The sequence below is a fragment of the Enterococcus viikkiensis genome (assembly GCF_005405345.1).
GTDB classification, from domain to species: Bacteria; Bacillota; Bacilli; order Lactobacillales; family Enterococcaceae; genus Enterococcus_A; species Enterococcus_A viikkiensis.
In genome coordinates, this window is record NZ_BJDW01000010.1 from 57,672 (window position 1) to 115,342 (window position 57,671).

General features: G+C 38.6%; 54 protein-coding genes, 1 tRNA gene, 1 pseudogene and 2 other annotated features (2 of these 58 cut by a window edge). Of the genes and pseudogenes, 17 read left to right on the forward strand and 39 right to left on the reverse strand.

All coding sequences use genetic code 11. From position 1 onward, the window contains the following. On the reverse strand, positions 1 to 978 hold the 5' portion of the coding sequence (locus FFM67_RS06900; RefSeq protein ID WP_137613841.1) for an NAD(P)/FAD-dependent oxidoreductase. The gene continues 231 nt to the left of window position 1, outside the view; 978 of the gene's 1,209 nt are visible here — the first part of the coding sequence; the start codon lies at positions 976 to 978; its stop codon lies off the left edge, out of view. Positions 979 to 1,019: 41 nt separating this feature from the next. After that, complete coding sequence (locus tag FFM67_RS06905) at positions 1,020 to 1,922, reverse strand: prenyltransferase (RefSeq protein ID WP_137613842.1); 903 nt, start codon at positions 1,920 to 1,922, stop codon at positions 1,020 to 1,022. A gap of 181 nt (positions 1,923 to 2,103) precedes the next feature. On the opposite strand from FFM67_RS06905, the gene FFM67_RS06910 reads away from it, so the two are divergent. Continuing rightward, positions 2,104 to 3,078: a polyprenyl synthetase family protein gene (locus tag FFM67_RS06910; RefSeq protein ID WP_137613843.1), complete on the forward strand. Its 975-nt coding sequence runs from the start codon at positions 2,104 to 2,106 to the stop codon at positions 3,076 to 3,078. Between the two features lie 76 nt (positions 3,079 to 3,154). On the opposite strand, the gene pheT is transcribed toward FFM67_RS06910, so the two are convergent. From pheT to lepB, 6 genes are all read right to left on the reverse strand, one after another. Then, positions 3,155 to 5,572, reverse strand: coding sequence for a phenylalanine--tRNA ligase subunit beta (gene pheT, locus FFM67_RS06915; RefSeq protein WP_137613844.1), 2,418 nt, complete (start codon positions 5,570 to 5,572; stop codon positions 3,155 to 3,157). Between the two features lie 6 nt (positions 5,573 to 5,578). Continuing rightward, a complete protein-coding gene (gene pheS / locus FFM67_RS06920; protein WP_137613845.1) occupies positions 5,579 to 6,622 on the reverse strand; it encodes a phenylalanine--tRNA ligase subunit alpha in 1,044 nt (347 codons plus the stop codon). A 133-nt stretch (positions 6,623 to 6,755) separates the two neighbouring features. Then, positions 6,756 to 6,953: a binding site (T-box leader), on the reverse strand. A 47-nt stretch (positions 6,954 to 7,000) separates the two neighbouring features. Beyond that, a complete protein-coding gene (locus FFM67_RS06925) occupies positions 7,001 to 7,345 on the reverse strand; it encodes a winged helix-turn-helix transcriptional regulator (RefSeq protein ID WP_137613846.1) in 345 nt (114 codons plus the stop codon). A 60-nt stretch (positions 7,346 to 7,405) separates the two neighbouring features. Further along, positions 7,406 to 11,089 (reverse strand): helicase-exonuclease AddAB subunit AddA, encoded by a 3,684-nt coding sequence (addA, locus tag FFM67_RS06930; RefSeq protein WP_137613847.1) that lies wholly within the window; start codon positions 11,087 to 11,089, stop codon positions 7,406 to 7,408. Next, positions 11,079 to 14,561 carry a PD-(D/E)XK nuclease family protein gene (locus tag FFM67_RS06935; protein ID WP_137613848.1) on the reverse strand — a complete coding sequence of 1,161 codons (3,483 nt, stop codon included), beginning with the start codon at positions 14,559 to 14,561 and terminating at the stop codon, positions 11,079 to 11,081. Before FFM67_RS06935 ends, addA begins: the two co-directional genes overlap by 11 nt. Before the next feature lie 151 nt (positions 14,562 to 14,712). Then, the gene (gene lepB, locus FFM67_RS06940) at positions 14,713 to 15,255 is read right to left on the reverse strand and encodes a signal peptidase I (protein WP_137613849.1); all 543 of its coding nucleotides are present in this window, start codon (positions 15,253 to 15,255) and stop codon (positions 14,713 to 14,715) included. A gap of 183 nt (positions 15,256 to 15,438) precedes the next feature. Between lepB and FFM67_RS06945 the strand changes: the two genes are divergently transcribed. Beyond that, a complete protein-coding gene (locus tag FFM67_RS06945; RefSeq protein WP_137613850.1) occupies positions 15,439 to 16,035 on the forward strand; it encodes a nitroreductase family protein in 597 nt (198 codons plus the stop codon). Positions 16,036 to 16,105: 70 nt separating this feature from the next. Here the strand turns inward: FFM67_RS06945 and FFM67_RS06950 are convergent, their stop codons facing one another. Next, positions 16,106 to 16,600, reverse strand: coding sequence for a hypothetical protein (locus FFM67_RS06950; protein ID WP_137613851.1), 495 nt, complete (start codon positions 16,598 to 16,600; stop codon positions 16,106 to 16,108). Between the two features lie 12 nt (positions 16,601 to 16,612). After that, complete coding sequence (locus FFM67_RS06955; RefSeq protein ID WP_137613852.1) at positions 16,613 to 16,816, reverse strand: hypothetical protein; 204 nt, start codon at positions 16,814 to 16,816, stop codon at positions 16,613 to 16,615. A gap of 159 nt (positions 16,817 to 16,975) precedes the next feature. Here FFM67_RS06955 and FFM67_RS06960 point away from each other — a divergent pair, with 159 nt between their 5' ends. The 3 genes from FFM67_RS06960 (at position 16,976) to FFM67_RS06970 (ending at position 18,086) form a co-directional block, all read left to right on the forward strand. After that, positions 16,976 to 17,503: an HdeD family acid-resistance protein gene (locus FFM67_RS06960; protein WP_137613853.1), complete on the forward strand. Its 528-nt coding sequence runs from the start codon at positions 16,976 to 16,978 to the stop codon at positions 17,501 to 17,503. A gap of 60 nt (positions 17,504 to 17,563) precedes the next feature. Beyond that, on the forward strand, positions 17,564 to 17,959 hold the full coding sequence (locus tag FFM67_RS06965; protein WP_137613854.1) for a hypothetical protein: 396 nt from the start codon (positions 17,564 to 17,566) through the stop codon (positions 17,957 to 17,959). A gap of 54 nt (positions 17,960 to 18,013) precedes the next feature. Then, positions 18,014 to 18,086 (forward strand) — tRNA-Gln (locus tag FFM67_RS06970). A 60-nt stretch (positions 18,087 to 18,146) separates the two neighbouring features. On the opposite strand, the gene FFM67_RS06975 is transcribed toward FFM67_RS06970, so the two are convergent. After that, positions 18,147 to 18,578, reverse strand: coding sequence for a universal stress protein (locus FFM67_RS06975; RefSeq protein ID WP_137613855.1), 432 nt, complete (start codon positions 18,576 to 18,578; stop codon positions 18,147 to 18,149). 838 nt (positions 18,579 to 19,416) lie between these two features. Between FFM67_RS06975 and FFM67_RS06980 the strand changes: the two genes are divergently transcribed. After that, complete coding sequence (locus FFM67_RS06980) at positions 19,417 to 19,635, forward strand: hypothetical protein (protein ID WP_137613856.1); 219 nt, start codon at positions 19,417 to 19,419, stop codon at positions 19,633 to 19,635. A gap of 501 nt (positions 19,636 to 20,136) precedes the next feature. Here FFM67_RS06980 and FFM67_RS12510 read toward each other — a convergent pair. Continuing rightward, a complete protein-coding gene (locus FFM67_RS12510) occupies positions 20,137 to 20,268 on the reverse strand; it encodes a hypothetical protein (RefSeq protein WP_281279096.1) in 132 nt (43 codons plus the stop codon). Positions 20,269 to 20,414: 146 nt separating this feature from the next. Further along, entirely contained in the window at positions 20,415 to 21,701 is a 1,287-nt protein-coding gene (locus FFM67_RS06985) for a glycoside hydrolase family 73 protein (protein WP_137613857.1), read from the reverse strand. 286 nt (positions 21,702 to 21,987) lie between these two features. Here FFM67_RS06985 and FFM67_RS06990 point away from each other — a divergent pair, with 286 nt between their 5' ends. Together FFM67_RS06990 and FFM67_RS06995 are read left to right on the forward strand one after the other, a co-directional pair. Next, positions 21,988 to 22,257: a hypothetical protein gene (locus tag FFM67_RS06990; protein ID WP_137613858.1), complete on the forward strand. Its 270-nt coding sequence runs from the start codon at positions 21,988 to 21,990 to the stop codon at positions 22,255 to 22,257. 96 nt (positions 22,258 to 22,353) lie between these two features. Further along, on the forward strand, positions 22,354 to 22,671 hold the full coding sequence (locus FFM67_RS06995) for a hypothetical protein (RefSeq protein WP_137613859.1): 318 nt from the start codon (positions 22,354 to 22,356) through the stop codon (positions 22,669 to 22,671). A gap of 145 nt (positions 22,672 to 22,816) precedes the next feature. Here the strand turns inward: FFM67_RS06995 and FFM67_RS07000 are convergent, their stop codons facing one another. From FFM67_RS07000 to FFM67_RS07060, 13 genes are all read right to left on the reverse strand, one after another. Beyond that, positions 22,817 to 23,491: a TVP38/TMEM64 family protein gene (locus FFM67_RS07000; protein WP_137613860.1), complete on the reverse strand. Its 675-nt coding sequence runs from the start codon at positions 23,489 to 23,491 to the stop codon at positions 22,817 to 22,819. Positions 23,492 to 23,504: 13 nt separating this feature from the next. After that, on the reverse strand, positions 23,505 to 24,371 hold the full coding sequence (locus tag FFM67_RS07005) for a nucleoside hydrolase (protein WP_137613861.1): 867 nt from the start codon (positions 24,369 to 24,371) through the stop codon (positions 23,505 to 23,507). Then, a complete protein-coding gene (locus FFM67_RS07010) occupies positions 24,368 to 25,033 on the reverse strand; it encodes a TIGR04282 family arsenosugar biosynthesis glycosyltransferase (RefSeq protein WP_137613862.1) in 666 nt (221 codons plus the stop codon). Before FFM67_RS07010 ends, FFM67_RS07005 begins: the two co-directional genes overlap by 4 nt. Continuing rightward, the gene (locus FFM67_RS07015; protein ID WP_137613863.1) at positions 25,026 to 26,021 is read right to left on the reverse strand and encodes an aminoglycoside phosphotransferase family protein; all 996 of its coding nucleotides are present in this window, start codon (positions 26,019 to 26,021) and stop codon (positions 25,026 to 25,028) included. The genes FFM67_RS07010 and FFM67_RS07015 overlap by 8 nt, the downstream gene beginning before the upstream one ends. Positions 26,022 to 26,033: 12 nt before the next feature. Then, positions 26,034 to 26,714, reverse strand: coding sequence for a TIGR04283 family arsenosugar biosynthesis glycosyltransferase (locus FFM67_RS07020; RefSeq protein WP_137613864.1), 681 nt, complete (start codon positions 26,712 to 26,714; stop codon positions 26,034 to 26,036). Beyond that, positions 26,711 to 27,706 carry an ABC transporter ATP-binding protein gene (locus FFM67_RS07025; protein WP_137613865.1) on the reverse strand — a complete coding sequence of 332 codons (996 nt, stop codon included), beginning with the start codon at positions 27,704 to 27,706 and terminating at the stop codon, positions 26,711 to 26,713. Before FFM67_RS07025 ends, FFM67_RS07020 begins: the two co-directional genes overlap by 4 nt. After that, complete coding sequence (locus FFM67_RS07030) at positions 27,690 to 28,484, reverse strand: ABC transporter permease (protein WP_137613866.1); 795 nt, start codon at positions 28,482 to 28,484, stop codon at positions 27,690 to 27,692. Before FFM67_RS07030 ends, FFM67_RS07025 begins: the two co-directional genes overlap by 17 nt. Beyond that, entirely contained in the window at positions 28,481 to 29,335 is an 855-nt protein-coding gene (locus FFM67_RS07035; RefSeq protein WP_137613867.1) for an ABC transporter permease, read from the reverse strand. Before FFM67_RS07035 ends, FFM67_RS07030 begins: the two co-directional genes overlap by 4 nt. After that, complete coding sequence (locus FFM67_RS07040; protein WP_137613868.1) at positions 29,328 to 30,566, reverse strand: ABC transporter substrate-binding protein; 1,239 nt, start codon at positions 30,564 to 30,566, stop codon at positions 29,328 to 29,330. The genes FFM67_RS07035 and FFM67_RS07040 overlap by 8 nt, the downstream gene beginning before the upstream one ends. 527 nt (positions 30,567 to 31,093) lie before the next feature. Beyond that, on the reverse strand, positions 31,094 to 31,849 hold the full coding sequence (locus tag FFM67_RS07045) for a heterodisulfide reductase-related iron-sulfur binding cluster (protein ID WP_137613869.1): 756 nt from the start codon (positions 31,847 to 31,849) through the stop codon (positions 31,094 to 31,096). Beyond that, entirely contained in the window at positions 31,846 to 32,205 is a 360-nt protein-coding gene (locus FFM67_RS07050) for a 4Fe-4S dicluster domain-containing protein (protein ID WP_137613870.1), read from the reverse strand. Before FFM67_RS07050 ends, FFM67_RS07045 begins: the two co-directional genes overlap by 4 nt. Beyond that, positions 32,180 to 32,581: a hypothetical protein gene (locus FFM67_RS07055; protein ID WP_137613871.1), complete on the reverse strand. Its 402-nt coding sequence runs from the start codon at positions 32,579 to 32,581 to the stop codon at positions 32,180 to 32,182. Before FFM67_RS07055 ends, FFM67_RS07050 begins: the two co-directional genes overlap by 26 nt. Further along, positions 32,581 to 33,612: a sulfurtransferase gene (locus tag FFM67_RS07060; RefSeq protein WP_137613872.1), complete on the reverse strand. Its 1,032-nt coding sequence runs from the start codon at positions 33,610 to 33,612 to the stop codon at positions 32,581 to 32,583. The genes FFM67_RS07055 and FFM67_RS07060 overlap by 1 nt, the downstream gene beginning before the upstream one ends. A 477-nt stretch (positions 33,613 to 34,089) precedes the next feature. Here FFM67_RS07060 and FFM67_RS07065 point away from each other — a divergent pair. Further along, a pseudogene (locus FFM67_RS07065) lies at positions 34,090 to 34,305 on the forward strand (PH domain-containing protein); the annotation flags it as partial. Positions 34,306 to 34,472: 167 nt separating this feature from the next. Here FFM67_RS07065 and FFM67_RS07070 read toward each other — a convergent pair. Continuing rightward, the gene (locus FFM67_RS07070) at positions 34,473 to 34,967 is read right to left on the reverse strand and encodes a TIR domain-containing protein (RefSeq protein ID WP_137613874.1); all 495 of its coding nucleotides are present in this window, start codon (positions 34,965 to 34,967) and stop codon (positions 34,473 to 34,475) included. A 593-nt stretch (positions 34,968 to 35,560) separates the two neighbouring features. On the opposite strand from FFM67_RS07070, the gene FFM67_RS07075 reads away from it, so the two are divergent. Continuing rightward, a complete protein-coding gene (locus tag FFM67_RS07075) occupies positions 35,561 to 36,220 on the forward strand; it encodes a Crp/Fnr family transcriptional regulator (protein ID WP_137613875.1) in 660 nt (219 codons plus the stop codon). A gap of 21 nt (positions 36,221 to 36,241) precedes the next feature. Here FFM67_RS07075 and FFM67_RS07080 read toward each other — a convergent pair whose 3' ends face one another. Continuing rightward, a complete protein-coding gene (locus FFM67_RS07080) occupies positions 36,242 to 36,421 on the reverse strand; it encodes a hypothetical protein (protein ID WP_137613876.1) in 180 nt (59 codons plus the stop codon). Positions 36,422 to 36,703: 282 nt separating this feature from the next. Between FFM67_RS07080 and FFM67_RS07085 the strand changes: the two genes are divergently transcribed. The 3 genes from FFM67_RS07085 to FFM67_RS07095 all read left to right on the forward strand — a co-directional run bounded on the left by FFM67_RS07085 (position 36,704) and on the right by FFM67_RS07095 (position 40,949). Continuing rightward, positions 36,704 to 37,204, forward strand: coding sequence for an NADH-quinone oxidoreductase subunit NuoE family protein (locus FFM67_RS07085; protein WP_137613877.1), 501 nt, complete (start codon positions 36,704 to 36,706; stop codon positions 37,202 to 37,204). A 103-nt stretch (positions 37,205 to 37,307) separates the two neighbouring features. Next, positions 37,308 to 39,185, forward strand: a complete 1,878-nt coding sequence (locus FFM67_RS07090) for an NADH-ubiquinone oxidoreductase-F iron-sulfur binding region domain-containing protein (RefSeq protein WP_281279097.1) — start codon at positions 37,308 to 37,310, stop codon at positions 39,183 to 39,185. Positions 39,186 to 39,197: 12 nt separating this feature from the next. After that, entirely contained in the window at positions 39,198 to 40,949 is a 1,752-nt protein-coding gene (locus FFM67_RS07095; protein ID WP_137613878.1) for an NADH-dependent [FeFe] hydrogenase, group A6, read from the forward strand. Positions 40,950 to 41,012: 63 nt separating this feature from the next. Here the strand turns inward: FFM67_RS07095 and FFM67_RS07100 are convergent, their stop codons facing one another. The 3 genes from FFM67_RS07100 to FFM67_RS07110 form a co-directional block, all read right to left on the reverse strand. After that, positions 41,013 to 41,558, reverse strand: a complete 546-nt coding sequence (locus tag FFM67_RS07100; protein WP_137613879.1) for an ECF transporter S component — start codon at positions 41,556 to 41,558, stop codon at positions 41,013 to 41,015. 643 nt (positions 41,559 to 42,201) lie between these two features. After that, the gene (gene msrA, locus FFM67_RS07105; RefSeq protein ID WP_137613880.1) at positions 42,202 to 42,708 is read right to left on the reverse strand and encodes a peptide-methionine (S)-S-oxide reductase MsrA; all 507 of its coding nucleotides are present in this window, start codon (positions 42,706 to 42,708) and stop codon (positions 42,202 to 42,204) included. 20 nt (positions 42,709 to 42,728) lie between these two features. Further along, positions 42,729 to 43,541: a MetQ/NlpA family ABC transporter substrate-binding protein gene (locus FFM67_RS07110; RefSeq protein ID WP_137613881.1), complete on the reverse strand. Its 813-nt coding sequence runs from the start codon at positions 43,539 to 43,541 to the stop codon at positions 42,729 to 42,731. A gap of 74 nt (positions 43,542 to 43,615) precedes the next feature. Continuing rightward, positions 43,616 to 43,847, reverse strand: a binding site (T-box leader). Positions 43,848 to 44,174: 327 nt separating this feature from the next. Here FFM67_RS07110 and FFM67_RS07115 point away from each other — a divergent pair. Then, on the forward strand, positions 44,175 to 45,515 hold the full coding sequence (locus FFM67_RS07115) for a DUF1576 domain-containing protein (protein ID WP_246042946.1): 1,341 nt from the start codon (positions 44,175 to 44,177) through the stop codon (positions 45,513 to 45,515). Positions 45,516 to 45,573: 58 nt separating this feature from the next. Here the strand turns inward: FFM67_RS07115 and recQ are convergent, their stop codons facing one another. After that, positions 45,574 to 47,325 (reverse strand): DNA helicase RecQ, encoded by a 1,752-nt coding sequence (gene recQ, locus FFM67_RS07120; protein ID WP_137613883.1) that lies wholly within the window; start codon positions 47,323 to 47,325, stop codon positions 45,574 to 45,576. A 437-nt stretch (positions 47,326 to 47,762) separates the two neighbouring features. On the opposite strand from recQ, the gene FFM67_RS07125 reads away from it, so the two are divergent. Next, on the forward strand, positions 47,763 to 48,314 hold the full coding sequence (locus FFM67_RS07125) for a TetR/AcrR family transcriptional regulator (RefSeq protein WP_170178003.1): 552 nt from the start codon (positions 47,763 to 47,765) through the stop codon (positions 48,312 to 48,314). A gap of 164 nt (positions 48,315 to 48,478) precedes the next feature. Beyond that, entirely contained in the window at positions 48,479 to 49,483 is a 1,005-nt protein-coding gene (locus tag FFM67_RS07130) for a lipocalin-like domain-containing protein (protein WP_170178004.1), read from the forward strand. A gap of 521 nt (positions 49,484 to 50,004) precedes the next feature. Here the strand turns inward: FFM67_RS07130 and FFM67_RS07135 are convergent. From FFM67_RS07135 to FFM67_RS07160, 6 genes are all read right to left on the reverse strand, one after another. Continuing rightward, a complete protein-coding gene (locus FFM67_RS07135) occupies positions 50,005 to 50,289 on the reverse strand; it encodes a putative quinol monooxygenase (RefSeq protein ID WP_137613886.1) in 285 nt (94 codons plus the stop codon). Between the two features lie 17 nt (positions 50,290 to 50,306). Continuing rightward, positions 50,307 to 50,966, reverse strand: coding sequence for a nitroreductase family protein (locus FFM67_RS07140; RefSeq protein ID WP_137613887.1), 660 nt, complete (start codon positions 50,964 to 50,966; stop codon positions 50,307 to 50,309). Between the two features lie 19 nt (positions 50,967 to 50,985). Next, positions 50,986 to 51,399: a MarR family winged helix-turn-helix transcriptional regulator gene (locus FFM67_RS07145; protein WP_137613888.1), complete on the reverse strand. Its 414-nt coding sequence runs from the start codon at positions 51,397 to 51,399 to the stop codon at positions 50,986 to 50,988. A 545-nt stretch (positions 51,400 to 51,944) separates the two neighbouring features. Next, positions 51,945 to 53,297, reverse strand: a complete 1,353-nt coding sequence (locus FFM67_RS07150; protein WP_137613889.1) for a dihydrolipoyl dehydrogenase family protein — start codon at positions 53,295 to 53,297, stop codon at positions 51,945 to 51,947. A 72-nt stretch (positions 53,298 to 53,369) separates the two neighbouring features. After that, positions 53,370 to 53,819 carry a MarR family winged helix-turn-helix transcriptional regulator gene (locus tag FFM67_RS07155; RefSeq protein WP_137613890.1) on the reverse strand — a complete coding sequence of 150 codons (450 nt, stop codon included), beginning with the start codon at positions 53,817 to 53,819 and terminating at the stop codon, positions 53,370 to 53,372. Positions 53,820 to 54,159: 340 nt separating this feature from the next. Next, positions 54,160 to 55,248 (reverse strand): PQQ-dependent sugar dehydrogenase, encoded by a 1,089-nt coding sequence (locus FFM67_RS07160; protein ID WP_137613891.1) that lies wholly within the window; start codon positions 55,246 to 55,248, stop codon positions 54,160 to 54,162. Between the two features lie 441 nt (positions 55,249 to 55,689). Between FFM67_RS07160 and FFM67_RS07165 the strand changes: the two genes are divergently transcribed. Further along, positions 55,690 to 57,030 (forward strand): DNA/RNA non-specific endonuclease, encoded by a 1,341-nt coding sequence (locus tag FFM67_RS07165; RefSeq protein WP_137613892.1) that lies wholly within the window; start codon positions 55,690 to 55,692, stop codon positions 57,028 to 57,030. 224 nt (positions 57,031 to 57,254) lie between these two features. Here FFM67_RS07165 and lepA read toward each other — a convergent pair whose 3' ends face one another. After that, positions 57,255 to 57,671 carry the 3' end of a translation elongation factor 4 gene (lepA, locus tag FFM67_RS07170; RefSeq protein WP_137613893.1) on the reverse strand. Its footprint extends 1,422 nt past the window's final position, so 417 of the gene's 1,839 nt are visible here — the last part of the coding sequence; the start codon falls outside the window, past its right edge; the stop codon is at positions 57,255 to 57,257.

The following is a 57,671-nucleotide window of genomic DNA, read 5'->3' on the forward strand; positions in this document are numbered from 1 at the left end:
GCCGGCATAAGAGCCCATTTTCAAAGCAATCTGGGCAGTCGTTGGGTACGGACGGTTACTTGATGGGTCCATCACTGCGGATACATCTCCTAACAGATAAACGTCATCATGCTTAGGGTCTGTCAAATTAGGTTTAACCATTACCCGTCCACGACGTTCTTCAAAGCCTGAATCACCAATCACATGACTCCCGCTAACACCGGTAGTCCAAATAATTGTTTTAGCATTAAGCGCCACTAAATCATTTTCGTTATCTTTTGAATTTTGGTAAACCACTGCTCCTGGCTCAACTTTTTTGATAGGTTTACCGGTCAAAAGTTTAACATCCCATTTATCTAAATATTTAAGACAGTATTGGCCTAGCCTATCACTGAACATTGGCAAGATTTTATCAACGGCTTCAACACAATAAATTTGTATGTCTTCAGGTTTTACACCAGCAATATCAGCAAATGCTTTGCTGCCTTCGACTAGTGCCCCGACCAGTTCGATCCCAGTAAAGCCGGCACCGCAAACCACAATGCGCAAATATTCTTCATTTTTGGTTTCTTTGTACTGCTTCATTTGCTCGATGATGTGTCTATGAACTTGATCTGCTGTTTTGACATCCACCATTTCTAAAGAATTTTCTTTCACTCCGGGGATCCCAAATGATTCAGATTGGAAACCTAATGCCACGATTAAATAATCATAAGACAAGGTTTTTTGATCCACATAGACTTCTTTTTTATCAGAATCAATTTTTTCAACGTTGCCTTGGATAAAAGTTGTTTTTTTAGTATCAACGACATCTTTAATATCATAACAAATCTTTTCATCCTTCTGTGTTCCTGCAGCGACTTCATGGAGACTTGTAGACTCGTAATGGTAGCTATTACGATCGATTAACGTAATATGAATATCGGCTCCTGATTTTTGTAATACATGTAAAGCTCGCAATCCAGCGTAGCCCGCTCCTAAAATGACGATTTCTTTCATTTTGTATCTCCTCCTCGTTAATATGAATCATGACTCTAAAATTAAAATAGAAAAGCTAGTGCAAAGCTGACAACTTGAGCAGAAGCTCCCACTGCCAAAATCTTAACTGCACAAATAAATGTCTCTCGTTTGACCTGTTTTGCTAAGAATAAGCGAACTTGTTGGTAAACAAATGGCGCCACAAAAAAAGTCCCCAGCATTGTCCATGGGGCAATTCCGACCAAAACCGAGAATAGAATGGCTAGAAAAGCTCCGATATTCAAACCGACAAATAAATCGAGAGATCGTTGCTTTCCTAAATAATGTACTAAAGTAAAGCGATTGTTTTTTTCGTCTTCTTCTAAATCGCAGATATTGTTCGCCAGCATCAAATTCGCAATCCACAAAGTATTCGGCAACGAGATCAAAAACAGTTCTCCTACCGTAGTAAAATTCCACTGCAATACTTCATAGGCATTCAAATAGACACACAAACAAGTAATCATAAAACCCATCGTGATCCCAGAGAAAAATTCCCCTAAAGGCAAACTAGACAACGGCTTCGGCCCAGAGGAATAAAAAATCCCTACACCGTAACAGAACAGACCCATCAACAAAAAAGGCCAACCGACTACAATAGATAATCCGACACCAATAATCGCCGAAAGCACAATCATTCCGACCATTAGATTAAAAACAACTTTCAAATCCAATTTTTCTCTACCGATGATATTGGTCTTTTCACGATAATCGTGGACCTCGGTGGCATGGTGATAGTCGTTATAATTGTCAAGAATGTCCACCGCCATATTGAATAAAAACATCGCGATGAAAAATAATAGAACGAGACCAAGATGCAATTTGTGAAAATTATACAGACTAAAACAAATCCCGATGAAAAAAGGCAGGACACTCGCGGTCTTCGCTTTAAACTCCACGAGCTCCAAGAAAACGGTTAAATTCATTTCACCCAACTTTCTACTATTTTCTTTTCATATTCATTATGCTATTTTTACACTTTTAGTTCAAAAGATTTGCTTAGCCTTCATGTGTTTTTTCTCACGAAATATTAATCGAGCATTCTAGTAGTTTTTCTAGCGGGCATAGGCTAAAATAGAATTGAAAACGTTGTTAGAAGGAGCTCCTATGTCAGACTATTGGAATGATTACCCTAAAATAAAAAAAAATCTCATTCAAGTAAAGCAAGAAATTGCACAAAGACTTGTTATTAATAACCAATCGATTGAAGAGGCCATCACAAAATTTTCTTCTACTGGAGGAAAAATGATTCGTCCGGCGCTCTTTTTTCTTTTCGCTGATTTCGGAGAAGAAAAAGATCCTGAGCAATTAATCAAAGTCGCCGCTTCTCTTGAACTGCTGCACTCTGCTACTTTGGTCCATGATGATATTATTGATGACTCGCCTACTCGCCGCGGCAATGCGTCGATCCAATCGCGTTTTGGCAAGGATGTCGCTGTTTACACCGGGGATTTTATGTATACTAGTTATTTTGAACTCTTAGCTGAATCCATGAGTCAGACCCCTTTCTTGCTAAAAAACGCCCAAACGATGAAAAAGATTTTACAAGGTGAATTGACGCAAATGACTTGCACCTTCAATCCTGATCAAACTGTGGGTGATTATTTGAGAAATATTAACGGGAAGACAGCCGAATTAATTCGTCTAAGCTGCCAAGAAGGAGCCTATTTTGGCGGCGCCGACAAACAGCTACAAGCGCGAGCAAAACGAATCGGTTCTGCCATTGGACTAGCCTTTCAAATCTACGATGACATTTTGAATTTTTCCTTGGAGCATGGAGATGAACAAAAGCCGATTTTGACAGATGTCCAACAAGGAATTTTCACACTGCCCTTACTGATCGCCCGTGACCAAGCACCTGAAATGATACGTCCTTATCTTGAAGCACCTGAGACATTGACAAGAGACGAGCTAATTCAATTAGCCACTTATGTGGATCAAGCGGGCGGACGCTCAGGTGCACTAATTTGTGCGGAGAAATTCACCAATAAAGCGTTAAGTGAGATCCAACAACTTCCTGCTGGAAATAGTCGTGAGGCGTTGAAAATCGTCGCAACACAATTATTAGAGCGACATTATTAGTTGACTCGGTTGGCAGAAATTTTTTAATCACAAAAAAGGAACAGAGGAAAATTCCTCTGTTCCTTTTTGTCGTTACTTAACGGATCACTGCATTGATTTTTTCTTCTAAGTTTTTAACTACTTTTGCCATAAAGCGATTGATTTCTTCATCTGTCAAGGTCGCTTCGGGATTCACGAAGGTCAAATTGTAGGCCATCGATTTCTTTCCAATCTCGATATTCGCGCCTTGATACACATCAAAGACTTGCAACTTCGCTAAGAATTTTCCAGCGGCTGCAGACATCACTTCCGCAATTTCAGCATTCGTATTGCTTTCATCGACTAGCATTGCGATATCACGGCTAACTGCTGGATATTTTGAAACAGCTTCAAAGACTAACGGTGTCTTCTCCTGCTCAATCAATGCTTCCAAATTCAACTCCGCTACAAAGACTGATTTCAATTCATAACTTGAAGCAATCTTAGGATGGACTTGACCGACAAAGCCGATCAATTTTTCATCAAGATAGATGCCCGCCGTTTGGCTAGGGTGCATTTCTTTCAACTGAGTTGCTTTATACGTGATTGCTCCGCTTAATCCTAAACCTTCAATCAATGCTTCCACCATTCCCTTGACCGTGAAATAATCATAGGCTACCGGTTTATTTGACCAAGATTTATTCGTCGCATTGCCGGTAACGGCAATCGCCACGTGATTTTCTTCAATTGGCAGATCTTTTTTCGGATCATTGTTTTGATAGAAGACATGACCGATCTCATAAAGAGCGACATCACTATTTTTACGTGCAACATTGTACGACAAATCTTCTAATAATCCGCTGACTAAATTCAAACGCATTGTCGAACGATCTTCACTCATTGGCCAAGCAACACGAGTTACTTTACTGTCCTTCAATAAAAATTGTTGTGCTTTGGCTTCGGTCGTTAAGGCATAGCTGATTGCTTCGGATAGACCCGCACCTTCTAAAAGACTGCGAACTTTTCTAGTCGCTTTTTGTGTTTCCGTTAAAAAGCCGGCAATCGTCTGACCTTCAGGTAAAGTCGATGGTAAGTTATTATAGCCATAGATTCGAGCAATTTCTTCCATCAAATCTGCTTCGATTGTAATATCCCAACGACGTGGTGGTACGCTGACGAATGTCGTCCCGTTTTCAACCTGTGATTCAAATCCTAAAGCAGCAAAAATATCATTTACTTGTTCTTGCGTCAGCGCTGTTCCTAAGAAGCGATTGACATTTTCGAGTGTCGTACTGACTTTAACATTTTCAGGATGAATCTCACTGCCTTTGACAGCCCCTTGCAATACTTTACCGCCAGCTAATTCAGCGATCATCGCTGCCGCAACCTCACCAGCTAAACTGATGTCACTTTGGTTGATGCCTTTTTCAAAACGCATGGAAGATTCGCTACGCAAGTTATAACTTTGAGAAGTCCGACGCACAGAAGTATGATCAAACATTGCCATTTCTAATGCGACAGTCGTTGTTTCATCAGAAATCTCTGAATCTAATCCGCCCATGACTCCTGCTAAGGCAACCGGAATTTCTCCATTCGTAATCACGATATTTTCAGGGGTCAACGTCCGTTCGATACCATCAAGCGTAGTAAAAGATTCTGATTCCGTCGCTCGACGGACTAAAATTTCTTGGCTACCTAGCTTATCATAGTCAAAAGCGTGTAAAGGTTGGCCGAATAATAATAAAATGTAATTCGTTACGTCAACAACGTTGCTGATTGGACGAATCCCTTCATTCATTAAACGATTTTGCAGCCATTGCGGACTTGGTCCGATCTTCACGTCTTCGATCACACGGATTTCGTAATGAGGAGCATCCTTTTTATCTGTTACAGACACTTTGATTTTATCACTGGCCTTTTCAGCTACTTCTTTTAATTCGACAGCCGGAAAAGCAACTTTTTTATTGTAGATAGCCGCTACTTCATGGGCGACGCCGCGAATACTTAACGCGTCGGCACGATTAGGTGTGATTGACAAATCAATGATCGTGTCGTCCATTTCTAAATAAGGAAAAACCGGCGTTCCAACTTTAGCATCCTCAGGTAAATAGTAAATGCCATCTGAAAATTCTTTAGGAATTACCGAATCGCTAAAGCCAAGCTCTTGTAAGGAGCAAATCATCCCGTTTGAAACTTGGCCACGCATTTTGCCTTTTTTAATTTTTACATTACCGGCGATTCGTGAACCAGGTAATGCCACAATGACCTTTACACCCGCTTTAATATTCGGCGCGCCACAAACGATTTGTGACAATTCTTCTTCACCGATATCCACCTGACAGATCGAAAGGTGATCCGAGTCAGGGTGTGGAATGCATTCCTTTACATCCCCAACCACGATTTTTTTCAAACCATCTTCCGGTGATTCTAGCCCTTCAACTTCGATTCCGGTCAATGAAAGACGATCCGCTAACTCTTTCGGCGCGACATCCTTCACATCGACATATTCATTTAACCATTTATATGAAACTAACATTGCTTTTTACTCCCCCTTGAATTGTTCCAAGAAACGAACATCGTTTAGATAGAAATTGCGAATATCATTAACGCCATAACGCAGCATCGCGATTCGGTCTGGCCCTAAACCAAAAGCAAAACCAGAATATTCTTTTGAGTCAATCCCAGACATTTCCAACACATCAGGATGAACCATACCAGCGCCTAAAATTTCGATCCAGCCGGTATATTTACAAACATTACAGCCCTTACCGCCGCATTTAAAACAGCTAACATCGACTTCGACAGATGGTTCCGTAAATGGGAAGTAGCTTGGACGTAAGCGAATCTTACGGTCGGCACCGAATAATTCCTTCAATAATACTTCCAGAGTTCCCTTCAAATCCCCCATCGTAATGCCTTTATCAACGACAAGTCCTTCAATTTGGTGGAATTGATGACTGTGGGTCGCATCGTCGGTATCGCGACGGAAAACTTTTCCTGGCGAAATCATTCGCAATGCACCCTTTGAAAAATCATGTTTTTCCATTGTCCGAGCTTGGACAGGTGAAGTATGCGTCCGCAATAAGACTTCATCAGAAATATAGAACGTATCTTGCATGTCACGTGCTGGGTGATCCTTTGGTAAGTTCATCCGTTCAAAATTATAATGATCGGATTCAATCTCAGTTCCTTCAATGACTTGATACCCCATACCAACAAAAGTATCTTCGATTTCTTCCATGATTTGAGTCAAGACATGACGCGTACCTTGAGAAATTTGTTTGCCTGGTAAAGTCACGTCGATTGCTTCCGCTGCTAATTGTTTTTCTAGAGCCGCTTCAGCTAAGGAAGCTTTGCGCTCTTCAACGGCATCCGTTAAGAGATCACGGATTTCATTAGCAAAGGCTCCGACTTTTGGTCGTTCCTCCGCAGATAAGTCACGCATTCCTCGTAATACTTCAGTGATGGGGCCTTTTTTACCTAATGTTTCCACGCGAATTTTTTCAACGATAGAAAGTTCGTTTGCCGCTTCAATTTTTGCTAACGTCTGACTTTTTAATGTTTCCAGTTGCTCTTGTAAACTCATTATTTTCTTCCTTTCCCTATTGCTTTAAAAAGATAACTTTTAAAAATTATCGGATTCATTAATTTAGTACTTATTTTAACATTCACAATTAACTCTTTTTGAGAAAAACAGACAAAGAGACCTCGCTCCTTTATAAAGGAACGAGGTCTCGCGGTACCATCCTAATTCGCCAAACTACAGTTTGACGCTCTCAATTCTTAACGACATTGCCGGTCTTTCGACAAGCTCCAGAAGTGAACTTCATTTTTCAATCCCTTAATCTGCTTCCAGTCAACGGCAGAAATTCCCTTGAAGGTTTCGAAAAATTACTCTTTTCTATCAACGCTTTTTGATTTATTTAATTGACTATTCCAATACTACAAGAAATCAAAAAAATTATCAACTACATTCTTCATCAGTAATCCAAGTATCGCCCCATTGATGAATCTCATTCATCACTGTTTTTAAGGCTTCCCCTTTATTTGTTAAGCAATAGTCCATTCGCTTTTGGCTGCCACAAGCAATTACTCGACCTACGATGCCTTCTGCTTCTAACTCTTTTAACCGTTCGGTCAACACTCGATCGCTGACTTCTGGAATCATCGCAGCAATATCAACGAATCTTTGTGGGCCACCTTCTAACAACACATCAATAATCAAGCCGTTCCATTTTTTGCCTAAAATTTGAAAACCTTTCTCAAATTTTGGACAAAGTGAAAAGTTCATTACCTCTACTTGTTCCATAATTCTCACCTCGATAGAGAGAGTATAGCACATTACTTACCTTTTATAAGTGCAACTTGCCTAAGGCTTAGGAGTTCTTAACAAATCGATTGCCTTGTTGCCTTGCAAAAAGATTAAAAAAGTTGAAGAAACGGTCTTGTGCTTCGCTTTTTCCAACGCGTCTTTATACAAATGCAATTGTCCTCGATAGCGATCCACTAGCTGTTGTTCTCGTTCTGGCGTATAAAAATCCGTTTTTAAATCATACAACAGAATCTCATGATCGAATTCCAAATAACCATCAATAATACCATGAATCAATAGTTCATCTTGATTTTGATAGTCCTTAAATAGCTGGTCAGCTGGCAGCAACATCGCAAAAGGTTCTTCTCGATGCAATTTTTCTGCATGCTGCAAGACATATGCGCCAATCCCTGAATCAAAGAACTGTAAAATGCTTTCCACTGAAATTTTTTCAGCGACCATAGGCATCAAAGTTTTTCGTGCGACTAATTCAGCAATCAATTCCTGAATCTCCGTTTCAGTTGGTCTTTTCGTTAAAGGCAACAATTGCATGACCAAGTGCGTAGCGGTTCCAACCTCCGCGGGTGAAGCTTCTTGAAGGGTACCTAAAAATTTTGGCTCGTTAAGGGCGTCAGATGTAAAACGATAGGTCATTGCGTTATCGGAGATGTCCATCGTCTGCCGATTATCTGGATCATCATAGAGCCGTTTCAACTCAGAAACGGATTGATAACTGGTTGTTTTCGTAGCTTCCGGATAAGGATATTCAAATAGTAGGCGCTTTTTCAATGCATCTATATTGACAGTTCCCTGCGGTAATTCTAAGGTCTTAATTTCTGGTAAATAGCCTTGAACCACTTCAGCGATTGTTTGCGGCTCAACAAAATCGATAGCAAAGGTCGCTGGATGTTGCTTCACTTTCACGACTTGATTGACAACATATTCTGTTTGATATTTATCCATCTGAGCATGTCTAAACAAGGTCATTCCAACCCAATCAAAGAAACTATCTCGTTGCCCATTCCGTAAACCAGCAGCCAAAACTACGGAATCGTTTCTGGCGGCTTTGCTCCATTTTTTATAGGCTGATTCTTCATCATCATACGATCCCACTAAAAATAGTTTTTGTTCTGCTCGCGTCAAAGCCACATAAAGTTTCCGCATTTCCTCTGACAGCAGTTTGTTTAGATTTTTTTGTTTGACGATTTGGAAAAGGAGTGTTTCTTTTCGAACTCGGGTATCGGGGGTTAATAGTTTTACACCTAGGCCTAGCTGCTCATCAAAAACATAATTTCGTTGCGTATCTTGAACATTGAAACTCTTACTCATATCCATCAAGAAGACCACTGGAAATTCTAGGCCCTTACTTCCGTGAATCGTCATGACTCGAACCGCGTCACTGATTTCTTCCGTTGGCGGCTCACCTAGATCCTTATCCTTTTCCTGCATCTTTTCAATGAAACGAATAAATTGATACAAGCCTCGGAAGCTGCTGCGTTCATAATCTTTTGCTCTTTCAATCAAAGCTAAGAGATTCGCGTGACGTTGCTGGCCGGCTGGCATACCTAAAACATAATCCAAATAGGCTGTCTCATTATAAATTTTTAACAATAAATCAGCGATTGCTTCGCGGCGGGCGAATTCCCGCCAATCATTTAAATCAACCAGAAAATCCTTTAACCGTTTAGAAAGGCTATCATCTTTTGTTTCTGCATACCGTAAAACCGCTTGATAGTATTCTTTCTGTGGTAACGCAAGGCGAACCATTGCTAGTTCCTCTTCTTGCAATCCAACGATCGGTGATCGTAATACTGCTGCTAACGGAATATCCTGGTACGGATTATCAATAATTTGCAACAAAGAGATCATGATCCGCAGTTCAGTTGATTGGAAATAGTTTTGCGTATCGTTGATTGTTAAAGGGATTTCCAGTTGTTTAAAAACTTCTAAGATCGTTAAATTATGACTTTTGGTTGGCGTCAGCAAAACAATATCTTCATATTGTAAAGGCCGCATTGCTTTTTGTTTTTTATCATAAATTTCAAAGCCTTGATCAATCAATTGACGAATCTTGGTGGCAGTCATGAAAATTTCCCCCATAGATTTGTCTTCGATCCATTCCGGCGCCTCTGAAGCTTTTTGGTAAATCAATAATTCCGGAGCAAATTCTTTTGTCTCAGGAAAAGCAGTAAATCCGTTGATTAACTCCGCCTGTTGATCATATTCGATTTGTCCGACCGACTGATCCATCAGTTGTGTAAAAACTAGATTCGTAAAATCCAAGACTTCTTTTCGTGAACGGAAATTCTCAGCCAAAATAATTCGTCGACCACCGTCTTCATGGGCAAAATCATGGTACTTTTGAATAAACAGGGTGGGATCAGCCAAACGAAATCCATAAATCGATTGTTTTACGTCTCCTACCATAAAGAGGTTGCCGTTAGTTTGATTGCTTAACCGTTGGAGAATGGATTCTTGCAGCTGATTGATATCTTGATATTCATCGACTAACACTTCAGCAAAGCGCTGACGATAATATGCTTCCGCTGGTCGTTTACCATCAACTTCCGCTTGCAAAATCTGCAAAGTGAAATGTTCTAAATCATTGAAATCCAACATGCTTTTTTCCCGTTTTGCTGCAGAATAAGCTTCGATGAATTGTTTCTCCACACGAACCAATTCTTCAACGATCGGCAATGCTTCTTGTAGCCGCTCAATTTGCTCAGCGGGTGAAACGGCAAAGTAGATTTCTTTTACATTCAATAAATTTTTCTTGGCTTGGTCCCGATACTCCTTGCACTCAGTGATCACCTCACCGAAAGCCTCCTTCACCTCTTTTTTCCGCGGAGAAGGAAAGGTTGGAAAGCTCACATCATCAAATAAAGTAAAAGCTGCATCTAATTGATTATCCGCCAAAAGCTGTTCTAACTGCTGGACTATAGCCGCTTCCGTTTGTGCTAAATCAGTGATTTTTTGTAGCTCATCACTAGCTTGGCTATCTGAAATCAACCATTGATAGGTCTGCTGAATCTCGTCTAAGCGTTTCAATAATTGCGGACGAATAATTTGCTGATACAATTCTGATTCAGCTAAATCATTGATGCGATAATTTTCGATCAGCCCTTCTAGCCACTCAAAAGGCGCCGGATTGGCTCTAGCAAAGTTGTACATCGACAGCACTAAATCTTCTAACCCACTATCGCTGCGGTCATTAGAAAAATTTTCAGTCAAATGATAAAAAATTTCCTGATTTTCTTCATAGAACGTTTCTCGTAGCTCGTCCCAGACGTCCTCCTTTAACAAAATCGTCTCCGTCTCATCTGTCAGCATCCGATAACTAGGATCTAAATCAATTAAATAGAAGAATCGCTGAATGACTTTGGAACAAAAAGCGTGCAAAGTCGAAATATTAGCCATCGGCAGCAAGGTTAATTGCCGTGTAAAATGATTTTTTTGTTCTTGATCGGTTTCTTCGTTAATGGCTTCTTGCAATGCGCTTTGGATTCGTTCCTTCATTTCGCTGGCGGCAGCTTCTGTAAAAGTTACGACTAGTAACTGATCCACCGATAATTGCTGGCGTTTGATTTTTTCAATTACGCGTCGAACCAAAACAGCCGTTTTGCCAGACCCAGCCGAAGCCGAAACTAAAAGATTGGTTCCTTGATCGTAAATCGCCTGCCATTGGGAATCGGTGTACATCTCGTTGGGCGCCTTTGGAGGGATTGCATGTTTAGTTGTCATGTAGCTCATCCTCCATTCTTCTCAATACTTCTTCTTTTGAAAGCTTTTCTAAGCGATGGTAATTATTTTCCTTCAACATCACATCGAACTTACAGACACTGCGGAAGGGGCATTGCTGACAAGCGATCCGCTGATTGTCCTTATACGTCGGATTCAGTTTGATCTCGCCCGAAACAATTTGATTACCGGCCGCTTGAATTTTTTGTCGGTTGAACTCTCGAAGTAATTCGATTTCAGATAGTTCGTAAAATTTGTCTTTCGATTGTGAAATCGGCTGTGTTTGTCCTTTAGCGTCTTTTCGCAACGGAAACAATAAAGAATTTTCCTTCTCCTGCAAGCTGTGATCTAACTGATCATACAATTCTTGCTCTTTCGCAAACAAACCATCATAGTGATACGATTTCAAGGTTTCCTTGTCAATCGCATTTGGATCTTTCAAAACTGGATTGTGAACGTGAAGATAATACGCCCCCGCCGGCTTAATTGATTTATCACTGGTCATGCCATAATCGGTAATCGCCACATCTAAATAGGTAATCAATTGCAAGGCAATCCCGTAATACGCATCTGCGACATTGAAACTGTGGGGACTGGATTTGTAGTCCACCACGCTTAGCCAGTCAGATTCTGCACCTTTTAATTGGTCTAAGCGATCAATTTTCCCTCGGATAGCTACTTCACCACCAGTAGCAAGAGGCAAACTAATTCCCGGTATGCCTTTTTGACCACCAATCGAACCAAAGACAATCTCTGTTTTTTGCGGTTCCAATTTCGTGCGCAAGCCTTGTTGAACTAAGCCCCAGCTAACTTTTTGAATCGTTCTTGCCAATTGATAGCGAATATAATTCATGCGCGCGGAGCTGGAAAGAATCGCAAATTTCAATTCGCCAAATAATTCTTTCAAGACATCATCCGCTAAGGCGACTCGCTGAGCTTCGGTTAGTTCCGTTAAGCGCAAGCCTTGCTCATTAATCAACCGGAAAAAATAATCCAGCGCTTCATGATAAAAATCCCCCGCAGCGGCAGGTGTTAACCCATAAACGGTCCGCTCCTTCAGTCCTAAACCAAAATTAGCAAAATACTTATACTGACAATTATAAAAATTCTCAATTCGAGAAACTGAAACATAAAGATTCTTCCCATAAAGCTGCTGTGCTGTCTCAGGAAATAAAGCACGTGGAACATTCAACTCCTGCAAACTTTGGAAAACTTTTTGTGCTAGCGGGGCCTGTGAACTATTTTGGATAAACTTCTGTAACTCACGCCAAGCTGGTAAGAAGGCCCGATTTTCGTCTTGTGCCAAACGATTCAGCTGGATCAAATCTGACAATAAGGTTCTCAACGTTCCCATTCGTTTTTCCGGCTGACTCGCCAAACTTAATGACTCGGCTTCGATCACTGGTAGATTCAAGCCTTTACTTAATTGTGTCAAAAAAGGCGAAATCGCTAATTTCTTTTCTCCCTCGACTGTTGTTGCAACACTTAAATAAAGTTTTTCTCTGGCCGATAAAAAGACTGAATAAGCTAAGAAAGGTTCACGATTGACCTTCGAACTATTGTTTTCCGGTAAAAATTTTCCTTCTGGTAAATTTTGATTAAAGGCTGATCGTTCTTCTGCCGACAATAACCCCTTATCGTCAAAGCGAGCGGGAAAATCATGATCGTTCAACCCGATGGCAAAGGTAACTTTCATTTGATCGACTCGCGCCAATTCTAAATCATTCACTCGAACTTGATCGATCGCCGTTGGAATTTTTCCATAAGTCAAATTCATCAAACCGGTTAGAAAAATTTCTTGAAAGGTCGTCCAATCAAAAATATCTGCACCATAAATCAGCACATATTCATCTAACAAATCCATTAAGGCTTGCCATGTCTGCTCATGATTGCGGGCTTTGTCTAATTCACCCTTTTCCACCTCTTGATCACGCCAGAAAAGCAGTTGACGCTTCACGCCACAGGTTTCTAAAAATTGATAAAAAAGAGTCGCCGCCGCTAACCCATTTTCTGCATCTTTGATCTTTTTGAAAAAGGCTGGCAATACTTGTTGGACAGACCGCCGTACTTGATTAGACGTTTCTTCCAACGCTTTGGCATCCTTAAAGGCTTCTGCCTCAAAGTCGTAATCAACAAAGTGCCAATCGGATTCCTTCGTCCACACACTACCACGAAAATTATAGGCTAAACAAAGATTTTCTGTTTGATCAATCTGCCGACGATAGTCTTGCTGGTTTAAAAACCAGTTCTCTGTTGTCCAATCAAAAGGCGCGAATAATTCCGAACGGAGCATTCGGAAAATATCATTGATTCGATAATGGTATTTATCAATTAGAAACAGTGCCTGTAAAAATTCGATTAACGGATGTGCCGCCATTTCTTGCGTCTCGTCCAAATAAAATGGGATCTCAAGTTTTTGGAAAAGATCCGGCAAGACACTGTTATAGACTTGCGGATCGCGTAGTAAAATCTGAATATCCTTATATCGATACCCCTCCACGCTCACTAAATGACGGATCTGATTACCGATTTGACGAATTTCTTCATTAACTGTGGCATACTTAGTCATCTGAATTTGATCTGTCTGTGAGAGATCACTTTTTTGTTGCTGTGCCCAAAAAGCACTAACTTGATTAAAAACAGTATCTCGTTTGCCAGCAAATTGATCTGGCCGAACAGGGATCTGCTGACTATCGGCCCGCTGTTTCAATTGAAAATATGTTTTCCCAGGATCAGCAAATAAATTCAAAGGATTTGCTTCTTCATTTGGATATGCCCGATCCAATTCCAAAGCTACCGTCAACTCACCGCAAGTCATCAAGGCATTGAGTACACTTAGTTCGCGGGCGTTGAAACGGGTAAACCCGCTCACGATAAACAGATCCCCTGATAATTTCTGTTGTGTCAAATAATTTTCCAACAATAGTAAAGGATCTTCGTTAGCTACTTGATATGTGATTAGCGCTTCTTCATATTTACTGAAAACTCTCTTCAAGTCTTTCAGCTTTAGCGCTTGATCAGGATCATTTTCGCTCACCGCTAGATCCTCTACTAAGACATTGCCAACTTGCATCTCTTGATAAAAACCCAACAATTGTTGGATAAAGCCCGTTTTATTAACCTCTCCACGAAAAATCGTTAGTTCTTCTTGTAAATCTTGTAGAACCTTTCGTAAAATCATGGCATTCCCAGCATCTGATAAAATATTTCCTGGAACTTGTCCATCTCGCTGTAAAAAATACCACGCTAAACGTTGAAAACTAAAAACCTGTGTTCGAATCGTACTGAACTCAGAATCGTGAGTATTTTTTTTCATGGCAGACAAAAGATTGATCTCTTGTTCAAATTTATTGTAATTGGGGACTAAGAAAAACACGTGGTTGGCCGGGTTCTTTTCCAACCAGCTTTGCGCCAATTGGATCATGCGTTCCTTCGCGTCCGTCTGTCCAGCACCTAATAAAAATTGTAACGGCATTGTTTCCCCTCTTTTCTATATTTTCATTTCTCGTTTATTATAACAGTTCAAGTAAAACAACGCATGAATCTGAGCGAATCAAAAAATGGTATAAAAAATTAAAAAATCTCAAACTCTGCACAGCAACTCACAAAAATAGACTAGCAAATTGCTAGTCTATTGTTCCAAACCGGTCTAAGGGCCAAAAGACAAATTTTACATCGGCCATAATATTCTTTTCCTGGATCATTCCAATGATTCGACTATCTTTTGAGATACGCCGATTGTCCCCTAGAACAAATAACTCACCAGCGGGAACTTTTTCTGCACCAAAGAGATCTTTTAAATTGAAATCATAAGTAAGGGGTTGATCATCCGTCAGTTCTTTTTTGAATTCATCTAAGTAGGGCTCAGCAACTTTTTTTCCGTTGATATACAGCTGATCATTTTTATATTCTATGGTATCTCCAGGCAAACCAATCACACGTTTGATATAATTTTTTCCCGGATCATCAGGGGCTGGGAAAGTCACGATATCAAAACGTTTGACTTCGGTATTTTTCAATGCGATTACTCGTTCACCATCTACCAATGTTGGATCCATTGAATCCCCCTTAACCACTACTGGCGTAAAAACATAATGCCGCAAACCAAACAAGATGACCACCAATATCAAAAAATAAAGAATTGTCTTTCCAATCTCTTTTATATTCATTCACGTGCCTCCATTTTTCCTTCTTACATTAAGTTTAACACAGACTATTTTGTTTCTTCTGTTTTAGTCTGTAGCTTTTAAAAAAATTACTTTTCCTGCGAGCATATTTCTTTCCTTACTTTTTGTAAGATGATATAGTAGCTCTTGTAAATAAGAACTCAACAAGAAAAGGTGGAAATTATTATGTCTCAATTTTTAGACTCTTTGAAAGATCGCCGTTCATTCTACGCATTAGGACGCGACGTTAAATTATCAGAAGAAGAAATCACAGAATTAATCAAAGATGCTGTTAAAAACAGTCCAACAGCTTTCAACGCGCAATCTCCACGTGCGGTTATTCTTTTCAACGATGCTCACGAAAAATTATGGAACATTGTTGAAGAAGCATTAAAACCTTTGACTCCTGCTGAAGCTTTCCCTAACACTCAAGCTAAAATTGCTGGATTCAGAAACGCTTTAGGTACTGTATTGTTCTTTAAAGAAACTGATACTGTAAAACATTTGCAAGAACAATTTGCGCTATATGCTGATAACTTCCCTGATTGGGCTGAACAATCAAACGGTATAGCTACAGCCAATGTATGGACTGCTCTAAATGCAGCAGGACTTGGCGCGAACCTACAACATTATAACCCAGTAATTGATGATGCTGTTGCAAAAGAATGGGATATCCCAGCAAACTGGCAATTACGTTCTCAACTAGTCTTTGGTTCTAAAGAAGGCGATGCTGGCGAAAAGGAATATTTAGCTGACGACGAACGTTTCCGTGTATATCGTTAATCCGATCTAAACAAAAATCGAGGCCTAGGCCTCGATTTTTTTTTATAATAAAGATGGTGTCTCCACCATCTCATCGTCCGTCTTTCGGTTCATCATCTTTTGTTAAAATTTCCAACTTAGTACCTTCAACTAGATGAGTAGAAAGAAAGACCACCATTTCTGTTAACGGATAATCAAACATCAAAATCGGTCCTCGACGATCCTTGCGAAAATAGTTTAATTTAATCAAACCACTTTCTTCCTGGTACAAAACCACTCGCTCAATTTCCTTTAACGGAATACCTCGATTGTCAAGACTGAACAACAGTAAACTATCTTCTGTGAAACCTTTTTTATCCAACAAGAAGCTCAGCATGATCAAAGCCGCTAAAATAGTGCGGATACGTTCGTTAAGATCTTGCCAACTGCTAAAGCCAATCCATAAAATCAAAAACGTCAAAAAAAGATAAGTTGGGTACATTCTCCTTTTTTGTAAAACTGGAATTACAATCGACTTACGGGTCATAAATAAAAATACATATAAAACGATCGTAAAAAGTAGTAATAATAATGTAAATATATTCAAAAGAACCGCCTTCTAACTTGGGTTGAAATTAGAATATTTTACCACGACCATGTTAGATTTGTCATCTCGCTGCTCCTGATCGATGTCTTCGCATTGATTGATTCGAACAACCGCACAGTTGGTCATCTTTGAAATAACTTCTCCTTCGACACATTCTTCGAAGCCAATTGGATGGCACCGATAACTTCTTCCAAGTTCAATTTCTTCTTCATTCATAAATAAGCCCTCCAGTATCGACATTCATTTGTTCGTCTAGCTTTTGGATCAATTTAAAGGCATTATACCTAAGTATGGAATGGTTTACAATCGAAACCTCCTATTTAGTCGCAAAAATACATCAAATCGTGTAAAATTATTTTATGGAGGTGATTTTTTATGTCTAATTTTTTAGATTCAATTAGAAAGTATGGTTATTTGCGCAGTGCCTGTTATTTGATTCTTGGTGTCGCTATCTTGCTTTCCCCAAGAAGTGTTTTTAAAGGGATTGTTTATATCGTTTTCTTCTATTTATTGATTTTCGGTATTCTTCAAATTATCCGCGGTTTTCGAGCAAAAAAATACACTGGAAATGTCGGTTACGAAACAACCGGAGGGATTATTCGAGTCATCGTGGCCTTTATCATCTTATGGTTTTCAAAGGGAATCATCAGTATCTTACCAATGTTTTTAGGTTTCCTTATCTTAGTGTTCGCGATTGGGCAATTCATTCAGAGTTGGAATGCTAGAAAAAACGGTTTTCCTGTTGTTGGACAACTGATATATAGCGGATTGATGATCCTTGCCGGCGTGTTTCTTCTATTTAATCCTTTCAGCAGCTTAATGTTTCTATTTCAGATTTTCGGTTTTCTACTGATTACGATGGCCGTTTCTGAATTTATTAACACACGACGTCTTGCGAAATAGAGAATTGTTTCTATTGTCATAAAGCTTTATACTACTACTATCAAAGTAAGTGAGGTTATTATGAACACAGCGCAAGAACTCTATCGATTCACTAAAACATATGGTATTAATTACAACACCGGCGAAGAAAAAGGGACGTTTTTATTTCAAAAGTTTTTACAAGCCTACCCGAAAATTAATTTTAGTTTCTCCTTCATTGGCTTTCATAAATACGAAAGTGTCAAAAAGCAAGAGGGATTAAGTGCTTATGCAATCTCTGGCAATACTCTTTATGTTTTAAGTAAGCAGAAAGCCTATAAATACAATCTGTACCAATGCAGAGCGATTAATGGGAAAAAGAAATTAAATGGTATTCGTCTGATCCTAGATTTTGAAAATGAAACAATTAAAATCAATCTAGGTTTCGCAGATGGTGGCATCGTTTTAGCCGCTTTAAAACAGGCTGGAAAAAAATAAGACAAGATAGTTGAAGAATAGAAAAACTAGCGTTATAATTTTTTCTGTTCTCATTGGGATATGGCCAAATTGGTAAGGCGCCTGACTCTGAATCAGGTAAGTGTAGGTTCGAGCCCTACTATCCCAATTAAAAAACCTTCATTTCTCGAATTGAGAATGAAGGTTTTTTTGTTCGTGCAGTTAATTTTTATGGTTTTACTACCAATACGTTGCTGTGCGCATTATTGACAACATAAGACGTTGTTGAACCTATTAAAGCTTGTTCAACAGCCCCTCGCCCAGTCGCACCTAAAACAATTAAATCTACTTGATGTTCTACTGCGTAATCCGTGATTTTTCGCTTTGGATTACCGGAATCAATTTTTGTTTCATACTCAAACTGATTGATTCTTGAATTCGCAATTAATTGTTCTAATTCGATCTCTGCATTATTAAGATGAAATTTTAGCGCATCATTAATAAATGCTGGATCACCAATCGAGAATTTGTAATCCACTACGGTAAGGATAAAAAGCTTTGCGTCATTTCGTTCAGCGATATTTAACGCTTCGTTGAATGCATCATTGGAAGCCGGTGATCCATCTACCGCAACAAGTATTTTCTTATATTCTTCTTTCATCGTAAACGCCTCCCTATCGTTTAGTATACCTTATTGATATCTAATGATAAAAGCTAAATGCACATTGAGATATTGTATCTCTGTGGCTTATTTACAAATAAAATTTATCTTTATTAATATTTCCATTGCTTGTTTACTGATCAGACGAATCGACAGTATCGTTCTAACTTTCCAATGTCTCAATGAAATTGGCGTTATTGCTTCTTTATACTTTAGACCCCTTGTATTTTCATTAATTATCGTCTAATATAATTAGAGTATAATGAGACTAGGGTCATTTAGGTATCGAAATCGCTATGAGAATCGTTGGAAAGTCTGTCCATCTTGCAATCTGGCAGATCTTTTGTGTTCACCCTTGTATATGCCTCTATACCCGATTTATTTTGAGCGCCCTACTTTTATTAAGCACGCCAATTTTATCCATCATATTTGCGGTCTTCTTGTTCACCTCACGCCATCTATTGATGCGCTTTTCCGTTGCTCTTTACTTTGTATTAACTAATCGGCATTGCTGCCGGTAGTCTCGTAGCAGATGAATCCTATGACATTTTAATGAATACACTGGTCGGACAAAACAAAGTCAGTCGTACGTGGATGCATGGTTTAACCATTACTGCTTATTTAGTTTGGGTTGTTTCGAATTATAGGTGCTTTATTAGGAAACTTTATTCCCAATCCGATGGTTTTTGGCCCTCCCTTTCCTTTCAACCTCTGACTGGGGGGGTAGCTAGCGGGTTTCTACAATCACTTTAAATAACGCGAGTTATAGAGCTTATTTCTGGTTTTGCCCATATTAGTAGTGTACTATATAACAAAATATGAAAAAGGAGTAACTATCATGAAAAAGATTGCTGGATTTTTCTTTCAAAAACCTTTAGATTTGACTCAAAAGAAATCTTTCGAAATCCATCTTCCAACCGACACTTTGTACAACGGCAGCGAACCCGTCCTAGAATCCAACCGGCAGATTTTGTGTGAAATTAGTAAACAGTATGATTATCCCGAAGATAGCTTACACAGTTTTTTTGTCATTACCGAGATTTGTGAGTCTGACTAAAAAGTTTATATTACTTTTGAGAACGATACTATCAGCGGTTTTACAAAAATTTCTCCCCATTTTTTAATATTGAACTTAAAAAAATTTCGGAGTGATCCTTACACTTTACGAATTTAAATTTTCTATCATCATTAATGTATCTAGAGCTTTTGTAAAAGATATCCTCTACTTCACTAGAGTTGATGTCTTTTTTTATGTTCCGATGATCAGTGTACTTGAAAAATCAAAAAACGGGTATGAATATTTACCAAATAGACTTTCTATCAAAATATCGTTATTAACTCAAAAAGCCTTATTTTTGGATTAATTATACAACTATTTCTGTCTGTACATCCTTTCCAATTCTCTGTATTTTATCGGTACCTCAATTTACATTTTTAAAAAATTTATTTTGATTTTTAAAGCTGTCGTTCCTTTGATTGACCTTCTATACCTTTTCCTAGAAATACTGTTTTCCAACCGGTTGAACCAGGCGGATATTCTCCCCGTACGTTGCCAGCGTCACCACGTTTCGATTTGTGTTTTATTTTTATTCGCTAAGTCTGCCATAATCGTTTTTAAAAGAGTATTCTCTTGTTCCATCTGTATAATTATTTCATTGAGGTGAAGCGGATAAGCCACTCGATTTTTCATTGAAAAAAGCACCTCTTCGTTAAATCCATTTTAACGAAGAGGTGCTTTTTTATTTTGTCTCAGGTTATGAGATCAGTTCCAAAGAATACTCACTTTTTTAATATAGAAATACTTCATAAATAGTCAAATTTAGAAGCTTTAGATTTTTATTTTGCGTACCAACCAATACCTTCGTATTTCCAGCCTCGTGTCTTTAATACGTTCACTTCGTTTTGATCTTTTGTGTAATGATGAGAGCCGCTTCTTAAGCTTGGGTTAAACAAGCGATGAATTTTCACACTTTTATTATTGTCGGAATACCAAGCAACGCCTTCATAAGTCCATTTATGTTTGGTGGTCAAAACCTTTACTTCATTCCAATCCAAAGTGTAATGATGATCGCGAAGTGTGGAATTGTACAATCGATAAACTGATGCTCCTGTTGAAGGAGCATTCCAAGCAATCCCCTCATATTTTCCCCAACCAATTTTCACTAAATGATTTTTTTCATTCAAATTTGCGGTATAGAAGTGTTCATAATTATTAGGGTTGTATAATCGATACATTGGGATACTTTTACTTGGCGGCGTTGGATTTGGTGTCGATCCGTCAGCCGAGTCGTACTGCGTTAAATTATAATTAGCGATAACTGTGTTTAATGTCGATCCATAGTTTGGTGCGGTAGCATATCTTCCCGTCAACCAAGCAGTGGCATCTTTATAAGATTTTGTATTGCTCTTCCAAGCGCCCGAATAATAATAAACACCTGGAGAAAAAGAGGTATTCTTTAGTATAGTCACATTATCATTTAAAGACTCTTTAAATGATGGATATTTCCTAAACTTCGCATCAATATAGTACCATCCTTGTTCCGCGCTCCACTCCTGTGTCTTCATAATTACTGACTGGCCATTATATTCTCCTTTGATACCAAACAAGTTATAGTTAGGAGCTTTTGATAACGTACTTGCTCCCCACCCACTTTCAACAATTGCTTGAGCAATCATAACGGAAGCATAGAGATTATTTGCATTCGCCAAGGTCTTTGCAGAAGCAGCTATCTGATTAATAAAGGTCTGCTGAGTGCTCAAGGCTGAACGAGCTGATCGAAATGCAGGTGGATCTAAAGTAAAATCTTCAAATCGAACAGGATGGTGAAATTGTAAGTTTCCTAAAGAATCATATTCTGCTTCGTCAACTACACTCTCCTCTTCGTTGACTTCACTACTCTCGTTAACAGAATCCCTCTCCTCTGTCTGAACAGGTTCCGTTGTTTCCTGAACTTCTTTTAAAGCTTCAGAAGAACTTGATGTTTCAGTTGTCATAGTGCTATCTTGCACTTCGCTAGCTGAACTGATTTCTGAAATCGTCGAATTTTCAGCATAGACCTTAAAGCCAGAAACACTCAAACTTCCTAATACTATCACACTACAAATTATTTCTTTTATTCTCATGTCTTCCCCCTGTGTAAACCTTAATCACTAATTATCTCGCATAAAATATAACTACTTACAGAGTATAAATTACCAAACTTTAATCAAAAAGTAAATTTATTTTATTTTTTTAAGAACACAAAAAAACGCTTCATCTCAGTTTCCTTTCAAAAGCTTTGTATAAATTAAAAGTAAGGAATGTTTTTTATAAAATGTCTTTATGGCCTGATTTTAATCCATATTATTTTAATATATTACTTATAATGAGCATCTTATTTGCTATAATAGTCTTTGGGGGGAATTACTTATGGATATCGGATCGGCAGTTTCTTGGGTAATTTACCTGATTTTCTTTTTTATGAGTATCATCTATTTTAAATTATTTAAAAATGAACGACGGATGATCCACCTTTACCTTTCGTTAATTCCAACGTTTATATGTATTTATTCATTGATGAATTACCATCACTATCAGCCATCGGAAGGTGCTTCTTCACTTGCTTTACTAATACTGGTCTCGCTCTTTACCTTTATGCTATATTGGTTGATCTATTCTTTTGGCGGCGATACTGATTAACCGTTTGCTATTTCTTAACAAAATATTTCATAAAGCTTTGATTCGATCTATGCTATAATAAGCTTTATTTATCACAAATTTCGAAGGAGCTTTGTTATGGCTATTTTATTGACTTTGATATTTGATCTTCTCATGATCGCATTATTTTTATTTCGAATGGTCCAAGGAGATCAAATTATTTTTATCGTTAGTATTATTTTACAAGGATTAATTTTTATCGACTTATTAGCAATAATACTTTTACGCCCTGCCAAATCCAAAAACATAGAAAGTGATCCGTCAGAGATTACACGAAAAAGAAGCCGTAATCAAGTTAGTCGGCCTCGCGGCGGTCTCCTTGCCAAGGTTTCTTGTATTATCGCCTTATTGGTTCTAGCTTATTATATTTATTCTGTAGTTTTTCTATTTATTTAGCCTTGCACACTGACTAAAAAAGTATGTCCAAAAGCGGACATACTTTTTTTATACAATAAATTTAAATAATTGCCAACTGATGGTTAGCACCGGTTAATACTCTTGAAACAGCAAATAAGGTCTCTTGTTATAAAGAATAGTTTTTTTAGCGTTCGTCGTATTTCGAAGATAAATAATTTATTTTTCGATTGAATTTTTTCGGCAGATAAGACAACAGCCCTAACAGAACCCCAGCAATACCCAACTCAAGCAATAATTTTACAGAAACCCCTTTTTTCGCAATTTCTGAGGCCATAAAAGCATAAATAAAACTTGCCGGTAGCATCGTTAAAAAGGAGATCAGACTAAATTTTTTCAAGCTCATGGGAGTCATTGCATAGGCATAGCTTTGAATAGCAAAAGGAAAGATCGGCACTAAGCGGGTAAAAATCAAAAAAGAAAGCCCATTTTCCCGCACCCCTTTTTCAATTTTTTGAAAGGTTGGATCACTGCCGAAGCGTTGTAGTAGATATTCACGGGCTACATATTTCCCGATTGCAAATGAAATACTTGCTCCTAGTGAGGCGCCAATTACGGTCAACGCGCCTCCGATCCACCCACCATAGGCTAAGCCGCCAACGATTGCTAAAAATTGTCCCGGCAGTAAAAAAACTGCGACTACTATTGAGAGTAAAATAAAAATTAAATAGCTCCACCAGCCCAGACTTTCAAGATAACTTCTTAGTTGCGAGATATCCGTCAACAGTGCAACCAATCCAAGCTGATTAGCAAGCACTAACACGATTGCTACTAATATGAGAAATACAATAATTTTCTTCATGCTTCCTCCTTCTCTAGTCGATACTACGAGTTAACCCCTGGACCATTCGTTGAATGACTAATTGATTAAAGCTAGTCAAATCTAACAGTTTTTGTGGCATCTTTACTAAATAATCAGACTGCTGTGCCAATGTCAATTGTCCCTTTGATAAATTATCTTGTACCCTAGCAAGCTGATACTCTTCTTGGCTAAACAAATCTGGGCGTTCCAAGTAAACCGCTGTAGTCATGTCCCAATTGCAAAAACCGCTGAAGTGAAAATTTTCCTTGTTCCATTCGATCCAGCTTTGCAAGCTATCTGCTATCCAACACAATTTATCTGAGGTTATCAAAGAACCGGCTGCTTCGAGAAAGTTTTCCAATTCTTCCCTTGAAAAAAAGGCTCCCGCAGTCATGTGTCCATTCATGATCGTTACCTTCGTCTGACTTAGTAACACTTTTTTTGTCGCCAAGGGATCACAAGAAAAATTCAATTCTTTCACTGGAAGTTGATTAACGAAAAGCGGCTGCGTGATTCCCCCCATCAAGATGATTTCTTGGACTTTATTAAAAAAAGTCGGGTCCTTTTCTTGTGTTCGCGCTAGATTCGTTAGTGCACCAGTAGCGATGATCGTGATCTCGTTGGGAAAGCGATTGACCTGATCGATTAAATAATCTACCGCTTTTTCTGAGGGATAATAGGAAAAGTCTAGTCTCAACCGTGTTTGCAATTCTTGGGTCATTTGTTGGACCTCTTGAATAGTCCCATTCCCGTAGCTTAAGGTCACGCCTAATAAATCAATTTCAGTCATGCCCAATAAATAAAACAACGTCAATCCGTCATCCACATCATGATTTTTCAAGCCAAAGGTATTGTCGCAATCATAAATAATTTTTCTCATTGGAATAACCCTCGATTTTCTTTGAGCCAGTAACCGAAATTCGTATTCTCCTGGTTCAATTGAGATTGAATCGCTTGCAGATCGGCCGGATGATCCATGTCTTCCAGCGGCTCTAACAAAGCTACCTGATACTTACGTAAAAGCTTTAATGTTTCAGTTAACACTTCATTTTTCCCCCAAGTAATCGGCGCATCAAAAATTGGTGCCAAGTTTACTGTTTCTGTCGCTCCCACTAAATAATAGCCGCCATCAGGAGACGGTCCCAGTACCACTTCACTCATTTGATCAAAAGCTGAAGTAATAAGCTCAGCCGTTAAATTGGGAATATCGCTGCCGGTCAAAACAACTTTTTGATAACCAAGCGAAAAGACCGTCGCCAGTGCTTGCTTCATCCGCTCACCAATTGTTGGTCCTTTTTGAGGAAAAGCTTTAAAGCTTATTGGCATAAGTTGAATCAAGGAATCGGGACTGCCTTCGTCTGAATATGCTAAAAATAGATCGATTCCTTGATTAACTAGCGGGGAAAATTTTTTGAAGCTATCTTGCAACATTCGCAGTTGAGCTTGACTGGCCTTGGTACCAGTCAGTCGACTTTGCAAACGAGTTTTGACTTTATTAGGAATCGGGACACGAGTAAATAAAATATAGGCCTGTTTATTCAAAGACTTGCTCCTTCAGTGCTTGTTGTAAAAAAACGGGTTCCAAATAGCTAGTCACCTTTTCAAATATTTCTTGATTTTTCAATGCCTTCGTCGCTGTTTGATAACTGTCATAGGCCATCGCCGACCATGCTAGTGCCCGCAGCATCAAGTAGGGATGGTAGATTTTCAGCGCTTCTTCAAAGGCTGTTCTGTCAAATCCTGTTGCGTGAAGATACTCGTCAAAAAATTGATGTTTTTCTGTTTGATTCAATAATAAATTACTTCGCCAAAGAGTTGTCGTTGTGGCCAAAAATTGTGAAATATCTTGCACCGGATGGCTAATCACCGGCTTTTCCCAATCGATCAAATAACCTTTTTCACCAATAATGAAATTGTGAGAATTGACCTCTGTATTATTCACACACCAAAGATCTAAATCATTGAAAAAGCGCTGCTGGTCAACATTTTTTGTGCAGCGTTCTAAGGCTCTCGCCAATTCTCGTTGAGCTGTTAAAGGTACAAAATTGCTTTTTAAAACCGGTGCTAACAGCCGCTGGCACTCCTCCACGCGGGCAGACAAGATCGTCTTTTTTTCCTCTACAAGAAAATTGGCGACCAAGTCATCAATCGGCTGACGATGGATCTCACCAAAAATTTTAGCAGCTTTAGTTAGATCACTGCGATAATCTAAGGGCTGTCCTACTAAAAATTCCATGATCAATAAGCCTTGCTTAAAAAAACGGCGGCTATCATCGACATAATACACTTTCGGTGTCCGGCCAGTTCGTTCCAGCCAGCTCAATGCTTGATACTCATATTGAATCTGATTCTCCAATTGTAATTGACTCCCGTAGTTTAGCCGGAAAACAAATTGTTTCTTTCCATCGGAAATCAGAAAATTTTGATTGTATTCTCCTTGTGCTAAAAATTCTACCGCAATTGGTGGTTGCAGTTTTAATTTTTCAATTAAATGAAGCTCTTTTAAATAAGCTGCAATTCTTGTGCGCATCTTGTGCTCCTTTTATTTGTAATAGCGCTTGGCTAATTTTTCTGGGGACATTCCTAGTAGATACAATAATTTGATGTGATGCATCGCTAAATGGGTACGCAATTTTCCCTTTCGAAAACGGCGGCTAGAGGTACTAATCTTACCAATCGCTGGATAGAATTGACCGATTTTTCGCAAGCGCCGGCTTAGCTGCCAATCCTCCATTAAAGGAATCGCATCAAATCCGCCCACTTGTTGATAGCACTCACGTGTAACAAATAGCCCTTGATCTCCAAAGATCAAACCAAGAAAACGTGCACGGAGGCTTGAGGTCCATGCTAGATAAGCAAAAAATTTATCTGAGGAATCAAAGCTTAATTGAAAAAAAGCAGCACTATATTCTGAATCTCGTAACACATGTTGAAGTTTTACGAGCTCAGTTGATTCTATTTTCAGCTCGTTATCACTATGTAAAAACCATAAAAAGTCCCCACGGCTCTGTTCTGCTCCGTAATGTAATTGGGCTCCACGATTTCCTTTAGGCAATTGATAGGTAGCTGCGAATGGCTCAGCTTGCTGGATCGTTTGGTCTGAACTACCCCCATCCACCACGATCAGTTCATGGGGAATGCTTTTTAATAATTGGCTAATTTGAGGCAACAGTTTTCCAATTCTTTGCTCTTCATTTAAGGTCGGGATAATCACTGAGATCATTTAGGCAGCACCTGCAATGGCTGTTGAAAATTCAAATAAATTTCCGTCCCAGTCTGAACTTTTTGTGATAGATTTGTAAACGTACATCGGCAAGCTCCAATCTGCAGCTGCGTCCGCTGACCATTGGTTGACCACTCGTTGCCACAGACCAACGCCGGTAATCCCTGGTCACTAATTATAATCTCTGTTCCATAAGGAATGAAGACTCGTGCCTGCCCTGCCAATTGTTGTGGATTTTTCACCGCTAACGTCGTCGTTCCGATTTGAAATGACTCCTCTTGAACGTTCCCGGATAAATAGTTTCCCTCACCGATTGCTTCAGCGACTTGCTGATTGATGGGATAAAAATAAAGTTCTTGCGGTGTACCGATTTGCTGGATCGTTCCGGCTAATAATAGAATCATTCGATCGGCCAAATGAAACGCCTCCTCTCGATCATGGGTCACTAGGATTACGCTGAACCGATACTCCTGTTGTAAACGTTGTAAGTAACTTCGCATCGCAAACTTTAACTGACTATCCAAATTTGCGAAAGGCTCATCTAACAAAAGTAATTTAGGTTCTAACACAATCGCTCGAGCCAAGGCCACTCGTTGCTGCTGCCCGCCGGATAATTGATCTGGAAATTGATTTTCTAAACCCGTTAAATCAAAAGCGGTAACAATTTTTTTAATTTTTTCTTGAATGATCGCTCTAGAAAGTTTGCGAGCTTTTAAGCCAAAAGCAATATTTTCGGTTACTGTCATATGAGGGAACAACCAAAAATCTTGAAAGACTAAAATCGTCTCCTCCTGTGAAAATGAATATGAGAAGGTAATAGTTCCTCTATCACTTTTTTGGATACCCGCCAGTATTTTTAATAGACTGGTTTTTCCGACACCTGAAGGGCCAAACAGTGCAACTGTTTCTCCTTCAGCTACATTAAAGGACACATCAGTTAATAGTTCTTTTTTTCCGTAGTTCACATAAAGATTGCTAACGCTTAGTCCCACGCTGTACCCCTCCTATCAATTTTCTTAAAAACAAGACGCCAATAATCGTGCAAACTAAAAATAATAAACTGTATGCCGATGCGATGCCATAGCGACCATTATTGGCGTAGGGCAGTAATAGCAACGGCAAAGTCACGATCCGGCCGCCGCCGATAAAAAACGTCGGCAAGTACTGACTAAAGGAAACGATAAATACCAAAGATGCGGACGTAGCGATCCCCGGCCTTAGTAAAGGCCACGAAATCTGCCAAAAAGTCAACCAGCGGCTCGCGCCTAAACTTCTTGCGGTTAAACGATAGCCCTCACCTAATTGACGGTAGCTCTCCAATAAAATCTGCATGCCATAAGGCAGACAAAAATACGTATGAATCAAAACGACACCGAAAAAGCTGCCGTTTAATCCTAGTTTCAAAAAAATCACTTGACTCGATGTAATCAAGGCCACCGCCGGCAGAATCAATGGCAGATAAATCATTACCTCGACGACTCGCTGGGAGAACTGCTGTTGAAAAGCAAAATAATTCGCCGCCGGCAATGCGATTACTAATGTTAGAAATGTCGTCGCAAATGCAATCACGAAGCTATTCATGATTGCTGGCAAAAAACTAGAATCATGGATCATCTGGATAAAGGGTTTTACTGCCAGTTGCTGCGGCAAGACCGCCGGATACAACCACTTGGAGCTGATTGACCATAAGACTAAAAAGCTTAACGGCAACAAAATTAAAAATGCAGTGACACTCAAAAATAAAGGGCTTATTTTTTCGGAAGTCTTCATTTTACCTTTCTCCCTCCCGGCAGTAAACGACTGATAGCTAGCGCTGCGATTGCTACTGATAGACAAACGAATGACATCACCATATTTAACGCAAACGCCTGTGGACGAGTCATTAAGTCCGCTTGGGTAAATAGATCATACGCCGTTAACGCGACTGTTCCATGACTTGGATCACCTAACAAATACGGCACTTCAAAAGAGGCAAAAGTGAAACAAAATAAAATGATGAATAAAGTGAACAAGGTTTTTTGGATCATAGGGAAGATCACCTGTGTAAAAATTTGTCGTCTCGAAGCACCTAGATTCCTAGCCACTTCAACATAGCCAAACTGCAGTTGCTGAAGGATCGCCAGGACTGTCACAGCCACATAAGGAATTTCTTTATAAAGAAAAACAAAAAGAATCCCGATCCCCTGCTGATCATGAACGAGTAAAGGAAACTCTGCGATATCTTTGATCCAGCCTAATTGAAAACACAAACGTGACAGCACCCCAGATTGTCCAAGTAATTGCAGCACCATTAAAGCCACAATAATATGCGGCAGTGAGATGGGTAATTGAAGGATTTTATGTAAAATGGGGAGTTTGACCTTTAAGAGTAAAAAAGCTACACCAACGCCGACGATTATTGAAAAAAAAGTCGCCGTCAGTGCCAAGTAGCAGCTGTAACTGAGCGACTTTTGAAAAAACGGATCAGTCAAAACGACTTTGTAATTATCTAACGTTAGCTGTTTTAACCCAATTAATGGATAATAACCGAGACTGATTTGCAATCCCCGAAATAGTGCCGCGAAAATCACGACACTATTTAATAGTAGAAAAGGGACCACCAATAGTTTTTTCTTATTCATGCAAAACATGCTCTTTCCATAACGCCTCGATGATCGGGATTTTTTTTGCTTGAACCTCTGGAATTTGTTTTTCCTGCAGCTCTTCTAACGACAATACCCCTTGATTTTTGTATAAGTCCGCAAATTTTTGATTGGTTTCCTTTGAAAGCTTCTTCGAATCAAACGGCGGGATACTGTAGCCGTATTTAGCTTCCGCTTTTTTCAATTGAGCACTCTCACTAGTCATTTCATTGATCAAAACTAAAGCTGCTCCTTTGACTTTTGATGTATCAGCAACCGCTAAATAACTCTGATTTGCGATTGTCCCCTTATCAAATAAGAAGGATTCTGTTGTCGGCCTGAATTCATTGTCGCTGCGCTTTTCTGCCACGTGCATTTGAGAATAGCTGTAGCTCATATCGATTTGGCCAGCAGAAAACATTTGATCCAGCTCAGCCATCGTTGTCGGATACGTTTTTCCTTCTTGCCACAAGTATGGCTTGATCTCATTTAAATAATCCAAGCCCGGCTTGATGACTTGGTATAACTCTTCCTTATTAGCAGCTGCTTTTTCCACCTTATCATAACCGACGATGTCACAAATAATATTACGGACAAAGGCGCTGCCCGTGAACTCCGGCGGTGCCGTGTAAGTGATTTTTCCGGAATGCGCTTTCGCATAGTCCAGCAGAGCTTTCGTATCTGTTGGAAACCCTGAAGCAAATTTTTCCTTGTCGCCAGCAAAAACCAATTGTGCACTACCATAAGGCATTTCATAACCATCGATCCTTACACCAAAATCGTACTTCGAGTTATGACCATCGACATCCATCAACTTATCAAAGCTCTCGACCTTATTCGTGATTGGGCCATAAAGCAGTTTTGCTTGCTTAGCCGTATAAAAATTCTCCCCGTTGATCCACATCACATCAATGTCGCCGGTTTTCGTTCCGGCTTCTTTTTCAGTCGTCAATTTGTTCAAAATTTGATCAATATCCATCGGTACACGCTTCACCGTGATATCATATTTCTCCTTCATCGCCGGCGTCACTACTTCATCCACCCATGCATTGGCTTTTTCATCGCCGCCATAACCATAAAAAGTGACGGTCTCACCTTTACTTTCCTTTACAGCCTCTGAAAAATTGCTGATAGAATCAGTTGTCTTCGCCTCTTTCGTTTCTCCTGTCTTACATGCAGCAAACGAAAAAAGCATGCCAATTATCAAAAGACCCATAACCCATTTTTTCATTGTTTTCTCCTACTTCTTTTTTAAGTATTTATTTTTCTGAGAATCGAAAAATAAGTTTGATTTTCATCCGTATGTCATTCCTCTATACTTTCTCAGCGACGTATCGGCTATTCAGCCTTATCTTTGTTTTTGTTTGATACTCACTGCCAAAAGAGGAACTGAAATCCTACTTCTTTTTTTGTACTTATTTTTCTGAAGATCGAAAAATAAGTTTGATTTTCATCCGTATGTCATTCCTCTATACTTTCTCAGCGACGTATCGGCTATTCAGCCTTATCTTTGTTTTTGTTTGATACTCACTGCCAAAAGAGGAACTGAAATCCTACTTCTTTTTTGTACTTATTTTTCTGAGGATCGAAAAATAAATTTGATTTCATCCGTATGTCATTCCTCTATACTTTCTCAGCGATGTATCGACCACTCAACCCTATCTTTATTTTTGTTTGATACTCACTACCAAAAGAGGAACTGAAATCCTACTTCTTTTTTAAGTATTTATTTTTCTAACCAAGTCACACAGAAAAATTCTATGCATTATTTACTATTTTTTTCGTTTGATACCGATTTTTCCAAGCAAGCACAGGTTGATTTAACGGATGTGGTGCACAAGTTGCTTGCTGATTAATCACTGGGCCAAACATCAAATCTAATAAATGCCAAGCTTTGCCTCCACCCATTAACATTGCAGCGGTACAACTGGAGCAATAAGTCACAATATGGGGTGTCTTAAAATCATTGACTCGTTTTGCTGCGAATTCTTTCGCTAAGGATGGATTAGAAACGCCGCACATCCCGCCCATTCCACAACACAGCGTATTTTTCCCCGACAAACGATTAGCTGCGACTTGATAGCCTAACTGCTCCAATAAAAAACGTACGGATTGATGGATCTCCGTCATTTCTTTTGTCGGACAAGAATCTTGAACCGAAAAAATGACATCGCTTTGGCTAGCTTTACCAATCATCTCTTGTGGCAAACCGATTTCAGCCAATTTAACCCATAAGGAGCTAGTTGGGAATTGCTTTTGCATAGTCATGGTTTTGATACAGCCTTGACAAGCGACGATCAATTCATCAATACCCGCTTGGTGAACTTGGTCCGTCAGCGTTTGAAAACGAGCTTGAAACAATTTCTCATCACCGATCATGCGAGTTGGCTTGCCACAGCAGCCTTGAATCACTGCCAGATCGGGATAATATTTTTTTAAATAAGCAATCATTTCGCCAACCTGCTGTGGATTACTGGAACTTAGCGCACAGCCGGCCATAAATCCATACTTCATTTATCATCGCCTCGATTCACTGCGGTAAAAATTTTACTTGTCGATAATTTTTGATGAGCTTGAACACTTCTTAGCTGTTTCAAAGGTACCCCTTCGTTGATCAAGTCTCTACGCATTGCTAAGAAGGCTTCATCCAATTTTAATTGCAGTGGACAAACCACCGTGCAGCGGCCGCAAAGCATACAAGAATAAGGGATAATCGGCTCTAGCCCTTCAGTCAAAAATCGCTGGAACAACTGTTGCGGATCCTCACAATATTTTTGTAAAAATAAGCAATCTCGCATACAGCGGCCACAGCTTATACACGTTTCCGAGATAACTGTCGCCAGTTCAATAGTTTCTTGTGAATACTCCATGATGTACTCCTTTTTTTGATAAAACAATTAGCAGCTGCAACAAAAAAATCAGAAAAAGCAACCCGCTAACTAAATAAAAAATGGGGATTTGCTCTAAGCCAACACCCACCTGCCAACCAAGGAAAAACAGACCCATACTCAGCAGTAAAAAACTTTCAATCGTTCTTTTTTTAAAAGCAAGCCAACCAGCCACGATTACTAATACAAGAGGCAACAAGAAAATTTGCCGCCCCAAAGGACTCTCTGCAAATTTATGGGAATAAAAAGAGACATTGCGCATAAAACCAAGGTGATTGGCGTAGAGATCTCGCATCAAATAAATGCCGTAAAGCAAGCCCATCTGTAACAGATGAAGCACAAAGCGTAGAATCTTCATTAGTTTAAGATTTCCAATTTGTCTTTGTCTCTTGGATCACCGATTTGGACTGGATATTTGCTTGGGTCTTTTTGATGCGCTTTATCCCAATCAAACCAACCGCCATCAAATAGTTTGACATCTTTCCAACCTTCTTGCTTCGTGATGAAAAAGGCCGTTGCTGCACGCCAACCAGTCCCACAATAAAATGCAACTTCCTTGTCCGGTGTAATGCCCCATTTTTCCCAAGCCGCAAAAATTTTAGTTGGTTCTTTAACTGTTCCATCGTGGTTCATTAATTGCGCGACATCTGCGCTGGTTTTACTAGATTTTGCGTAGACAGCACCTTCAGGCTCGCCGGCATTTTCAATATAAGAATAACCGCTTGTTTTACCGATAAATTCTTTCCAACTTCTGACGCTGGCTAACACGAGCTCGGGATTTTTTTCTTTAGCCGCTACTAAATCTGCAGAAGTCGAAATCAAACTTTCCGGACGTCCTGGGACCGTTCCACCAAAATCCTTAGCCACTGTTGCTTTTTCTTCACCCTTTTCAACTTTATAATCCGCTTTTTCCCATGCTTTTAAGCCACCATCTAAAATTTTAACTTGATCAACACCTAACCAATAAGCGACGAAGGCTACTCGAGCAGCCGCGTTGATATCACTTGAATAGACTACCACTGGTGTGGTTTTCGTTACGCCACGTTTCAGGAAAACCGCTTTACAAGTATCAGCGGATAAAATATTCCAGTTGTTTTCTTCATTTTCAATTTCCATTGTATCTATGTGCAAGGCTCCAGGGATATGAGTTTTTTTATAATCCTTGCCTTCACCGTAAGAAGCTTCGATGACGACGGTTTTATCGTCTTCTTTCATTTGATTCTTTAGCCATTTTGCGTCTACAAAGAAATCACTCGTCTTAATTTCTTTATTATTCACTAAACGCTGAACCTTCTCTGTTTTTTCCTTTGCTTGAACTTCTGTTGCCTTTGTTCCAACGATCAATACCGTTAATAATAAACAACTGATGATTGCTACAAATTTTTTCATTTTGATTGCTCCTTAAAGTTTATTCTTTCACTTGAAACGTTTTCAAACTGTTGATTCATCCTTTTTAAGCACAACAAAAAAACACACTCACTGAGTATGTTTCCTCCACGATTCTATTTTTTTCTACAATAAAGAGGCTCTTTAAGCCATCACAAAAAAAGTTAGTGGGAGGATATTCATATGTTCTACTCGCTTAGAAACTCTAAGTAAATGTTGAGATCAAAGTCACTGACGATCAATTTTCAACATGAGAACACCTCCTACTTCCAATTTTCCAACTAGGTTCTTTTCCTTATCGAGTATAACGAAACACTATTCGTTTATCAAGGTCATTCAGTTTAAAAAAAACGAAATTTTTTTTGTGAAAAAAAAAGCATTCAATTAAATTTTCAGTCTGCCTTGATGCTGTTTATCCTCTCTTTCCTTTTTTAGAATGCCAGGTATCAAACGAAAAAGGAGCGTTACGATAGGAATTTCCGACTGATTCTAATGAACAAACAAGATCTAACAAAAAAAGTCGAATACAAATCGGTTCCTTATCATTCGATCTCGCACTTTTCCGTGGAAACTAGCGAGCATTTTGATTTAGATGCCAAATTAAAAATTTGGAATTCAAGTATAGAACGCCTTACGAAAACAGCACAAATTATAAAAGATAAACTTATGTTCAAAAAGCTTCTGACTGCGGGATAAATAGCGTAAGCTAGATTAAGCTCATCGTTAGGTGACCTTAAAAGGACAAGCTGTTGGGCTTCTTTCTCCATTCAACAGCTTGTCCCTTTTTCATATCATTAACCTGAATTGTCATTTCTTGTTCGTTCATTCCTTCTCTTTTGCTCTTTATTTGAGTCAAAGTCGTTTTATCCCTGCTTGTGCTTCATTTTGTCACAGTTTTCGATCCAATTTTCAAGTTTGTTAAAGCCGTCGTCTTTGATGTAATCATATTCTCTGTCGAGTATTTCATCAAACCAAAGCAATTCACCTTGATTCGTCTTCCCAACAATTTTTACCGCTGACTGACTGAGCGAAACCTGTTGACTTAAATTTTTTATTTTTCCAATTTTGATCGCGATGATCGCATTGTTTCTTAGATAGCTCTGCTTGATTTCATATTGCACATACTGGCTGTCTAACGTTTCGCTACCAATCAGTACTACAGTCACTGTGGTGTTTGCCAATTGTTTATCGATCCAGCGTTTAATACTGTTTTCACCATCACGCTTGATACTTTCAAACTCGGCTTGTTTGATAAAACCTGATTCTTCATTTTTTTTCAGTGTCCAGTTGTTCTTAACCATCATTGCTCTTGAGAAATCATTTTCATAATGAAAACTGAAGAACACTCTATTCGCCATAAAAAATCCCTCCCCAAACCTATCCTATTCTTCAAGACTCGGATAAGGCGAAGCCAAACTAGCTACTTCAACTTCCGATGAAATATCTTGGCATTTGTCATTTTTTCTACCTTATCCCGATTTCCCTCTCATTATATAATAGACATACATACGAATGGCTCCATTTTCTTTATAATAGTGATTTTTAGAAAGAACACCTTGGGTAAATTTATTAGAAAAAATGTTTGAATAATTTCATTGAGAGTTTCAAAAGACACTACTATGGATATTGCACAATACCTAGACACTCTTTTCTGAATCCCGATTCCTACGGGATATGATTTGACTATGTTAGATAACGAATTCACTGCTGCAATCCCCACATTCTACGTAAAATGACTTTTTTTTGTCATCGAATCTTCTCTAGTTATTCTATACCTGGTTATCCTCTGCTTGATTTTACCGTATACGTTTCTATGAAAAATTGTAAATGCAAATGATTTAAAAAAATTATGGATATTGTACAATCACCTTTTTACCTGTACTATCGGTTATAGATACATATTTTTATTTGATAAATATGTAGTGAATAAACCTGGGTAGGTGAAGCAGACGTGAAAAATAATTTAGAAACACATCATCTTAACTGGTTGAGTTACTATGGCTTATTAAATCAGCGGGAAAATTGTGCGGTCCGTCATTTCAAAGCCGGTGAGGAAATTTTTTCTCAAGGTGTTGAATATAAATTTATTATGATTGTTGTTGCCGGAAAGGCAAAAGTTTGTATGAGTGCTCCCAATGGAAAGGATCTTATTTTGGCTTATTATCTTTCTCGAGGGTTAATCGGCGACGTGGAATTAATGACCGATATTCGTTACGCTACTGCCTCAGTCATCACCTTATCGCCTTTTGAATGTATCGTGGTTCCCTTCCAAAGCAAGGAAGATCCAATGTTTAAAAACCTTACATTTATGACAGCACTAGCCAAAGATTTATCAAAAAATCTGGTGAAGGATTCTTCTAACTATACCTCCAACTTAATTTACACCGGTGAACAGCGGCTTTGCTCGTACATTTTTCAAGGAGCCTATAAAAGTCATTTTTCAGATAAGCTAACCGATGTGGCTGCAACTATCGGCGTTAGTTATCGCCACCTACTGCGCCTGCTAAATACCTTATGCGAAGACGGTATTCTACGGCGAGAACATGGCGGCTTTAAAATCGTACAGGAACAAAAATTACGACAACGTTCTGCCCAAGGTTTCTATAAATAAAAAATTACCGACTCTAATCGTTTAAGAGTCGGCTTTTTTTACTATCAGTTGCTGGTTTTTGGCCCGCTGAAGAATTTGTTCTTTCCGTTGTTTCTCATATTGATTAATCCGTTGCCAATACAATTCTTCTTTTTGATTTTTTTTCTTTCTTTTAAAAATACTGATTGCCAATATGCTAAAAATTAATAAAATAAAAATCATTCTCCTCATCTCCTATCACTAATTTTAAGGAAAATCAAAGCCAACCGTTAGGACATATGTCACCTTTCATTTTCTTACATAAATTTTTCATACCCAAAACAACTATTAACAAACCAAAACTTTTACGAGAACGGTTCTCACTGTTATTCTCTGATTTCATCACAATCATGGTCTTATTTTTGATATAATTATTTTGTCAATCAATATGTTTTTTCTTAAGATAATTGAAAAATATGTCGATTAGGGAACTTTTCAAAGTCAGAAAGGAGGATACATAGAACAATGAGTATTGAAGCAGTGTTTGAATTTGTTGAAACGAAAAGTCAATATCAAGAATTCCAGACTTGTATGGCAGAATTAAAAGGACAACCGGGTGCACAGATGCCTGCATTGCAAGATGCCCAAAGAATTTATGGGTATTTACCCATCAAAGTTTTGAAAAGGCTTTCAAACGAATTGGAACTACCTTTAGAAGAACTTTACAGCACCGCCACGTTTTACGCTCAATTCACTTTCGTACCAAAAGGCGAATACACTATCAGCGTTTGCATGGGAACGGCTTGCTATGTTAAAGGCGCCGGTGATATTTTGGATTCCTTTGCAGCAGAACTAGCAATCGAACCTGGTAAAACAACAGGTGATCGTAAATTTACTTTAGAGTCTTGTCGTTGCATCGGTGCCTGTGGGTTAGCACCCGTTCTGACGGTCAATGAGGAAGTTTACGGTCGCTTGTCTAAGAAAAAAGCGGACAAAGTATTGGTGACCTATCAAAAAATGGATTAACGATTGATGGATCACCCTCATTTAGAAATCATTGAGTTGATTAGACTGGTCCTTTAAGAAAATGTTGCTGTTGAAGGAAGCCATAAGAGTCAGGAGTAAAAATATGGAAGATTGGAATGAGTTAAAGGAACTTCGAAATACGTATCGTCAATTGATCCTAATGCGTTTAAAAGATGAAGAAACTTCCCATGTAGATCTTGAAAAGGAAATCCTCGTTTGTGCCGGTACTGGCTGTATTTCATCTAAAAGTAGCGAGTTTGTCGATTCTTTAAAAGAAGAATTAGAAAAAAATCATTTGACTGACCAAGTGAACATTGTCAAAACTGGATGCTTTGGCCTATGTGCGCAAGGTCCGATCGTAATCATTTATCCAGAGGGCATCTTCTATCATCAAGTTCAGCCAAAGCACGCCAAAAAAATCGTTTCCGATCACTTACTCAAAGGCAAACTAGTTGAGAAGCTGTTGTATCATGACAACGACAACAAAGAGATCATCAATAAATTAATGGATACCCCCTTCTATCACAAGCAGAAACGAGTGGCACTAAGAAATTGTGGACGAATTGATCCAGAAAAAATTGAGGAGTACATCGCTTTCGATGGTTATCAAGCTTTAGCGAAAGTAGTGAATGAGTATTCTCGTGATGAGGTCCTAGAAATCTTGAAAGCCTCTGGTTTAAGAGGCCGGGGCGGGGCCGGCTTTCCAACTTTTATGAAATGGTCATTTGCCAAAGCCAGCACCTCCGATCAAAAATATGTGATCTGTAATGCAGATGAAGGCGATCCCGGCGCTTTTATGGACCGCTCCGTTTTAGAAGGTGATCCCCATGCGGTCATTGAAGCAATGGCGATCGCTGGTTACACGATTGGTGCCAGTCAAGGTTATATTTATGTTCGCGCTGAATATCCCATCGCGGTCAATCGTTTAAAAATTGCCATCAAACAAGCTCGTGAGCAAGGTGTTTTAGGCAACCATATCTTTGGTAGTGATTTTTCTTTTGATCTGGATCTGCGACTAGGTGCGGGTGCTTTCGTTTGTGGTGAGGAAACAGCCTTGCTTGAAAGTATCGAAGGTCATCGCGGTGAACCACGCCCCCGTCCGCCATTTCCAGCAGTCAAGGGACTGTTTGGCAAACCGACCATTGTTAACAACGTTGAAACACTGGCGAATATCTCGCAAATTATTATCAAAGGCCCAGAATGGTTCGCGAGTTTCGGGACTGAAAAATCTACAGGCACGAAGGTCTTTGCTTTAGGAGGAAAAATCCAGAATACAGGACTAGTTGAGATTCCAATGGGCACCACCCTACGAGAAATTGTCGAAGATATCGGCGGTGGAATTCCAAACGGCAAACAGTTCAAAGCCGCTCAAACTGGTGGCCCCTCAGGCGGATGTATCTCTCAAGTCAATTACGATGTTCCGATTGATTACGAAAATTTAAAAGAGATCGGCTCGATGATGGGGTCTGGCGGTTTGATCGTCATGGATGAAGACAATTGTATGGTGGATATCGCAAAATTTTTCTTAGAATTCACAGTTGAAGAGAGCTGTGGAAAATGTGTGCCTTGCCGGGTTGGAACGAAGCGATTATTAGAGCTCTTAGAAAAAATTACCATGGGTAACGGTACCTTAGAGGATTTAGACAAAATGGAAGAGCTTTGTCAGCATATTCAAGAAAACTCCCTTTGTGGCTTAGGTCAAACGGCACCCAATCCCGTTCTGTCCACCCTTCGCTATTTCAAGGACGAATATTTGGCACATATTCAAGAGCGACGCTGTCCAGCAGGTGTTTGTAAGAATTTAATTCAATATCGTATTTTGCCGGATAAATGTACGGGGTGTCGCGCCTGCGCAAAAGGCTGTCCAGTCAGCGCTATCAGTGGTGAAGCGAAGCGTGCCCACGAAATTGATCAGTCGATCTGTACGAAATGTGGCTTATGTATTGATACTTGTCGCTATGATGCAATCACAGTCCTGTAGGAGGTGTAGTAAGTGAAAGAAGTTAGGATAAGCATTAACGGAAAAATCTATAATGCCCCCGAAGGATTGACGATTCTCGAAGCAGCTCGAATCAATAACATTGAGATCCCTACTCTATGCTTTTTAAAAGAGATCAACGAGATTGGCGCTTGTCGCATGTGTGTCGTAGAAGTTAAAGGCGCACGTAGTTTGGTAACTGCCTGCGTTTATCCCATCAGTGAAGGCATAGAGATTATCACCAATTCAAAGAAAGTCTTCGATTCACGTAAAATGACTTTAGAACTGATCCTTTCCACCCATGAACGAAAATGTCTTTCGTGTATCCGTAGTGGAAATTGTGAGCTGCAAAAATTGTGTAAAGAGTTCAACGTAGCGGATGAAGATTATTTCAATGGAGAAAACTGTGAATACGAATTTGATGATAGCGCCGTTCATATGGTTCGCAATAACAATAAATGTATTCTTTGCCGCCGTTGTGTGGCTGCTTGTTCGAAATGGCAGGCCGTCGGAGTGATTGGCCCGAATAATCGCGGCTTTGAAACTCATATCGGCAGTGCCTATGAACAAAATTTGAGTGAAGTCCCCTGTATCTCTTGTGGTCAATGTATCGTTGTTTGTCCTACCGGTGCTATCCACGAAAAAGATCAAACACAGGAGGTTTGGGAGGCGCTGGAAGATCCAACGAAACACGTAATCGTCCAAACCGCTCCTTCTATTCGAGTAACGTTAGGCGAAGCCTTCAATATGCCGATTGGTACCAACGTAGAAGGCAAAATGGTCGCGGCCCTACGTCGGATTGGCTTTGACAAAGTCTTCGATACGAATGTAGCGGCGGACTTCACTATTATGGAAGAAGCCAATGAGTTTTTAGAACGGGTTAGCAATGGCGGACCTTTCCCAATGTTTACTTCTTGCTCGCCTGGCTGGGTAAAATATTGTGAGTCCTATCATCCTGAACTGATCCTGAACCTATCTACTTGCAAATCACCGCAGCAGATGTTTGGCGCGTTAGCCAAAACCTGGTACGCTGAAAAAGAGGGAATCGAGCCAAAAGATATTTTTGTCGTAGGCATCATGCCTTGTACCGCAAAAAAATTCGAAGTGACGAGAGAATACCAGGCAGCAGCCGGCTATTCTGATTGTGACGTCGCGTTGACGACTCGTGAATTAGCCCGAATGATTGACAAAGCCGGCGTTCGCTTCGTGGACTTAGAAGATGAAGCCTTTGACAATCCGCTAGGCGAAGCCACCGGTGCCGGCTATATTTTCGGTGCGACAGGCGGCGTAATGGAAGCAGCCCTGCGAACAGCTGCAGAAACCTTGGCTGGTCATTCATTGGAGCAAGTAGAATTTACTGAGGTTCGTGGAATGTCAGGAATTAAAGAAGCCACCTATGAAATGAGTGGTGCTACAGTCAATGTTGCCGTTGCTTCAGGCATTAGCAACGCAAAAAAATTACTTAAACGAATCGAATCCGGTGAAAAGACCTATCATTTCGTTGAGATCATGGGCTGTCCTGGTGGGTGTATCAATGGTGGCGGACAGCCAGTCCAACCTGCTTCCGTTCGTAATTTTGTTGATTTGAAAACCAAACGAGCTGCTGCTTTATATTCAGAAGATAAAGACAAAGGTCTTCGGAAATCAAATGAAAACCCCATCGTCCAAAAAATTTATCAAGAATTCTTAGAGAAACCAGGAAGTTTAAAAGCTCATCATATTTTGCATACAAGCTATCGTGATCGAACTATCGTAAAAATTCCATAAAAATAGAGTCGGTCATCCATGATGATCGACTCTTTTACTAGTAAAAGAATACACACTTTGTCATTAACCGACTCTTTGTCGATTCAATGCTTTCGAAAGGATTGGGACAATCAAAATTGCTAGACCACCGCCGACTAATGCTGTGATTAGTTGCGGAAATGAGAAGGCACCTGAGACCATAGCTGCTTTAGGTGCTGGTAGCTTCAATAAAATTGGAACCACAAATTGAACGATTGAAAGATATAGAACACCAAATTTTGCCACTGCTCCTACCACTGCCGCCACAAGAAAATGGGTGACTGTTTGTTTTTTAGTAACGCCCGCAACCAAATGCCAAACCGTTACTAAAACAGAGTTTCCTAATGCGATACAAAAAACGATCTGTGGAAACGCCGGACCAATCCCAAATATGAAAGCAAAAATTGGTGATAACAAAGCGATCATAATTCCACTTGCCAGGCCGCCTGTCGTCACGGCAACAATCAAAATCAAGTTAACCAAAGATCCGGTTATCAATGTATTGCCCAGCCCCGCCGTCACCGCCTGTATAGTAATCACTAATGCCAGCAGCACTCCTGTTTGTGTAATCCATAATGCTTTTCGCTTCATAATTTCGGAAACCCCGTTTGTATAAACAATCCCAAATGGTGATCCTTTCACTTCCTTTCTTTTTCAATTCTAACTTCCAAACTGCCGTTACAAAAAGAACTGGTACTTGCTGATACAATTATTTTACCAGATTTATAGATTAGACAATAAACAGATTTTCACCCAAATTATTTAGTAATGGATAAAATAAAAAACACTACGCTAAGACCTAGAATAGCGTCGTATGTTTAGCGGTTCTTTTACTCAAGTTCTGATAACTTAATAGGTGTGATCGATCAGCATAATATCGTATACTCCTGAACAGAAAATGAATTTTTTTATCACCTGTTTACTAATTCATAGATTTTGAAATGAACTTAAAGAACATATCCTTTAATCAGGTTGAGAAATTATTTTATGATTCGTGATTTCTCGCAATAAGTACTTTTCAACGACCTCCTTGTTTACCAATTCCTCCCGCCCTTTCCTCAAAAAAAGCCGCAAACAATAGGTGATTTCTTGGAGAAATTCATTCCTACTATTCGCAGCCTCGCCTAATCAAATTAGTAACAATTCACTTACTAGCCATTTTACTGACTGAGGTATAAAACGGTTCATTCTTTTGGGTCAATTATCAATAAAAATTACCAAACTTCATATTCCTTTACCAAAATTCCTTGATAAATTTTTTTCTTTGCTGAGCATTCCTTTGATAATTCTCTGGATTTCGTTGATAGTAGGCTTGATGTTCTGCCTCTGCTGGATAGAATGTTTGTGCCGGCTCAATTTGTGTGACAATCGGCTGATCGAAACGCCCACTAGCTTGTAAATTGGCACGGCTGACCTCGGCTGACTTTTTTTGCGTTTCGTCAAAATAAAAAATGACTGGGCGGTAGCTGCTACCACGATCTTCAAACTGCCCAAACGCATCGGTAGGGTCCGTTTGTTGCCAATAAAGCTCTACCCAATCCTGATAGCTGATTAAGTTAGGATCAAAAATAATCTCCACTGCCTCTGTATGTCCTGTCTCACCACTCTTTACTTCTAGATAAGCCGGATTATCCGTTTGTCCTCCTGTATAACCAGAAATCACTGACAAAATTCCTGGCAAACTATCAAACGGTTTCACCATGCACCAAAAGCAGCCTCCTGCAAAAATTGCTCGTTCCATTTATTTCCACTTCTTTCTCTTTATTTAACGGGTACGACTGAACCGCCCCATTTTTTCTCGATCCACTTTTGGACCGCTGGCTCATGCAACGTCTCAACAATTTTTTTGATATCCTGATTGTCCTTATTCTTCGTTTTCGTCGCGACAATATTTACATAAGGAGAATCCTTTTCCTCAATCATCAAGGAATCTTTAACAGGGTTCAAGCCCTTTTCATAAGCAAAATTAGAATTGATCGCCACTAAATCACCTTCATTATTCTCATAAGCGCTAGTCAATAAGGTCGGATCAACACTATGATCAAATACTAAATGTTTCGGATTATCGATAATGTCTTCAAAAGTTGCTTTGTCAATGGCCACTCCTGGTTTTAATTTAATCAAATTATTTTTAACAAATATATTAAGCACGCGACCCCATTCTGAAGGAACGTTCGATACAATAACTTTTGCCCCATTAGGAATATCACTAACTTTTTTAATTTTGTGAGCATAAATCCCCATCGGTTCTAAGTGGATTGCGCCAACATTGGAGAATTTATAGCCATTTTCTTTTTTCTGAAGATTGAAATAAGGGACGGTGGAAAAATAGTTCGCGTCGATATCGCCATTTTCCAAAGCTTTATTTGGCAAGACATAATCGTCGAACTTAACAATCTTTAAATCAATCCCTTTTTTCTTCAATTCAGGTTTGATATGCTCCAAAATTTCCGCGTGAGGTGTCGGTGAAGCGCCGATTGTCACTTTATCGATCGACGCCGCAGATTTCTGTCCGCAAGCGGCAAATAGAAAAATACTTCCAATTAACAAGATCAAATAACGAATTCTTTTCATGTATATACACTCCTCAACTTTCTTTTGATAAATAAAAAAATATCCATCCCTTTACTTACCAGTTTACTGATAAATAAAGGGACGAATATTTTCGCGTTACCACCCTTCTTTATATCGCCTTCACAGACGATACCTCAACGGTACAGACATACCCGGCGATGTAACGGTCGCTTGCCGTTCAGCTTGCGTGAACAAAACTGAAAACTCAGAGCTCATCTTCATTGATGTTTTACGATCCCTCTTTTCACCTACCGAGGGTCTCTTTAATCGCTCACAATCAACTACTCTTCTCTTCACTGTTTAATTATTGATTTCTGTTATTCTAGTCCAAAGTTTTTGCTTTTGCAACTAAAAAAATTGCTTGTTTTCTTTTTAATTCGAGAAGCGCCGCGCTATTTTTTACTAAAAAAGTATAATAATAACAAATAATTATTTTTTAACTATAGTTAATCAGTAAGCAATACGTTATGACCGTTTGCTTTTTATAGGCTTATCGCTATATTTAGCAGCCGATAAAAGGTATAATTAACATTACCAGAAATAATCTCAACCTCCCCTACCTAAAAATAAATAACATATTCTTTTATGATTGCCAATTAAAACTTCGAAAATAAAATGAAGGAGTGTGATTCTTTGGGAAAAAAGACAAAACGATTACTTTCTACTAATTCGATTTTCTTGTTTTTATTGTCCTATGGCCTGGCACTTACACTAACCGCCTTTGTTGTTACTTCGCCGCCGCTCTTGTTCAGGGGCATGCAACAAATCATCACATCACCCAGTAATCTGATCACCGATTACGTGCACATCGCGGGTGGTGGCCCAGCCTTTCTTAATAGCGGACTCTTGACCTTAAGCAGCCTGTTTCTTCTACGCAAACACAAACATCACTTTTGTTCTATAACTGTTTCTATTATTATGATGCTTTCAGGCTTTTCTTTTTTTGGGAAAAACATCGTTAACTCAGCACCGATTATTTTAGGTTGTCTGCTTTATTTACGAATCCACCATTCAGGACGACAAGACCTATTAGTAATGGGTCTATTGAGTACCTGTCTGTCACCGATCGTCAGCACGATTTACAGTGTCCCGACCTCCCTCATCACCTATAAACTTCTTGCTTTATTTGTTGGTTTACTAATTGGCTACACTATTTTGCCGATCTTCGAATTTTTAAAAGGCCACACAAAAGAGTTAAATCTCTATAATATGGGGTTTGCCGCTGGTTTTGTGGGTATTCTTGGAAATTTTGCGATGAAAAGAATTTTAACCATAAAAATAGTTCCTCATACGCTCTCTTTTGAACATCACGAAACACTATTCTATTTTTTACTGATTCTTTTTAGTCTGCCACTTTTAATTGTCTTGTACTTTTCCAAACTACAGCCAATTCATTCCAAAATTTTCTTACTAGATTTAAAGAAAATTCTACGTTTTTCACTTTACGGCTATTTTGCCATTCTAATTTGTCTAGGTCTGCAAGTACCTTTAAGCGGAATTTTAGTGGGCGCCGTTCTGACCTTTGCTGGCTTTAGTATGTATAATTTTAAGTTCCGTTACTTCTTTTTTCCGGCTGTGGGTATTTTATTGACCGCTTTGTTTTTTTATCAAGACATTGCGACTACTAATCATATCGTGATTCTCCTCTTCGCCAGCACCCTAGCGCCTATGACAAGAAAATATGGTTTGTTAACCGGCATTCTTTCCGGCATGATCTTTTCGGTAATTACTCGCAACGCAAACCAGTTGACTGCCGGCATCAATTTGTACAATTGCGGCTTTTCCGGTGGTGTGACGGTCCTCTTGATGGATACGGTCCGCCTGCTCTTTTACAAAAACCAAAAAATCAAATTTCTTTGTCAAAATCACTACCTACGTTTGATTCAAAAGGAGAAAAAGCTGATTGCTAAATTCCAAATCACTGTCCAACGTTTATTTCTAAAGATTTTTAAGACCAGAAACGGTTACTCATAAGATCCGCAAATAACGCAGCTCGTCTTTCCTCAATTAGGAGAAAGACGAGCTGCGTTAACTATGCTTCATTTTTTAACAGTGCCAAGAATTGATCACCATAATTGTCTAACTTGCTTTTTCCAACACCTTTGATTTGTAAAAATTCCAGTGAGGTTTGTGGTTGTTTTTCCGCCAGCTCGGTCAATGTCTTATCTGAAAAAATCACATACGGTGGCAGATTCTTTTCCTGTGCCAATTGTGAGCGTAAGTTTCGGAGCTGTTCAAATAAGGCATCATCCGCCACTAATTGTCTCACTGGTGCTTGTTTACGAAAGACTTCTTGCTTACCTAACAGCACTCGGACACCTTGCTCAGAAACTGAGAGCAATGGATATTGCCCTTCTGAAGGAACTAGAAAATGTTCTGCTGTCAAATAATCAATCAAGTTGGCAACATCCTTTTGTGACTGATCCTTCATTAGACCATATGTCGGTAGCTGTTCAAAATGCCATTGTTTTATTTTTTGATCATTGGAGCCCGTCAAGACTTTGGCAATCAGCCCTTTACCAAATTTTTCGCCCATGCGCTTGACGCAAGATAAGACTTTTTGCGTATCGGTCGTGATATTGACTTGCTCCCGCTCATCTAAGCAATTGCTGCATCTGCCGCAATCCGGCTGATCCTCGCCGAAATAGTTTAAAATATAGCGTTGCAAACACATCTGAGTATGAGCATATTGATTCATCTCCCGCAATTTACCATATTCATTTTGCTGATAAGTCGCTTCTGATTGCGATTGTTCAATGAAAAAATGCTGGATTTGAAGATCCTGCGGTGCATACAGTAAGACTGCTTCACTTGGTAGCCCATCCCGCCCTGCGCGACCTGCTTCTTGATAATACGATTCCAAATTACCAGGAATTTGAGCATGAATCACAAACCGGACATTGCTTTTATTGATCCCCATTCCAAAAGCGTTCGTGGCAATCATGACTTCGATCCGATCAAATAGAAAATCTTCTTGGTTTTGCAAGCGCTCTTCGCTACTTAAGCCGCCGTGATATTTACCTACCGCCAACTGATGATGCTTCAATAAATGGAATAAGCGATCAACTTCTTTCCGGGTTGAAGCATAAATAATCCCTGATTGTCCTTGATTCAGTTTCAAATATTCTAGTAAATAGACGTCCTTTTGTTCTTTCACTACTTGGAATGCCAAATTTTCTCTAGCAAAACCTGTTTTGACTTCATTTTCTTTCGGAATATGTAAAAGGTTGGAAATATCCTCAGCCACTTGCGACGTTGCCGTAGCAGTTAAAGCAATGATGGTCGGTTGTTGATTAAAATTTTCAATCGTTTCTGCCAACTTTAAATAACTAGGCCGAAAGTCATGTCCCCATTGAGAAATACAATGAGCCTCATCCACAGCTAACAGCTCAATCGGAACATATCTTAGCAATTCGCGAAAGTCAGCGGATTCTAAACGTTCTGGTGCTACATATAATAATTTGATCTCCCCGCGAGCCGCCTGTCTGACTCGGTCATTCATTTCTAGAGTCGATAACGTACTATTAATAAACGCCGCTGGAATCCCCACTTCATTTAAGCTATCAACTTGATCCTTCATCAAAGAAATCAAAGGTGAAACCACTAATGTCAAGCCTTCCAAGACTAACGCTGGTAGCTGATAGCAAATCGATTTCCCCCCGCCCGTTGGCATGATACCTAAGACGTTTTCTTTTTGCAGAACTCTTCGGATGATCTCCTCTTGACCACTGCGAAACTGCGTATACCCAAATTTTTCTACTAATAATTCCTTTATGTGTTCCATAGATGTACCCTTTCTATTACGAACTGATATGTAATCAGTGTTACTTTTACTTAAGCCTGTCTTCATCGTGTTGATAAAGGAATAATTAAATTTTATGATAGAAGTAAATAGATTATTTATCAACCTAATAATACAATAAAATTCTATCATTTGTTCTATATAAATTTAATCACATTTCATTCCGGAATTTGAGTCAATAACTTGGGGACATTTTAGTAAAGACATTTTCGCTGTTTCTAATTCTTCAAACCCCTGTGGCGTTAAGTAATGAATCGAACTATAGATTCGATTACGATTATAAACTCCTTCAATGTTGCTAAATAAATGATACAATTCGGAGGATCTAGTTTGAAATAGGTGATTTTAATTATATGGATCATTTGGATGTATACTATAAAGTAACAAGAACCATGAAAAAACGAATCAAGGGGGACACTATGAAAAATAAACAATCCGAACGTAGTGTAGAATGGATTACACAAGCTCTTTTTGATCTAATGGAGACGTCTCCGTTTGAGAAAATTAAAATTGTTGATATCGTAAAAAAAGCAGGTGTTGCTCGTCTAACTTTTTATCGACATTTTGAATCCAAGGAAGAAGTGATCACTTCTTACATGGATAGAGAATTTGAAAAGTATTTTGAAGAGTTATCAAAAGAGCCAAAAATGGATATTAAGAAGGCATTGTGTTGGTGTTTTGAATACTGGGGAAAAGATGCAAAAATTGCAAATTTATTAGTCGATAGCAATTTAAACTCATTAATCATATTATCATTTAGCAAATATTTTAGGCGTATTTTAGAATATTCGGACTATTCCCAAGAAATAACTAAATTTGAACAGAATTTTCTTGAAGGAGGTTTATTACTAGTCTTACTTGAGTGGACGAAAGATCCTAAAGAATATTCTCCATCGGATATGGCAGAAATAATGGTTTCTCTCACGGAGAAAATCGCTGTAGTAACAGAAAGTAGCGTACAACCAGAATAACTATTAGAGTAACTGTTCGATAATAAAAAATATTTATTCTAAACTGTTACATTATCAAATCTTTTGTATCTGGTTTTACTGATTCCTTTATGATAAAGTCTGTGTAACAAATGAACAAACAGGTACATTTGTTACACTTTTTTTATTTGAGGAGGAAACCTGTTATGACATCAGAAGGAAAATTAGATATGAATTATGAAAAGTATCAAATAGAACGTTGGTTAGCATTGGATCCTGCGAAAGAATTAGTTTGGCACAAAGATTTGTGGCCAAACGAATCATGGTTTACTGTTTCGAATTTAACAAGTAATGATCAATCAATTGCAGTTCAAGTTCATTTTCTTTTAATGGCTATGCCAAATGGCGAAAAAGTTGCTTCTTTAAATGTTTCTATTACTAATCTTACCACTGGCTGGAATGATAATTATGAATATTCGTACCCATTTGAAGCCATTAAAATTAGTGATAGTAAATTTAAAATCGAAACAGATCGTTTACTTTTCGAAGGTAACTTAAATGATATAACAGTTCATGTTGATATGGAGAATGCTAGTATTCGTATGAAAGCTCATCTAGTGCAACAACCTGTTATTTCCGGAGCAACGGGAAAATGGGATTTATTAGGTGTAGAACAGTATAGTTATGGTGTTCCACGTATGAAGACTGAGGGAACCATTGTTATGGACGGTACTGATTATCCTATAACTTCTGGAATTACATGGTTGGATCGACAATATGGTGCCAGTCTTGCTGCTGTAATTGACCCTACCCAAAAAGATACAATGAACTGGTTATGGATGAATATTCAACTAGATAGCGGTGAATCATTAGCCATTGGTCAGATTATGCATCATCCAACGAAAACTCTTACGCTGACGAATACTTTTGCTCTGCCAGATGGATCAGTCATGTTAGCTGTCATGAATCCAGTTCAGATGTACGATGTTTGGGAAAGTAAAGAAACCGGTTCTCGTTATCCAACAAGATTTGTACTTGAATTTCCCGGTTTAGATTCTCGACTTGAAATAAATGTTGAGATGAAAGAGCAAGAAATTGTCGCTAAACTGGCTGGAGATAAGTATGAAGGTGCCGCAGTTGTTAAAGGGACTTTTATGGGACGAGAAGTTACGGGCGTTACCTTTGTTGAATTGGTTGGTTTCTGGAAATAAGTGCTCCCTGTCAAAGGATGTTGGTGGAAATCCACCGACATCCTTTTATTTTCCAAAACAATAGAAAAGACACCCTGAAATCCTTAAGAATTAATTTGCTCAATTCATTAAAGGGATTCAAGATGTCCTACACTCAGCTAATCAAAGATACATTAGATATTCTAGAATTAAATATTTTTTTCGAGAAAAATGGTTTAACGAAAGACTATACTAAGTAGTTTTATATATATCAAATGTGCGGTGATAATCAAATCAAAAATTAGGTGTCGAATCTAGTACGTTCTTTCAGTAATTTTTGAGCCATTTTAGGATATAGCTACCCCTACTTATCTAAAGCATTTAAAAAAGGGTGCTAATCTTTTGAGTACTACGCATGAGATAATTGAAGTATTTCACTAAAATTCCGTGTTTTAAAGATTCATCTAAATTAATTCATTCGATAAATTTTTCGATAGTATTCTAATTCATCTGAGTCTTCATAACTAATCAAACCTCAACAGAACGCATCATTTAACTATAAATCAATTCATTCTCGCAACTTTTAATTCAGGTTTACGAGCAGAGTAGCTAGCAACCTTTTCCGAAAATTCGAGGAACGGAAGACTTTGACTGTGAGCTTGTGCTGAAGATTCATCTTCCCAATTTTCGACCATCATAAATGAATTTTCATCTTCCGTTTCCTGATACAAATCATACGCTAAATTCCCTAACTCCGCTTTAGTATACGTAATCAATTTTTTTATGTCGGATAGAAATTCATCTCTTTTTTCTGGTTTTACTTGAAACTTTGCGTTTACAATAATCATTTTATTTCCCCCAGCTTTTAAGCAAATGTAGTAATATTTTCAGGATCTAAACGCACGGATTCATAACCAGCTACTTCTGCTTTCCCGATTGAAATCATCATAACCGGAACGAAACGTTCTGGATCTAGGTCAAATGCTTCTGCTAATTGATCTGCTTCAAATCCAGTCATAGGATTCGTATCATATCCATGTGCCCGGGCAACATTCATGAATTGCATCGCTGCAATACTAGTATCAATTTTAACCACGTTAGTCATTTCTTCTTTTGTTAATGCGTCATAGTAAGGGATGATTGAGCTTAATTGTTGATCATGAACTTCTTGGGGCATTTTTCCTTCCGCAACTGCTTGATCATATATTTTATTTGCGTATTCTTGGGGACGTAAATCACCAAAGAATAAGACCATCGCTGCAGAAGTTTCATTTTGCTGTTGGTTAAAACGAATCAAAGGTTTCAATTTGTTCTTTCCTTCGTCACTTTCAACAACGACAAAACGCCATGGTTGTAAATTTACAGCTGATGGAGCTGTAACAGTCTCTCTTAAAATATCTAACATCTCTTGGTGGGTGATCTTAACATTTTTATCGTACATACGAACCGAACGACGATTTAACATAATATCTGCAAAATTATTGTTAACCAAGCTTTGTTCCTGTTTATTCAAATTAACGGACATTTTTCATTCTTCTTTCCAATTATAAATTATCGTTTAGTTTTGTCAGTAATATCGCAAGCTGTTCCATCTCTGTTTCCGTCAAAAAAGGATACATAACTTCTCGCAATGACTGATGCTCCTCTTCACAAGCAGCCATTTCTTCATGGGCCCGATCAGTCAAGCGAACAAAAATCTCTCGCTGATTTGACTCATTGCGTTTTCGTGTTACGTAATTCTTTTCCTCAAGAATCTTAAGATGCCGGGTAATTGCAGCCTGATCAATTTGCATCTGTTCTTGTAATTGCGTTTGCAAACAAGGCTCTAATTTGGCAATCGTCATTAGAAGCTCATAACGAGTCAAGCTAAAGCCAATTTTCGCTTCAAACGTTGAACTGATCTTTTGATCGATTAACTTTACCAGATACATTAAATGACTGATTTCTTGTAGACTCATGGCAACCTCTTCCTCTATTATTGACTCGTCAACTATTGACTTGTCAATAATAGAAAATAATTTTTTATTTTGCAAATACTTTGCTCACCCTATTGCTTCAACCTTATTTGAACCATTAAAAGTGACAAATCGCTGTTGTCTTTGGTCATGCTATTCTAACAGCTATTCAACATTCATGTCTCAAAATCTTTTATGATTCTAACCATTTTCTATCATTTTAGCTGCTTTCCTACTAAGTTCATTTCAAAAACAACATCCTTCCTATCAGATATTCAAGGACTTTGCCGTGTCGACGGTAACACTCACTAGAAAACTCAATTTACGTAATCAATTTTACTAAGGACCGTGCTGAATCCTCAGATAAAGGCAAACATGTTTGGTTGTGTTTTTGATTCCATTGAACTGTCCACTCACAAGACAATGAAAACTACCATTTACTCATCAGAAATCGTTTTTCTTTTCAACTTTTGGATAATAAAAAAGAAGAAATTCCCTAAGTGTCTCGGGTATTTCTTCTTTTCATTCGTACTATCAATTGTTATATGTTAGCTACGTAAGCCTTGAGCTAAATAGAAACTCAAATTATAGTCCAATGTTGGAAAAGCAAACAAAGTCCGTTGCAACTCTTGAATGGTTAAACCTTGTTCAATAATCGTTGTCAAACCATTAATCACTTCGGGAGCTTCATTACTGTAGTTAACGGCTCCAGCTAATTTTCCCGCTTTGTCAAAAATGAGTTTCATTGAGGCATCTTTTTCATTCATTGCTTTGTAATCCCATGAATTTGCTAAGTCAATTGTCTTAATTTGATACTCTGCAGGATGTTCCATAGCGTAGTCTGTTGTTACACCTACTTGCGCGATCCGTGGCAGCGTAAACGCTGCCGTAGCAACTACTGGATAATTAATTGCTTCATCTGTTACTCCCAAAAACAGTTGTGTCAAATAGCGAGCTTCAAAAGCTGCAACAGGTGTCAATTTTGGTTGCTTTTTACTAATAATATCACCACTGGCATAGATATTTTCAACGGAAGTTTGAAGATGATCGTTTACGGATATCCCACCACGATCATAGTCAATACCGGCTTTATCCAAACCTAGATTTTCCACGTTTGGAATTCGTCCAGTCGCATCTAACACATAATTAGTTGTGAATTCAGTTCCTTTGTTTGTTGTTACGGTATATTGTGTTCCCGTTTTTTCAACTTTGCTAAGCCCTTCTCCGAAATAAAAGGTTACGCCACTTGATTGCATTTTTTCTACTAATTTATTGGCATACTCCGCATCAAATCCATTTAATGCTCTTGGAGCAAATTCAATGATTGAAACATCAGCTCCGGCAGCATTTGCAATTGAGGCCAGTTCCATTGAGACATAACCCGCGCCAATGAATGCAATTGATTCCGGCATTTGTGGCAAATCTAAAAAGTCTGTACTATCGTGCATCAGTTCTTTACCAGGAACATTTAAACGAGCAGGACGTTGCCCGCTAGCAATAACTATTTTCGTTGCAGTATACTCTTTTTTTTCAACAACAATTGTCTTACTATCTCGAAATTCACCATGACCAAAAATAAATTTGATACCCGAATGTTCAAGCATTGCCTGCATCTGTCCACTCAATGGATCGATTACTGCATGTTTATGAGCCATTAAGTGTTCCCAGTTAATCCTTGCGTCAGTAGTCTCTAATCCGATTTCGTCAAATTGTTCAATTTCAGCTAATAATTTAACTGGACCATCCAGTAAACCTTTAGCATCACAGCCAAAATTAGTGCAAACACCAGCTACAGTTCCTTCCTCAATGATTCCAACTTTCTTTCCTTGCATCGCTAAAGGTAAAGCCGCATTCCAAGCCGCTTGACCACTCCCGATAAATAAAACATCAAATTTCTCCATGAATAATACTCCCTTCCTCTTATCAGTCGCACGCGATTAATTATTGTGAAAACAAGTACCTTTTTCAAGGTACTAATTTTCTATAAGTCTTTTAAGTTCTTTGTTCATTTTTTGGATAACTTCTAAAGCCTCATTATATTCATTTAAATCTGTTACCATTCGCTTTCCCACACACTCTAGCACCGCATTTTGCACATCAGTTTTGCTTTTTTGAGACTTATCAGACAAGTGTACAAGTAATTGTCGTTTGTCTGCTTCAGGCTGTTCTCTAATGATCCAAGCTTCCTGTTCCAATCGTTTTAGCAATGGTGTTAGTGTATTACTACCTAATGAAAGTCGCTCAGACAATTGTTTTAACGTTTGATGGTCATTTTCCCATAAAGCCAACAATACAATATATTGAGGGTATGTTAAATTGAAAGGTTTTAACGCTTTTTGATAGAACTTGATAAACAAGCGATTCGTATCATATACAGCAAAACATATCTGATTAGCTAGCGTTAGTGAAAAATCATTCTCCATATTGTTCTCCTTAAATTAATCTCGTGCGATTGATTTAAGTTTAAATATGGGACTAGAAATAGTCAAATGATTTGACTGAAAAAATCTCTTTTTGGGAGCGAGAATTTAAAGTAAGAACAGACTAACAAAATAAAAATAGCCCGCCAAATGCACCTTATGGTTCTAACAGATAGGCCATTCATTATAAAAATATATTTTTTTAAACCAGCATTTATATTTTATTTGGTTCATCCTCATCGCCCATTTTAGACGAAGAAACGTCTGCTCTTTGTACCGGTCCTCAAAGATTAGCTTTTTGGCCTAACCTTTGAGGGTTGGTACAAATCACAAGTTATTTTATTTAATCCAGTTGTAGGCGATATAATTTATCATCATTTTGTTGAGGGCTTCCCCTACCATCACGATTATTGGTTACAAAATACATCATTTCATCCTCTATATAGATATCTCGAATACGACCATATTCTGTTAGCAGCTCACTCATTGTATTGGATTCTAAATCAAATTCTAAGACTGCGTTCCCTCTTAATGCTGCTACATATAACGTTTCATCTCGATAGTCCATGCCAGACGGTGCCCAAGTAGTGTTGCTTCCAGAAGTAACTAGTGGTGCTTCCATTCCCGTTTGCATTTCATTTCCTTCGATTGTTGGCCAACCATAATTTTTCCCCGCCTCAATGACATTAATTTCATCGTTGCGACTAGCTCCATGTTCACTAGAATACATTTTCCCAGCTTCATCCCATGCAAGACCTTGTGCATTCCGATGGCCGTAACTATAAACATAGGAATCTTCAATTGGATTATCTTTGGGGATCGTTCCGTCTAAATTCATTCTTAGTATTTTACCGCCTAACGAATTCCTATCTTGTGCAATCTCAGGCTCAGAAGCATCACCCGTAGTAACATAGAGCATATCGTCTGGTCCGATTGCTAAACGCCCTCCATGATGGTGCGTTCCGCTGGGTATCTCATCTAATAACACCCGCTTCTCCTGCCAATCATCATTTATTAGGTTCAACTCAACAATTCGATTCAAGATATCGTTATTATCTTCATAGGTATAATAAGCGATGGCTGTTTGAGAATCTGAAAAATCAGGCATTAAGACAAAGCCTAATAATCCCGCTTCTGAAACAGAAGATAGTTCTTTTTCTAAAGACATAGACTGTCGCTCTACGTCACCATCGGTTATCTTGGCTACTGTTCCGCCGCGTTCACTTAGATAAAACACGTCATCATCACGTTGAATCGACCACGGAACAGCTAAATTCTCCGCCACAGTTTCAATAGATTGATTAGTCGGACCTTCTTCAGTCATAAAGCTGTCCTTTCCTGACTCTCTGATGGCTTCTTCATCTTCTGAAATAGGTGCGGCACAACCGCTGAGGAGGAATAATCCGATGAACAATATTACTATTTTTTTCATATCTGTCACTCCTGTTTTTAGCTAACTTTCCGTCGGACTCGGTTTGTTTAGAGAACGCTTTCTAATCCAACGGTAACATCTTGAAATCAAAGAGTAAAAATATGTGCTTAGGTCGTTCAAAATGTTTTTAATATGAAAGATCTAGCCAATAGATTTTTACTGTACTTTAGGATAAGAGTAGATTTGAAAAATTATCAGCTTAAATCTTCTCTTCTAATGTTAAAATAATTGTAAATAAATTATTTTTTGAAAGAAGTGAAATATTTGAAAAAGTTGCTTGGGTTTTATCACTATTATTATTACACTGTACTATTTTCTGCATGCGAAAATAATTTGTAGATTATGATGAACTACTAACTGAAGACTATGAAATGATGTTTTCTAGTAAAAGATACTATCAGCTATTAAGCAAAAGAATAATTGTTTGTTGGAGGAAAAAAGATGGCAACTTTATTAATGATTGTAGGCTTTTTTGGATTTATTTTTGGTGTAATAAGATTAATTAGAGCGTTTTTTAAGAAATATCCTAAAAAACCTGAGCTTCTAATTATGCTTGGTACGTTTATTGTTTTTATTGCAGGCGGTATGCTAACTGAGCCATCAGAACATCAGACAGTAGAAACAACTATTAGCAGTACTCAACAAAGTACAATAAAATCTTCATCAAGATCTTCTGAAAAAAAGAAAGATAACAAAAAATCAATTGATGAAAAGAACAAGCAAAAACAAGCGCTTCTTTCTTTTAATGATCGAGTAAAACAAGATAATACCAATCTTGTAAATTTGGAATACAGCGGCACTCAAACAATAGAAATAAATGATAATAATCCAATTTTTTCTAAAGATGATTTATCTTTAGCCAACAAAGCCTGGGAAAAATATGGAGATCTAGATAATCTCAATCGCGCAACTTCTGCTGAAACTATGTTAAATCAATCAATAATGCCTAAAGCAAAACGTGGGGATATCGCTAATGTTACACCTACAGGGTGGCATAATAAAAAAATTGGCAAAGGTTATCTTTATAATCGATCTCACTTGATTGGATATGCCCTTTCTGGAGAAAACGACAACTGGAAAAATCTTATCACAGGAACAGCACAGTTAAACAATCCAGAAATGCTTCGTCATGAATTGGATATAAAAAATTATCTTGAAAAAAGTAAAGATAATTACGTCCGCTACTCGGTAACACCTGTATTCCGAGGAGAAGAATTACTTGCTCGTGGTGTACATTTAATGGCCCAATCAATTAAATCTGACGATATAAAGTTTAATATCTATATTTTCAATGTACAAGAGGATGTCACTTTAAATTATTCAGACGGAACAAGTCAAACTAAAAATGAGCTTCTGGCAATTCAGCGAAAAGAAGAAGAAAAGAAAAAAGCTGAAATTAGAGCTCAGCAAGCAGCTCAGCAAAAAGAAGAAGAAAAAAGAAATGCTGAAATTGAAGCCCAACAAGTTGCGCAACAGAAAGAAAAAGAAAAAAGAAATGCTGAAATTAGAGCTCAACAAGCAGCTCAAGAACAGAAACAAATTGAAGCTCAAAAGCAAGCTGAAGCGGCTCAAAGTGCAGCAAATGAACAACCAAATCCACCAGCTGTAGCAAATGGGCCAGAATATGTTGACGCTAACGGAAACGGATTAATTAAAGGATCTAGTAATAAAATTTATCATATTCCAGGTAGCAGATATTACAATAAAACAACCAACCCTGAAGCTTGGTTTAAAACAGTTTCAGAAGCAGAACAAGCTGGATATCGGGCACCAAGAAATTAACTATCCTCTCCCCTACTGGCGACGCCGGTTCGATTCCAGCATGGGGAATACTTTTTATGAAAGTTATCTATCTGAAAGATGAGTTACTTGTTCATTTCAAAAACTTACAACGAGTTACCGATTCAAAAAATAAAAAATGCCTACCAATTCCAACTAACGTTGGCATATGGTAGGCAAATCTATGAAATATAGTTCAATTTAGCGATATGTTTTCAAACAAGCCCTTATTTCTTCTTAGGCTCGTCCTCGTCCATTTTCAACACTGCCATGAAGGCTTCTTGCGGTACTTCTACTGAACCGATTTGCTTCATCCGTTTTTTACCTTCTTTTTGTTTCTCTAATAATTTACGTTTACGAGAAACATCTCCTCCATAACATTTAGCCAATACATTCTTGCGCAAAGCTTTGATGTCAGTCCGGGCAACAATTTTTGTACCGATGGTTGCTTGGATTGGGACTTCGAATTGTTGGCGGGGAATTAGTTTTCTCAATTTATCGACGATTAAGCGACCGCGTTCTTGTGCGAACTCACGGTGAACGATGAAGCTTAGGGCATCGACTTTTTCCGCATTCAATAAGATATCCATTTTAACGAGGCGGCTTTCACGATAATCAGCTAGTTCGTAATCTAGTGATGCATA

Coding starts and splice junctions, on each gene's coding strand:
- FFM67_RS07145 (WP_137613888.1), bottom strand. CDS start 51,399: ATGAGTCTACAAGAAATCAGTCATTTAATGTATCTGGTAAAGTTAATC.
- FFM67_RS07015 (WP_137613863.1), bottom strand. CDS start 26,021: ATGCGCACAAGAATTGCAGCTTATTTAAAAGAGCTTCATTTAATTGAA.
- FFM67_RS07040 (WP_137613868.1), bottom strand. CDS start 30,566: ATGAAAAAATGGGTTATGGGTCTTTTGATAATTGGCATGCTTTTTTCG.
- FFM67_RS07080 (WP_137613876.1), bottom strand. CDS start 36,421: ATGATTTTTATTTTATTAATTTTTAGCATATTGGCAATCAGTATTTTT.
- FFM67_RS06935 (WP_137613848.1), bottom strand. CDS start 14,561: ATGCCGTTACAATTTTTATTAGGTGCTGGACAGACGGACGCGAAGGAA.
- FFM67_RS06990 (WP_137613858.1), top strand. CDS start 21,988: ATGGATATCGGATCGGCAGTTTCTTGGGTAATTTACCTGATTTTCTTT.
- FFM67_RS06975 (WP_137613855.1), bottom strand. CDS start 18,578: ATGAAAGAAGAATATAAGAAAATACTTGTTGCGGTAGATGGATCACCG.
- FFM67_RS06945 (WP_137613850.1), top strand. CDS start 15,439: ATGTCTCAATTTTTAGACTCTTTGAAAGATCGCCGTTCATTCTACGCA.
- FFM67_RS07135 (WP_137613886.1), bottom strand. CDS start 50,289: ATGATTATTGTAAACGCAAAGTTTCAAGTAAAACCAGAAAAAAGAGAT.
- FFM67_RS06925 (WP_137613846.1), bottom strand. CDS start 7,345: ATGGAACAAGTAGAGGTAATGAACTTTTCACTTTGTCCAAAATTTGAG.
- FFM67_RS07155 (WP_137613890.1), bottom strand. CDS start 53,819: ATGGAGAATGATTTTTCACTAACGCTAGCTAATCAGATATGTTTTGCT.
- FFM67_RS07000 (WP_137613860.1), bottom strand. CDS start 23,491: ATGAAGAAAATTATTGTATTTCTCATATTAGTAGCAATCGTGTTAGTG.
- FFM67_RS07110 (WP_137613881.1), bottom strand. CDS start 43,541: ATGAAAAGAATTCGTTATTTGATCTTGTTAATTGGAAGTATTTTTCTA.
- FFM67_RS07085 (WP_137613877.1), top strand. CDS start 36,704: ATGAGTATTGAAGCAGTGTTTGAATTTGTTGAAACGAAAAGTCAATAT.
- FFM67_RS07140 (WP_137613887.1), bottom strand. CDS start 50,966: ATGTCCGTTAATTTGAATAAACAGGAACAAAGCTTGGTTAACAATAAT.
- FFM67_RS07070 (WP_137613874.1), bottom strand. CDS start 34,967: ATGGCGAATAGAGTGTTCTTCAGTTTTCATTATGAAAATGATTTCTCA.
- FFM67_RS07125 (WP_170178003.1), top strand. CDS start 47,763: ATGAAAAATAAACAATCCGAACGTAGTGTAGAATGGATTACACAAGCT.
- FFM67_RS06910 (WP_137613843.1), top strand. CDS start 2,104: ATGTCAGACTATTGGAATGATTACCCTAAAATAAAAAAAAATCTCATT.
- pheT (WP_137613844.1), bottom strand. CDS start 5,572: ATGTTAGTTTCATATAAATGGTTAAATGAATATGTCGATGTGAAGGAT.
- addA (WP_137613847.1), bottom strand. CDS start 11,089: ATGACAACTAAACATGCAATCCCTCCAAAGGCGCCCAACGAGATGTAC.
- FFM67_RS06980 (WP_137613856.1), top strand. CDS start 19,417: ATGAAAAAGATTGCTGGATTTTTCTTTCAAAAACCTTTAGATTTGACT.
- FFM67_RS07130 (WP_170178004.1), top strand. CDS start 48,479: ATGACATCAGAAGGAAAATTAGATATGAATTATGAAAAGTATCAAATA.
- FFM67_RS07005 (WP_137613861.1), bottom strand. CDS start 24,371: ATGAGAAAAATTATTTATGATTGCGACAATACCTTTGGCTTGAAAAAT.
- FFM67_RS06955 (WP_137613852.1), bottom strand. CDS start 16,816: ATGAATGAAGAAGAAATTGAACTTGGAAGAAGTTATCGGTGCCATCCA.
- FFM67_RS07090 (WP_281279097.1), top strand. CDS start 37,308: ATGGAAGATTGGAATGAGTTAAAGGAACTTCGAAATACGTATCGTCAA.
- FFM67_RS06985 (WP_137613857.1), bottom strand. CDS start 21,701: ATGAGAATAAAAGAAATAATTTGTAGTGTGATAGTATTAGGAAGTTTG.
- FFM67_RS07045 (WP_137613869.1), bottom strand. CDS start 31,849: ATGAAGTATGGATTTATGGCCGGCTGTGCGCTAAGTTCCAGTAATCCA.
- lepB (WP_137613849.1), bottom strand. CDS start 15,255: ATGAATATAAAAGAGATTGGAAAGACAATTCTTTATTTTTTGATATTG.
- FFM67_RS07030 (WP_137613866.1), bottom strand. CDS start 28,484: ATGAAGACTTCCGAAAAAATAAGCCCTTTATTTTTGAGTGTCACTGCA.
- msrA (WP_137613880.1), bottom strand. CDS start 42,708: ATGGAACGAGCAATTTTTGCAGGAGGCTGCTTTTGGTGCATGGTGAAA.
- FFM67_RS06995 (WP_137613859.1), top strand. CDS start 22,354: ATGGCTATTTTATTGACTTTGATATTTGATCTTCTCATGATCGCATTA.
- FFM67_RS07165 (WP_137613892.1), top strand. CDS start 55,690: ATGGCAACTTTATTAATGATTGTAGGCTTTTTTGGATTTATTTTTGGT.
- FFM67_RS06960 (WP_137613853.1), top strand. CDS start 16,976: ATGTCTAATTTTTTAGATTCAATTAGAAAGTATGGTTATTTGCGCAGT.
- pheS (WP_137613845.1), bottom strand. CDS start 6,622: ATGAGTTTACAAGAGCAACTGGAAACATTAAAAAGTCAGACGTTAGCA.
- FFM67_RS06905 (WP_137613842.1), bottom strand. CDS start 1,922: ATGAATTTAACCGTTTTCTTGGAGCTCGTGGAGTTTAAAGCGAAGACC.
- FFM67_RS07150 (WP_137613889.1), bottom strand. CDS start 53,297: ATGGAGAAATTTGATGTTTTATTTATCGGGAGTGGTCAAGCGGCTTGG.
- FFM67_RS07060 (WP_137613872.1), bottom strand. CDS start 33,612: ATGAAAAAATTTGTAGCAATCATCAGTTGTTTATTATTAACGGTATTG.
- FFM67_RS12510 (WP_281279096.1), bottom strand. CDS start 20,268: ATGAAAAATCGAGTGGCTTATCCGCTTCACCTCAATGAAATAATTATA.
- FFM67_RS07160 (WP_137613891.1), bottom strand. CDS start 55,248: ATGAAAAAAATAGTAATATTGTTCATCGGATTATTCCTCCTCAGCGGT.
- FFM67_RS07020 (WP_137613864.1), bottom strand. CDS start 26,714: ATGATCTCAGTGATTATCCCGACCTTAAATGAAGAGCAAAGAATTGGA.
- recQ (WP_137613883.1), bottom strand. CDS start 47,325: ATGGAACACATAAAGGAATTATTAGTAGAAAAATTTGGGTATACGCAG.
- FFM67_RS07055 (WP_137613871.1), bottom strand. CDS start 32,581: ATGAAGATTCTACGCTTTGTGCTTCATCTGTTACAGATGGGCTTGCTT.
- FFM67_RS07035 (WP_137613867.1), bottom strand. CDS start 29,335: ATGAATAAGAAAAAACTATTGGTGGTCCCTTTTCTACTATTAAATAGT.
- FFM67_RS07100 (WP_137613879.1), bottom strand. CDS start 41,558: ATGAAGCGAAAAGCATTATGGATTACACAAACAGGAGTGCTGCTGGCA.
- FFM67_RS07050 (WP_137613870.1), bottom strand. CDS start 32,205: ATGGAGTATTCACAAGAAACTATTGAACTGGCGACAGTTATCTCGGAA.
- FFM67_RS06965 (WP_137613854.1), top strand. CDS start 17,564: ATGAACACAGCGCAAGAACTCTATCGATTCACTAAAACATATGGTATT.